The 56,595-nt window shown below is 72.6% G+C and carries 51 protein-coding genes and 1 pseudogene (1 of these 52 only partly in view); 21 read left to right on the top strand and 31 right to left on the bottom strand.

Features of this window, described 5'->3' with window-relative positions; all coding sequences use genetic code 11:
• Positions 1-1,391, top strand: the end of a protein-coding gene (locus CHB94_RS18155) for a type VII secretion EssC family protein (RefSeq protein WP_089337966.1). It extends 2,920 nt beyond the left edge of the window; only the last 1,391 of its 4,311 coding nucleotides appear in the window; its start codon lies off the left edge, out of view; it ends in the stop codon at positions 1,389-1,391.
• On the opposite strand, the gene CHB94_RS18150 is transcribed toward CHB94_RS18155, so the two are convergent.
• The 4 genes from CHB94_RS18150 to CHB94_RS18135 form a co-directional block, all read right to left on the bottom strand.
• Positions 1,334-1,846, bottom strand: a complete 513-nt coding sequence (locus tag CHB94_RS18150; protein ID WP_089337965.1) for a DUF6912 family protein — start codon at positions 1,844-1,846, stop codon at positions 1,334-1,336. The two genes, CHB94_RS18155 and CHB94_RS18150, sit on opposite strands and share 58 nt — an antisense overlap.
• Before the next feature lie 48 nt (positions 1,847-1,894).
• The gene (locus CHB94_RS18145) at positions 1,895-3,274 is read right to left on the bottom strand and encodes a WS/DGAT/MGAT family O-acyltransferase (protein ID WP_089337964.1); all 1,380 of its coding nucleotides are present in this window, start codon (positions 3,272-3,274) and stop codon (positions 1,895-1,897) included.
• Between the two features lie 61 nt (positions 3,275-3,335).
• A complete protein-coding gene (locus tag CHB94_RS18140) occupies positions 3,336-4,631 on the bottom strand; it encodes a CpaE/TadZ family protein (protein WP_089337963.1) in 1,296 nt (431 codons plus the stop codon).
• Positions 4,631-5,410 (bottom strand): SAF domain-containing protein, encoded by a 780-nt coding sequence (locus CHB94_RS18135; protein WP_089337962.1) that lies wholly within the window; start codon positions 5,408-5,410, stop codon positions 4,631-4,633. The genes CHB94_RS18140 and CHB94_RS18135 overlap by 1 nt, the downstream gene beginning before the upstream one ends.
• 211 nt (positions 5,411-5,621) lie before the next feature.
• Here CHB94_RS18135 and CHB94_RS18130 point away from each other — a divergent pair, with 211 nt between their 5' ends.
• Positions 5,622-5,879 (top strand): helix-turn-helix domain-containing protein, encoded by a 258-nt coding sequence (locus CHB94_RS18130; RefSeq protein WP_089337961.1) that lies wholly within the window; start codon positions 5,622-5,624, stop codon positions 5,877-5,879.
• A 39-nt stretch (positions 5,880-5,918) separates the two neighbouring features.
• Here CHB94_RS18130 and CHB94_RS18125 read toward each other — a convergent pair whose 3' ends face one another.
• Positions 5,919-6,488 carry a hypothetical protein gene (locus tag CHB94_RS18125; protein WP_089337960.1) on the bottom strand — a complete coding sequence of 190 codons (570 nt, stop codon included), beginning with the start codon at positions 6,486-6,488 and terminating at the stop codon, positions 5,919-5,921.
• A gap of 96 nt (positions 6,489-6,584) precedes the next feature.
• Here CHB94_RS18125 and CHB94_RS18120 point away from each other — a divergent pair, with 96 nt between their 5' ends.
• Positions 6,585-7,286: a LysM peptidoglycan-binding domain-containing protein gene (locus CHB94_RS18120; RefSeq protein WP_089337959.1), complete on the top strand. Its 702-nt coding sequence runs from the start codon at positions 6,585-6,587 to the stop codon at positions 7,284-7,286.
• 65 nt (positions 7,287-7,351) lie between these two features.
• Entirely contained in the window at positions 7,352-7,909 is a 558-nt protein-coding gene (locus CHB94_RS18115; RefSeq protein WP_089337958.1) for an Rv3235 family protein, read from the top strand.
• Positions 7,910-7,975: 66 nt separating this feature from the next.
• Here CHB94_RS18115 and secA read toward each other — a convergent pair whose 3' ends face one another.
• A complete protein-coding gene (gene secA / locus CHB94_RS18110; protein ID WP_089337957.1) occupies positions 7,976-10,984 on the bottom strand; it encodes a preprotein translocase subunit SecA in 3,009 nt (1,002 codons plus the stop codon).
• Positions 10,985-11,055: 71 nt separating this feature from the next.
• On the opposite strand from secA, the gene CHB94_RS18105 reads away from it, so the two are divergent.
• On the top strand, positions 11,056-11,448 hold the full coding sequence (locus CHB94_RS18105; protein ID WP_089337956.1) for a pyridoxamine 5'-phosphate oxidase family protein: 393 nt from the start codon (positions 11,056-11,058) through the stop codon (positions 11,446-11,448).
• A 64-nt stretch (positions 11,449-11,512) separates the two neighbouring features.
• On the opposite strand, the gene hpf is transcribed toward CHB94_RS18105, so the two are convergent.
• The 13 genes from hpf to CHB94_RS18040 all read right to left on the bottom strand — a co-directional run bounded on the left by hpf (position 11,513) and on the right by CHB94_RS18040 (position 26,932).
• Complete coding sequence (hpf, locus tag CHB94_RS18100) at positions 11,513-12,226, bottom strand: ribosome hibernation-promoting factor, HPF/YfiA family (RefSeq protein ID WP_089337955.1); 714 nt, start codon at positions 12,224-12,226, stop codon at positions 11,513-11,515.
• Between the two features lie 37 nt (positions 12,227-12,263).
• Positions 12,264-13,055, bottom strand: a complete 792-nt coding sequence (locus CHB94_RS18095; protein WP_089337954.1) for a ComF family protein — start codon at positions 13,053-13,055, stop codon at positions 12,264-12,266.
• A gap of 106 nt (positions 13,056-13,161) precedes the next feature.
• Complete coding sequence (locus CHB94_RS18090) at positions 13,162-14,886, bottom strand: LpqB family beta-propeller domain-containing protein (RefSeq protein WP_254920746.1); 1,725 nt, start codon at positions 14,884-14,886, stop codon at positions 13,162-13,164.
• Positions 14,883-16,601, bottom strand: a complete 1,719-nt coding sequence (gene mtrB / locus CHB94_RS18085) for an MtrAB system histidine kinase MtrB (protein WP_089337953.1) — start codon at positions 16,599-16,601, stop codon at positions 14,883-14,885. Before mtrB ends, CHB94_RS18090 begins: the two co-directional genes overlap by 4 nt.
• Positions 16,602-16,779: 178 nt before the next feature.
• Positions 16,780-17,496, bottom strand: a complete 717-nt coding sequence (mtrA, locus tag CHB94_RS18080; RefSeq protein ID WP_089337952.1) for an MtrAB system response regulator MtrA — start codon at positions 17,494-17,496, stop codon at positions 16,780-16,782.
• A 171-nt stretch (positions 17,497-17,667) separates the two neighbouring features.
• Positions 17,668-19,149 carry an adenosylhomocysteinase gene (ahcY, locus tag CHB94_RS18075; protein WP_089337951.1) on the bottom strand — a complete coding sequence of 494 codons (1,482 nt, stop codon included), beginning with the start codon at positions 19,147-19,149 and terminating at the stop codon, positions 17,668-17,670.
• A gap of 195 nt (positions 19,150-19,344) precedes the next feature.
• Positions 19,345-20,520, bottom strand: a complete 1,176-nt coding sequence (gene manA, locus CHB94_RS18070) for a mannose-6-phosphate isomerase, class I (RefSeq protein WP_089337950.1) — start codon at positions 20,518-20,520, stop codon at positions 19,345-19,347.
• 90 nt (positions 20,521-20,610) lie between these two features.
• Positions 20,611-22,404, bottom strand: coding sequence for a glycerol-3-phosphate dehydrogenase/oxidase (locus CHB94_RS18065; RefSeq protein WP_089337949.1), 1,794 nt, complete (start codon positions 22,402-22,404; stop codon positions 20,611-20,613).
• Between the two features lie 55 nt (positions 22,405-22,459).
• The gene (locus CHB94_RS18060) at positions 22,460-23,386 is read right to left on the bottom strand and encodes a DUF808 domain-containing protein (RefSeq protein ID WP_089337948.1); all 927 of its coding nucleotides are present in this window, start codon (positions 23,384-23,386) and stop codon (positions 22,460-22,462) included.
• Positions 23,387-23,615: 229 nt separating this feature from the next.
• Entirely contained in the window at positions 23,616-24,758 is a 1,143-nt protein-coding gene (locus CHB94_RS18055; protein WP_089337947.1) for an SIS domain-containing protein, read from the bottom strand.
• Positions 24,759-24,765: 7 nt separating this feature from the next.
• Positions 24,766-24,975, bottom strand: coding sequence for a Trm112 family protein (locus CHB94_RS18050; RefSeq protein ID WP_254920745.1), 210 nt, complete (start codon positions 24,973-24,975; stop codon positions 24,766-24,768).
• Complete coding sequence (locus tag CHB94_RS18045; RefSeq protein WP_089337946.1) at positions 24,972-26,336, bottom strand: phosphomannomutase/phosphoglucomutase; 1,365 nt, start codon at positions 26,334-26,336, stop codon at positions 24,972-24,974. The genes CHB94_RS18050 and CHB94_RS18045 overlap by 4 nt, the downstream gene beginning before the upstream one ends.
• 245 nt (positions 26,337-26,581) lie before the next feature.
• On the bottom strand, positions 26,582-26,932 hold the full coding sequence (locus CHB94_RS18040; protein ID WP_089338001.1) for a DUF3499 domain-containing protein: 351 nt from the start codon (positions 26,930-26,932) through the stop codon (positions 26,582-26,584).
• A gap of 112 nt (positions 26,933-27,044) precedes the next feature.
• Here CHB94_RS18040 and dprE2 point away from each other — a divergent pair, with 112 nt between their 5' ends.
• From dprE2 to CHB94_RS18025, 3 genes are read left to right on the top strand one after another with little or no spacing between them, the layout of a single operon-like run.
• A complete protein-coding gene (gene dprE2 / locus CHB94_RS18035) occupies positions 27,045-27,797 on the top strand; it encodes a decaprenylphospho-beta-D-erythro-pentofuranosid-2-ulose 2-reductase (protein WP_217899368.1) in 753 nt (250 codons plus the stop codon).
• 22 nt (positions 27,798-27,819) lie between these two features.
• Entirely contained in the window at positions 27,820-28,278 is a 459-nt protein-coding gene (locus tag CHB94_RS18030) for a metallopeptidase family protein (protein ID WP_089337945.1), read from the top strand.
• Between the two features lie 57 nt (positions 28,279-28,335).
• Positions 28,336-29,250: a hypothetical protein gene (locus tag CHB94_RS18025; protein ID WP_141137545.1), complete on the top strand. Its 915-nt coding sequence runs from the start codon at positions 28,336-28,338 to the stop codon at positions 29,248-29,250.
• Between the two features lie 3 nt (positions 29,251-29,253).
• On the opposite strand, the gene CHB94_RS18020 is transcribed toward CHB94_RS18025, so the two are convergent.
• The gene (locus CHB94_RS18020) at positions 29,254-30,063 is read right to left on the bottom strand and encodes a GNAT family N-acetyltransferase (protein WP_089337943.1); all 810 of its coding nucleotides are present in this window, start codon (positions 30,061-30,063) and stop codon (positions 29,254-29,256) included.
• A 119-nt stretch (positions 30,064-30,182) separates the two neighbouring features.
• Positions 30,183-30,461 (bottom strand): WhiB family transcriptional regulator, encoded by a 279-nt coding sequence (locus tag CHB94_RS18015; protein ID WP_254920753.1) that lies wholly within the window; start codon positions 30,459-30,461, stop codon positions 30,183-30,185.
• Positions 30,462-30,779: 318 nt separating this feature from the next.
• Between CHB94_RS18015 and cofD the strand changes: the two genes are divergently transcribed.
• The 4 genes from cofD to rfbA all read left to right on the top strand — a co-directional run bounded on the left by cofD (position 30,780) and on the right by rfbA (position 34,391).
• The gene (gene cofD, locus CHB94_RS18010) at positions 30,780-31,742 is read left to right on the top strand and encodes a 2-phospho-L-lactate transferase (RefSeq protein ID WP_089337941.1); all 963 of its coding nucleotides are present in this window, start codon (positions 30,780-30,782) and stop codon (positions 31,740-31,742) included.
• On the top strand, positions 31,735-32,796 hold the full coding sequence (locus CHB94_RS18005) for a coenzyme F420-0:L-glutamate ligase (RefSeq protein WP_089337940.1): 1,062 nt from the start codon (positions 31,735-31,737) through the stop codon (positions 32,794-32,796). The genes cofD and CHB94_RS18005 overlap by 8 nt, the downstream gene beginning before the upstream one ends.
• A 26-nt stretch (positions 32,797-32,822) precedes the next feature.
• A complete protein-coding gene (locus tag CHB94_RS18000) occupies positions 32,823-33,443 on the top strand; it encodes a dTDP-4-dehydrorhamnose 3,5-epimerase family protein (protein ID WP_089337939.1) in 621 nt (206 codons plus the stop codon).
• Between the two features lie 81 nt (positions 33,444-33,524).
• Positions 33,525-34,391 (top strand): glucose-1-phosphate thymidylyltransferase RfbA, encoded by an 867-nt coding sequence (rfbA, locus tag CHB94_RS17995; RefSeq protein WP_089337938.1) that lies wholly within the window; start codon positions 33,525-33,527, stop codon positions 34,389-34,391.
• A 7-nt stretch (positions 34,392-34,398) separates the two neighbouring features.
• Here rfbA and CHB94_RS17990 read toward each other — a convergent pair whose 3' ends face one another.
• Together CHB94_RS17990 and CHB94_RS17985 are read right to left on the bottom strand one after the other, a co-directional pair.
• Positions 34,399-35,397 (bottom strand): DNA-3-methyladenine glycosylase family protein, encoded by a 999-nt coding sequence (locus CHB94_RS17990; protein WP_254920744.1) that lies wholly within the window; start codon positions 35,395-35,397, stop codon positions 34,399-34,401.
• Positions 35,369-36,139, bottom strand: coding sequence for an SDR family NAD(P)-dependent oxidoreductase (locus CHB94_RS17985; protein ID WP_089337937.1), 771 nt, complete (start codon positions 36,137-36,139; stop codon positions 35,369-35,371). The genes CHB94_RS17990 and CHB94_RS17985 overlap by 29 nt, the downstream gene beginning before the upstream one ends.
• A 315-nt stretch (positions 36,140-36,454) precedes the next feature.
• On the opposite strand from CHB94_RS17985, the gene CHB94_RS17980 reads away from it, so the two are divergent.
• The 3 genes from CHB94_RS17980 (at position 36,455) to CHB94_RS17970 (ending at position 40,578) form a co-directional block, all read left to right on the top strand.
• Complete coding sequence (locus tag CHB94_RS17980) at positions 36,455-37,729, top strand: lipopolysaccharide biosynthesis protein (protein ID WP_089337936.1); 1,275 nt, start codon at positions 36,455-36,457, stop codon at positions 37,727-37,729.
• A complete protein-coding gene (locus CHB94_RS17975) occupies positions 37,726-39,330 on the top strand; it encodes a DUF2142 domain-containing protein (RefSeq protein WP_089337935.1) in 1,605 nt (534 codons plus the stop codon). The genes CHB94_RS17980 and CHB94_RS17975 overlap by 4 nt, the downstream gene beginning before the upstream one ends.
• A gap of 210 nt (positions 39,331-39,540) precedes the next feature.
• Positions 39,541-40,578: a glycosyltransferase family 2 protein gene (locus tag CHB94_RS17970; protein WP_089337998.1), complete on the top strand. Its 1,038-nt coding sequence runs from the start codon at positions 39,541-39,543 to the stop codon at positions 40,576-40,578.
• A gap of 40 nt (positions 40,579-40,618) precedes the next feature.
• On the opposite strand, the gene CHB94_RS17965 is transcribed toward CHB94_RS17970, so the two are convergent.
• The 4 genes from CHB94_RS17965 to CHB94_RS17950 all read right to left on the bottom strand — a co-directional run bounded on the left by CHB94_RS17965 (position 40,619) and on the right by CHB94_RS17950 (position 43,810).
• A complete protein-coding gene (locus CHB94_RS17965; RefSeq protein WP_089337934.1) occupies positions 40,619-40,966 on the bottom strand; it encodes a DUF2304 domain-containing protein in 348 nt (115 codons plus the stop codon).
• On the bottom strand, positions 40,963-41,715 hold the full coding sequence (locus CHB94_RS17960) for a glycosyltransferase family 2 protein (protein WP_089337933.1): 753 nt from the start codon (positions 41,713-41,715) through the stop codon (positions 40,963-40,965). The genes CHB94_RS17965 and CHB94_RS17960 overlap by 4 nt, the downstream gene beginning before the upstream one ends.
• 63 nt (positions 41,716-41,778) lie before the next feature.
• Positions 41,779-42,879 (bottom strand): mannose-1-phosphate guanylyltransferase, encoded by a 1,101-nt coding sequence (locus CHB94_RS17955; RefSeq protein WP_089337932.1) that lies wholly within the window; start codon positions 42,877-42,879, stop codon positions 41,779-41,781.
• A gap of 1 nt (position 42,880) precedes the next feature.
• Complete coding sequence (locus CHB94_RS17950; RefSeq protein WP_089337931.1) at positions 42,881-43,810, bottom strand: glycosyltransferase family 2 protein; 930 nt, start codon at positions 43,808-43,810, stop codon at positions 42,881-42,883.
• 134 nt (positions 43,811-43,944) lie between these two features.
• On the opposite strand from CHB94_RS17950, the gene glf reads away from it, so the two are divergent.
• Positions 43,945-45,132, top strand: a complete 1,188-nt coding sequence (gene glf, locus CHB94_RS17945; protein ID WP_089337930.1) for a UDP-galactopyranose mutase — start codon at positions 43,945-43,947, stop codon at positions 45,130-45,132.
• Positions 45,125-47,122 carry a glycosyltransferase gene (locus tag CHB94_RS17940; protein ID WP_254920743.1) on the top strand — a complete coding sequence of 666 codons (1,998 nt, stop codon included), beginning with the start codon at positions 45,125-45,127 and terminating at the stop codon, positions 47,120-47,122. The genes glf and CHB94_RS17940 overlap by 8 nt, the downstream gene beginning before the upstream one ends.
• A gap of 3 nt (positions 47,123-47,125) precedes the next feature.
• On the opposite strand, the gene glfT1 is transcribed toward CHB94_RS17940, so the two are convergent.
• The 4 genes from glfT1 to CHB94_RS25790 all read right to left on the bottom strand — a co-directional run bounded on the left by glfT1 (position 47,126) and on the right by CHB94_RS25790 (position 52,434).
• A complete protein-coding gene (glfT1, locus tag CHB94_RS17935) occupies positions 47,126-48,028 on the bottom strand; it encodes a galactofuranosyltransferase GlfT1 (protein ID WP_089337928.1) in 903 nt (300 codons plus the stop codon).
• Positions 48,025-48,789 carry a galactan export ABC transporter ATP-binding subunit Wzt/RfbE gene (wzt, locus tag CHB94_RS17930; RefSeq protein WP_254920742.1) on the bottom strand — a complete coding sequence of 255 codons (765 nt, stop codon included), beginning with the start codon at positions 48,787-48,789 and terminating at the stop codon, positions 48,025-48,027. The genes glfT1 and wzt overlap by 4 nt, the downstream gene beginning before the upstream one ends.
• Positions 48,786-49,616, bottom strand: a complete 831-nt coding sequence (gene wzm, locus CHB94_RS17925; protein WP_217899367.1) for a galactan export ABC transporter permease subunit Wzm/RfbD — start codon at positions 49,614-49,616, stop codon at positions 48,786-48,788. Before wzm ends, wzt begins: the two co-directional genes overlap by 4 nt.
• Before the next feature lie 808 nt (positions 49,617-50,424).
• Positions 50,425-52,434, bottom strand: a complete 2,010-nt coding sequence (locus CHB94_RS25790; RefSeq protein ID WP_254920741.1) for an N-acetylmuramoyl-L-alanine amidase — start codon at positions 52,432-52,434, stop codon at positions 50,425-50,427.
• A 731-nt stretch (positions 52,435-53,165) separates the two neighbouring features.
• Between CHB94_RS25790 and CHB94_RS17915 the strand changes: the two genes are divergently transcribed.
• The 4 genes and pseudogenes from CHB94_RS17915 (at position 53,166) to CHB94_RS26300 (ending at position 56,249) form a co-directional block, all read left to right on the top strand.
• On the top strand, positions 53,166-54,644 hold the full coding sequence (locus tag CHB94_RS17915; RefSeq protein WP_254920740.1) for an LCP family protein: 1,479 nt from the start codon (positions 53,166-53,168) through the stop codon (positions 54,642-54,644).
• Positions 54,645-54,739: 95 nt separating this feature from the next.
• Positions 54,740-55,543: a TIGR03089 family protein gene (locus tag CHB94_RS17910; protein ID WP_089337925.1), complete on the top strand. Its 804-nt coding sequence runs from the start codon at positions 54,740-54,742 to the stop codon at positions 55,541-55,543.
• 81 nt (positions 55,544-55,624) lie between these two features.
• Positions 55,625-55,726, top strand: a pseudogene (locus tag CHB94_RS26795) (DUF1028 domain-containing protein); the annotation flags it as partial.
• Entirely contained in the window at positions 55,695-56,249 is a 555-nt protein-coding gene (locus CHB94_RS26300; RefSeq protein WP_368073871.1) for a DUF1028 domain-containing protein, read from the top strand. The pseudogene CHB94_RS26795 and the gene CHB94_RS26300, both read left to right, overlap by 32 nt.
• The last annotated feature ends 346 nt before the right edge of the window (positions 56,250-56,595 follow it).

Raw genomic sequence — 56,595 nt, 5'->3', positions numbered from 1 at the left:
TCGGCGGTCCCCGCAGCGGGCGGACCACCGTGCTCCGGACGGTCCTGGGCGAGGCGGTGGCCCGCTTGGGTCCGGACCGACTGCACGTGCACGTCCTGGAGTCCGGCGGCGCGGCACTGGCGGCGGAGGCCGGGCCGTTGCCGCATGCCGGAACGGTGGTGGCCGGCGAGGACGCGCTACGGACGGTCCGGCTGGTCGACCGGCTCGCCCAGGAGATCGCGGCCCGACGGGCGGGCACCGGGATCCATGCCGGCCCGGCGATCCTGCTGCTCGTCGACGGCCTCGAGGCCATCACCACGCTGCTCGACGAGAACGATTCGGGACGGGGCTCGGCACATCTCCTCCGCGTGATGCGGGACGGTGCGGCCGTAGGCGTCACCTGCGTGGTGACCGCCGACCGCGCCGTGCCCGGCGGCCGGCTCGCAGCCGTGGCTCGCCAACGCCTGGTGCTCCCCCTTCCGGATCGAGCCGACTACGCCGTCGCCGGCATCCCCTCCCGAAGTCTCCCGGTGCACCGGCCGCCCGGTCGTGCGCTGGTGGGAGAGGACGCTCGCGAGTGCCAGATCGTCCTGCCGCGCACGACCACGCCAGCACCCCCGGACGGCCCTCTGAGCCACCAGCCCCTGCGCATCGTGGAATTGACCGCCGATCCGCGGCTGCCTCTTCCGGCGACCCGCTCGGCGACGGCGCCGGACATCGACGGTGGGCTGTTCCTCCCGATCGGACCGGGAGGTGACGAAGGGCGGCCGCTGACGGTGGACCTGCTCCGCACCGGGGGCCTGCTCGTGACCGGACCGCCCGGCAGTGGCCGCACGACCGCGCTGACCGCTTTCGGACAGCACGTGGGCGCACTCGGCGCGGCAGTGCTCTGGCTCGGGCGTGCTCCGCGAAGCGGGGACCCGAGGGAGGAGATCCCCGGAGTCGTCCGGCTGGACCCCGCCGACGAGGCGGGCGCGACGGAATGGCTCGGGGGGCTGGGCAGCCGCCCGGGCCTGGTGATCGCGGACGACCTCGGGGCGCCCGCGGACGCACCCGTCCTGACCCGGGTCGACCTGACCGACCCACACGGACGCGTGGCGCTGATCGCCGCTGCGCACGGAGGACAGCTGGCGACCCACTACCAGGGGCCGGTGGCAGTGCTGCGTCGCGGACGGGCCGGCCTGCTGCTGTGCCCGGCTGCCGGCGACGCCGACCTGCTCGGCGTACGGCCCCCGCGCACTCCGCTGCCTCATCGCCCCGGCAGCGGCTGGCTGGTCACCGGTGCTGCCGCACACCGGGTACAGGTGGCCCGTCGTGGTCCAGCGATCGCGCCGCGCCCACGCACGACCGAGGGTCAGAGCAGGTCGAGCACTGGTCCGATCTCCTGGCTGGCGTACCAGGCCAACTCGTGACCCTCGGCCTGGTCGACGACGAACTGCGCGTCCTCGCTGCCCAGGTCGGCCTCGAGCACGACTCCGACCGCGGCCCGGACGTCGTCCTCCGCGTCGGCGCCGTCGATGTGCGCGCTGGCGACGTCACGGATCCGGAGGTCGGCCTCGACCCGCGCCGCGCCGCGGTCGGTGTCCGGGTCGTCGATGGGCCGGACGGCGGAGTCGGGCACGTCAGCGGCGACGACCACACGCCGTCGCGCTGCGGTCGGGTCGATGTCGATCAGTCGCAGGCTCGCCCGCGCCGCGGCCAGCAGAGCGGCGTACTCCAGTTCCTCCTCGTCGGCCTCGGCGTCGCTCACCTCGTAGAACTGCCGCAGCTGAGGAGTGACCGCGAACGCGGTGTGCGGTCCGGGGAGGGTGCCCTCGTCCACCAGCGTCCGCAGGACCGTCGTGGTGGCAGGCAGGTACACGCGCACCCGGATCGCTCCTTCCGTCGAAAGAGCGACCGTATCGCGGGGACGCGGTCAGCCCGCGCTCTCCACCAGCTCGCCGACCTCCTGCTCGATGAGGTCGGCCAGCACATCGACGTCACCGACGCCGTCGCGGTCGGCGTTGAGCCCGAAGTAGACCCGCCCGTCGTAGCTGGTCATCCCGATCGAGAGCCCCTGACCCCGGGCCAGCGGCACGACGGGGAACACCTCGAGCATCCGGCTCCCGGCCGCGTACAGCGGCATCTGCGGGCCGGGCACGTTGGTGACCACCAGGTTGAACAGCCGGCGGGACAGGCCGCGGGCCGCCCGGGCGCCCAGCGCGTGCAGCGTGGGCGGGGCGAACCCGGTGAGCGCGATGAGGCTGTCGGCGCCGACCGACTGGCCGTGCAGCGCGATCCCCCGCATCGCGTAACTGAGCCGGGTCAGCCGCACCCGCGGATTGGGCTCACCGACCGGAAGGTCCACCAGGTACGAGGACACCCGATTCCCGGCGGCGGCGTCCTCGTCGTGCATCGACACCGGGACGAGGGCGCGAACGGCGGTTCCGGCCACGACCGGCTCCCCCCGGGAGAGCAGCCACTCCCGGAGGGCTCCGGTGACCACGGTCAGGAGGACGTCGTTGACCGTGCCGCCGTGCGCCTTGCGGATCCTCTTGAGGTCGTCGAGCTCGGCCCGCGCCACCGCCACCCGGCGCTGCCGGCCCGCCGACGCGTTCAGCGGGCTCTGCGGAGCGGGCATGATGGTCTTCTGCGCGGTCCGCAGGAGGCCCCCGGCGACGCCGGTGAGGCGGGCGGCGGTGGAGCGGACGTCGGTGACCGCACCCCGCGCGGCGTCCACGACCGTCGAGGGCCGGCGGGCGTACTCGTCGAGCGCCTCCCACACCAGCTGCGCACCACTCGGGGGTCGCTTCGGGCGCCACTTCCCTGCGGGCGGCGTCGGCGCATCCGGATCCACGTCCAGCAGCACCTGACCGATGTCCAGCGCGCTGAGACCATCCACCAGAGCCGGATGTGTCTTGGTCACGACCGCCACCCGGTCGCCGGAGAGACCCTCGATCAGATATGCCTCCCACAACGGCCGTCGGCGGTCCAGGGGGCGCGAGGTCAGCCGGGAGACCAGGTCGAGCAGCTGCGTCTCGGTCCCTGGCCGCGGAAGACCCGACCGGCGGACGTGGTAGTCGATGTCGAAGTCCGGATCGTCGACCCACACCGGATTCGCCAGATGCCCGGGTACCTCGGCAACCCGTTGCCGGTACCTCGGCACCAAGGCCAACCGTGCCGCCACGAGGTCCGCGAGGGCCTCGACGCCGCCGGGAGGCCGCTCGAGGATCAGCACCCCGCCGACGTGCATCGGGGTGTCCGGCTCCTCCAGGTACAGGAAGGACGCGTCCAGCCGGGTCAGCCGCTCGACCATCGATCTCCTCAGGGTCAGTGGCTCACGCTACGTCGCGGCCCGGATTCCGACACCCCCACGCTCACCGGGGGCCGGCGGTCCGGCGGAGGCCCCGCCGCCGGCCCGCCGGCAGGGTGACGTCGGCAACCGTCGCGGCGAGCGCGCGCAGCTCCGCTCGGAGCGGGGACGCCCCCGCCACCTCCGCGAGCGTCCGGCCGGTCGCGAGGGCCGCGTCGGTCGCCCGCCGGTCAGCCGGGAGGAAGAACCGGACCTCACGGCCCGCGAGGCGTTCCAGCGCCTCGGCGATCTCGCGGCGCGGATCTCCGGGAACCGGCCCCCGACGGACCTGGTTGACCACCAGCACCGGATCGACGTCGGGCAGCACGTCCCGGAGCTCGCCCAGCGCCCGGATGCTGCGCTGCAGCGAGACGGGGTCGGCCCCGCTCACGCACAGCACCGTGTCGGCGTCCTCGAGGATCGCCAGCGTCGCCCCGTTGCGCCGAGGCGCCGCGGTGTCGAACGACAGCTCCTCGTCGTCCTCGAGGCTGAACCCGCAGTCGACCACGGTGACCGCCGCGAGCCGACGCGCCTCGGCCAGTACCGAGGCCACCGCCCGCGGACGCAGTTCCGGCCACCGGTCGGCCCGCGCCAGCCCCGTCAGCACCCGCAGCTGCGGCCGGACGGCCCACGCCAGCCGCACCAGCCCCGCCGAGTCCAGGTTCCCCGCGGTGGCCAGCCGGGCCGCTCCGGCCAGACCCGGCGACTCGTCGAGCAGGCCGAGCATCTGGGCGATGACCCCGCCGTAGACGTCGGCGTCCACCAGCAGCGCCGACGTCCCCAGCCGGCACAGCTCGTCGGCCACGCCCACGGCGACGGTGGTCCGTCCCGGAGCACCGGCCGGCCCCCAGACCGCGACCACGCGACCGGGCCCGGCCGGTCGGTGTTCCGGCTCCTCGGGCGCTCCCAGCACGGGCAGCGCAGCCCGCGGGTCGGCGACGTCCCGGCCTGGAGACGGCGCACCGGCGACCGCTTCCCGCAGCGCCTGGGCGATGGCATCCGGATCGGCGTCGGCCGGCAGGACCTGCCGCACCCCCCACTGCCGCAGCCGGTCGGCCGCACGCTGGTCACCCGGCTCCACCAGGCCGACGACGGCCACCCCGGCCGCTTCCAGCCCGGCGACGGCGTCCCCGTCGAGGCGGCGCAGCTCCGCAGAGAGGAGCGCCGCCTGTCCCGTACCGGTCGCGGCCGCCGCGAGCAGTTCGGAGACGTCCACGCACCGGCGCACGACGGTGACCCCGTGGTCGGCCCGGTCCAGCGCGCCGACCAGTTCCGACTCCCAGGCCGCGCCCGTGACCGCGGTGAAGACCTGCAGGGCCATCAGCCGGCCGGACCGCGCGCCGACGTCGTCCCGCCGGCCGCCGGACCGCTCGGGGCGCTCGCGTCCCCGCTGCGCGATCCCGCCGTACCGGCCACGCCGTCCCCGTCCACCGACTCGTGGACCACCACGACCAGCGGCCGCCCGGCGATGGCCGCCAGCACCTCGTCGGCGTCCCCGTCGGAGACCGCCACCACGACCTGCACCGCGGTCGTGGGGGTGGACAGGACTCCCTCCGAACGTCCCGCGATCGCCTGGACCGGCGCCTTCCGGACGACCAGCGTGACGCTCCCGTCAGCCACGACCGTGGCGCCGGCGGCCGGATCGGCTACGGCGTACACGTCGACCAACTGACCTCGCTCCAGGCCCGGTGGCACGTAGCCGGACTGCACCGGTAGCGCGAGCTGCACCAGCGCGTCGGCCTCCTCGAGTGCCGTGCGGGGCAGCAGTTCCCCCGAACGCACGGCACGAGCCAGCGTCCGCCCCTCCGGACGGGTGCCGGAGGAGAGATAGGCAGCGGCGGTGTCGTCCAGCCGGACGTCGACGGCGACCAGGTCCTCGGAACTCAGCTCGGTCCCGGCCGCGAGGTCCCCCGTGACCGCCCAGACGGGCACGGTGGCGTCGGCCGCGCTGACGATCCGGGCACCCAGCAGGACCGAGGCAAGCACGAGGAGGACCCCGAGCACGAGGCGCAGGTCCAGCCAACGGGGTGGGCGCACCCGCCGCGGCGTGGGGCCGGGCACCTCCGCCGGCGCAGAGGACGGCGGCCGGACGGCGGTCACAGCACACTCACCTCTTCCCGCGCCTCCTGGCGCTCAGATGCCCGGTAAAGGGCGTGTCGCGCCGATGTACCGGCACGACGACGTTGGAGTGCAGATGATGCGTCATCCGTGCGTTCGCGCGCACTAGCCATCCACACGTTCGTGTGTGGACGACGGTCACCAACGCCCGATCGGGCTGACAGACTGACCGGGAACGGACGGAGACGACCCGATGCCCACCCCCCGCTTCCTGACCCTCGACGACGTCGCGGAGATCCTCAACGTCTCGTGGTCACAGGCCTACGCGCTCGTGCGCCGCAAGGAACTGATCGCCATCCAGATCGGTGGCCGTGGCCAGTGGCGGGTCGAGGTCGACGAGCTCGAACGCTTCATCCAGCAGAAGTACGCCGAGGCCCGGGCCGGCACGGTCCCGGCCGAGAAGCCGGCCCGCGACACCGAGGTGTCGAGCGGGGGCACGTCCCGCTCCTGAGCGGCACGTACGGGCCACTCACTCCACGCGGGAGGAGTCTCAGCCCAGACCGGGCAGCCCTGTCCGGACGACGGCGACGGCACGGATGACCACCGCCTGCACCCCCTGCACCGCCTCGTTCCGTCGGAACTCGTCCGCAGGGTGCACGGCCAGCTCCACGAAGTCCGCCCCCACGCGGTCCAGCGTCCCGGTCAGCGTCCCGCCGTCGTCGAGGACCACCTGCACGACGCGGCGGTCGCGCGCCAGCCCACGGAGAGCCCGCCGCAGGTCGAGTCGGGCACGCACCCCGTCGACCGGCTCCGGGACCGTCGTGCGCCGACCCAGTCCCGCCACCGTCCCGACCGCCGCGAGAGCCACCAGCTGCTCCCGCCCCTGACCGTCCTCCAGCAGGAGCCAGTCCGGCCCCTGGTCGACCAGGACCCCCGCGACCGGTCCGGCGCCGCGGACACCCAACGTCAACGAGAAGCCGAGCGCGCCTCCCAGCCGCTGGCCCAGGTGCACGGCACCCATCTCAGTCCGCGTCCGGGACGCCGACTCGGCCCGCTCCCCCGCTGCCTGCTCCGCCTCGAACTGCGACTGCAGGTCCTCGAACAACTGCTGCCAGCGCATCCCTACCTCCTTCCTCGACCCTAGATGCCTGTGGAATCTTGCGTTTGATGACGTTTGCTTGTTTTAGTCTGCATCCACCAACGAGGGAAGGCGGTCATGTCGGTGCGACGGCTGCTGCTCACCGCGGCCTCCATGGGGGTGATCGGGGTGCTGCTCGCCGCGCTCACGCCCCCGGCCGCGGCCATGACGGGCGCCCTCACTTCGCCCCAGCGCACCGTCGACACGGTCGGCGCCGATGCCCTGGTCCTCGCCGCCGCTGGGCTGCTCGCCTGGGCCGTCTGGGCCTGGGGCGCCCTGGGTCTGGCTCTCACCGCCGCCTCCGCCCTCCCAGGGGCCCTCGGCAGCACGGCTCGGTGGGCGACCCGGGTCGTCCTGCCCGCAGGCGCACGACGCAGCGCCGCGCTGGTCCTGGGTCTGGGGCTCGGTGTGGCCGCGCCGCTGGCCGGCATCGCGGTCACCGTCGCGGCCCCTCCGGCAGCAGCCGCCGGCCCTGCCCAGGCGCCCGACTGGCCCGCCGGCCCCGCCTCGGCGCCTGGTGCCGCACCGGCCGGCGCGGTGCCCGACTGGCCCGCAGATCTCTCGGCCGTGCCCGACGAGGGATCGCACGTGGTCGTGCGAGGTGACTGCCTGTGGCACATCGCCGCCGCCCGGCTCGCTGAGCAGTCGGGCAAGACCCCCACCGACGGCGATGTCGCCCGCGCGGTGCACGCCTGGTGGACGGCCAACGCCGACGTCATCGGCTCCGACCCCGACCGCCTGCTGCCCGGACAGGTGCTGCACGCACCCGGTGCGCCGTGAGCCCGCCCCGACCCCACCTGCAGCAACGGACCGAACGACCGACCCTCGACCCTGGGAGCCCGCCGATGACCGCCTCCACCAGCGCGCCCGAGCAGATCGCGCCGGCCGCACGGCCGCCGCTCCGGCTCGTCGTCGTCCCCACGCCCCAGCCCCCGCTGCAGGACGAGGGACTCCCCCTGCGCCTCGTCCACCCCGGATTCGCCTCACCCCGACCTGCCCACCGTCCCGGCCCGCGGCCCGACGCGAACCGGACCACCGCGCGGCCGGATGACGACTTCGGCCCCTCCTGGTCGGTTCGGGCGGAGCTGCCCGACGCCCGGGACACCGGGCGCCGGCTGATCACCTGCACGCTCGAGGCGCTGGCGGGCCGCCGGCCGATCACCCAGGTGCAGTCGATGACCTCGCTCCGGGTGTTCACCGCCCTGGTCGAGGGACGGCGTCCGCGCTGGTGCACTGAGGGCACAGCACCGCTGCTCGTCGGGCGGTTGCACGTCTGCGAGCCGGTCGACGGCGTCGCGGAGATCAGCGCGGTGGCCCGCCGGGGCGGCCGAGCCCACGCCATCGCGGCGCGCCTGGAGGGCATCGACGGCCGCTGGCGCTGCACGGCCCTGCAGATCGGCTGATGGCCCCGGCCCCCTCCCGAGGCTCGGCCCGAGCGTGCGAGGGCTGAGGAGGAGGGGGTCCTTCCCTTACCGGGCGCTGGCTCCGTGGCAGAACTTGTACTTCTTCCCCGAGCCGCAGGGGCACGGGGCGTTGCGGGGTGTTTCCTTCGACCCGGTCACCGTGGCGGTCTTCGCCGCCTTCGCCGCGCCGGCCTCCTTCGCTGAGGCGTCCAGGCCGGGCGCGGAGTAGCTGAGCTGCTCCGGGGCGCGCCGCGGCGCCTCCAGCCCCTTGACGTCGAGTTCCGGCCCGGTGCCCGACGGCGTCGGCGCGGCCACGGCGGGAGCAGCCTGGGCCGCGACCGGCCGGGCGGCCGGCTTGGCCTTCCCCGATCGGCGGGCCGTCGGCGCGGCCGCCGTCCCGTTGCCGGAGGCCGTCGGCGCGGTCGCCGGCTGAGCGGAGGACGCGGCCCTGGCATCGGACTTGGCCTTCGCCTCGGCGGCCTGACGGGCCAGCACCCGGGCGGTGCCCTCCTGGGCGGCGGCCAGCGCGGCGGCCTCGGCCTCGTCCTGCTTGGCCTTGGCCTCGGCGGCCTGCTCTTCCTTGGTCTTCACCTCGAGGTTGAACAGGAACCCGACGGACTCCTCCTTGATGCCGTCGAGCATCGCGTTGAACATGTCGTAACCCTCGCGCTGGTACTCCACGACCGGGTCGCGGTTGGCCATCGCGCGCAGGTGGATGCCGGCCCGCAGGTAGTCCATCTCGTAGAGGTGCTCGCGCCACTTCCGGTCGAGGACGCTGAGCAGGACCCGCCGCTCCAGTTCGCGCATCACCTCGGAGCCGAGCGCGGCCTCGCGCTCCTCGTAGGCACGGTGCACGTCGTCCAGGAGTTCCTGCTTGAGGATCTCGGGCGTCAGCGCGGACTGGTCGCCGTCGGCGACCCGGTCCAGCAGGTCCTGGATTTCCAGGCCCACCGGGTACAGCGCCTTGAGCCCGGTCCACAGCTGCTCGAGGTCCCAGTCCTCGGCGTAGCCGATCTCGGTCGCGCCGTCGACGTAGGCGCTGATGACGTCGTCGACCATCGACTGGATCTGGACGTGCAGGTCGGCGCCGTCGAGCACCTTGCGCCGCTCGTCGTAGATGACGGTGCGCTGGCGGTTGAGCACCTCGTCGTACTTCAGGACGTCCTTGCGGACCTCGAAGTTCTGCTGCTCCACCTGGGTCTGCGCCGAGAGAATGGCCCGGCTGACCATCTTCGACTCGATCGGCTGGTCGTCGGGCACCCGCAGGGTGTTCATCATCGACTCGAGCATCGGGCCGTTGAACCGGCGCATCAGGTCGTCGCCGAGGGAGAGGTAGAACCGCGACTCCCCCGGGTCGCCTTGCCGGCCGGACCGGCCACGGAGCTGGTTGTCGATCCGACGGCTCTCGTGGCGCTCGGTGCCCAGCACGTAGAGGCCCCCGGCCTCGACCACCTGCTCGTGCTCGGCCTTCACCTGCGTCTTGGCCTCGGCCAGCGCGTCGTCCCAGGCCGCCTCGTACTCCTCGGGCGTCTCCGCGGGCGACAGGCCCCGGGCGCGCAGGTTCTCGTCGGCGATGAACTCGGGGTTGCCGCCCAGCACGATGTCGGTGCCACGGCCGGCCATGTTGGTGGCCACGGTGACCGCACCCAGCCGCCCGGCCTGGGCGATGATCGCCGCCTCACGCGCGTGGTTCTTGGCGTTCAGCACCTCGTGCTTGATGCCACGCTTGAGCAGGTACTTCGAGAGGATCTCGGACTTCTCGACGCTCGCGGTGCCGACCAGCACCGGCTGACCGGCCTCGTGCCGCTCGGCGATGTCCTCGACGACGGAGTCGAACTTCGCCTTCTCCGTCTTGTAGATGACGTCGGAGCGGTCCGCACGCACCATCGGCCGGTTCGTCGGGATCGGGACGACACCCAGCTTGTAGGTCTGGTTGAGCTCGGCGGCCTCGGTCTGGGCCGTGCCGGTCATCCCGGAGAGCTTCTCGTAGAGCCGGAAGTAGTTCTGCAGCGTGATCGTGGCGAGGGTCTGGTTCTCGTCCTTGATCTGCACCTTCTCCTTGGCCTCGATGGCCTGGTGCATGCCCTCGTTGTAGCGGCGGCCGGCCAGCACGCGGCCGGTGAACTCGTCGACGATGAGCACCTCGCCGTTGCTGACGATGTACTGCTGGTCGCGGTGGAAGAGCTCCTTGGCCTTCAGCGAGTTGTTCAGGTAGCTGATCAGCGGGGTGTTGGCCGCCTCGTAGAGGTTGTCGATGCCGAGCTGGTCCTCGACGAACTCCACGCCCTCCTCGGTGATGGCGACGGTGCGCTTGCCCTCCTCCACCTCGTAGTGGACGTCGCGCTTGAGCATCGGTGCGATCCGGGCGAACTCCCCGTACCACTTCGCGCTGGTCTCGGCCGGGCCGCTGATGATCAGCGGGGTGCGGGCCTCGTCGATGAGGATCGAGTCGACCTCGTCGACGATGGCGAAGTGGTGCCCACGCTGCACCAGGTCGGCCTTGCTCCACGCCATGTTGTCGCGCAGGTAGTCGAAGCCGAACTCGTTGTTGGTGCCGTGCGTGATGTCGCAGGCGTACTGCTCGCGACGGACGTCGGGCCGCTGCCCGGACACGATCGTTCCGACGGTCAGGCCGAGGAAGCGGTGCACCCGGCCCATCCACTCGGCGTCGCGGGAGGCCAGGTAGTCGTTGGTGGTGACCACGTGCACGCCGTTGCCGGCCAGCGCATTGAGGTAGGCCGGGAGCACGCCGGTGAGGGTCTTGCCCTCACCGGTCTTCATCTCGGCGATGTTGCCCAGGTGCAGCGCCGCCCCGCCCATGAGCTGGACCCGGTAGTGCCGCTGGCCCAGCGTCCGCGTCGCCGCCTCCCGGACGACGGCGAACGCCTCCGGCAGCATCGCGTCCAGGGACTCGCCGTCGGCGTACCGCTCCTTGAACTCGTCGGTCTTCGCCCGCAGCTCCGCGTCGCTGAGCGCGCCGACCTCGTCGGCGTAGGACTCGACCGCGTCGGCGATCTTGGACAGCCGACGGACGAGCTTGCCCTCGCCGGCACGGAGAAGCTTCTGGAACACCACGACCCCAGCGTAGGCGGCCAGCGCCTCCGGATCAGCCGGTACGACGAAGCCGACCCTCGTAGCCTTCCCGGGTGCCCCACGTTTCCCACGACCTCGTACCCGGCGTCCTCGAGTTCCTCACCGAGCGGCATCTGGCCACCCTCACCACGCTGCGGGCCGACGGCAGCCCGCACGTCGTCCCGGTCGGGGTCACCTACGACGCCGCCACGGCCACGGCCCGGGTGATCACGTCCGGGACGTCCGCGAAGGCCGGGCACGTCCGCGCCGGGCAGCAGCGGGTCGCCGTCTGCCAGGTCGACGGCCGTCGCTGGGTGACCCTCGAGGGGACGGCGGTACTCCGTGACGACCCGTCGGCGGTGGCCGACGCGGTCGCGCGGTACGCGCAGCGGTACCGCCGGCCCCGCGAGAACCCCGCCCGTGTCGTCCTCGAGATCGCGGTCGACCGGATACTGGGCAACGTGTGACCCGAGGCCTGCGGCGGGACGGCGGGTGAGTGGCGGGAGGGCGGATCGCGCCCTCCCCCAGAACTCAGACGGTGGGGACGGCGGGGTCCCCGGCGTGCGACACGGCCCTGGGCTCGGGCTGCCGGGCGGGAGTGGCTCCCATCCCGTTCTGCGGCACCTCGGTCAGCCGGATGAGGCCGTAGTCGTAGGCGTGCCGGCGGTAGACGACCGTCGGCTGGCCGGTGTCGGCGCACTGGAAGAGGAAGAAGTCGTGGCCGACCAGCTCCATCTCGTGCAGCGCCTGGTCCACGGTCATCGGGGTGGCAGGATGGTGCTTCTCCCGGACGATGCGACCCGGCAGGTGCTCGTCGAGATCGGTCACGTGCGGCCCCTCGGCGAGCTGGCGGTCCAGCTCCAGGGCGCTGATGGCGCCGGTGTCGGCGACCGTGTTGCCGGGGAGCCGGACGCTGGCCGGGGTTCGCCGGCCGTGGTGCACGCGGCGGCGGTCGGCCGCACGGCGTAACCGGTTGTCGAGCTTGGCGCACGCGAGGTCGAGCGCGGCGTAGAAGTCGGCGCCGTCCGCTTCGGCCCGGATGACCGGACCCTTGCCCCGCAGCGTGATCTCCACGCGCTGGCAGTGGGCCGACTGGCGGGGGTTCTTCTCGTGGAAGAGCTCCACGTCCATGCGCAACATCTTCAGCTTGCCATCGAACCGTTCGAGCTGGCCGACCTTGTCTTCCACGTGCTGTCGGTAGTGCTCCGGAACCTCGACGTTACGACCACGGACCACGATCTCCATGTGACCTCCCGGTAGACCGGTTGTAGTCACTTCGACGCTAGTCCCTCCTTCCGGGTCTCGACAGTCGATCGGGGGGCCGCCCGCGGACGTTCTCGGACCGCTTCCGGACGACCGTCGAACGACCCCCCGAACGGTGCGCCACGTCCGGTCGCGGGGTGGCCGCGACGACCGCCGCCAGTACGGGTGCGCCGTCCTCCGAGCCGCCCGCGGCCAGGACGGCCGCAGCCTCGGTGAGGGTCGCGCCGGTGGTGACCACGTCGTCCACCAGGACCAGCAGCGCGCCGGTCGGTGGGTCGGCGGAGCGCTCGAACGTCCCGGCCAGGTTCGCCCGCCGTTGCACCGTGGACAGTCCTGCGGAGTCCCGGGCCCGACCTCGACGACGCAGCAGCCGGGCCTCCGCGGCAGGGACCCCCGCGGCCAAGAGCTCCGTGACCGCCCGGGCGGTCAGCTCCCGCACGTGGTCGCGCCCCCGGGACCGCACCGCCTCCCGCGAGCTCGGTACCGGGACCAGCGCCACCGCCGGCAGCGATCCCGGGACGGCGGTGACCAGCGCGGCCACGGCGAGGGCCAGGGCCGCACCCAAGGGGACGGCGAGCTCCGAGCGCCCGCGCTCCTTGAACGCGACAACCGCCGGGCGGACGGGCCCGGCGTAGGCGCCGGCGGCGACCGTGGGCGGGAAGCCCCAGGGGATGCGCCGTGGTGCGGCGGGCCGGGGACGGGCGAGGAGCAGCGCGCACAGCCGGCACAGCGCCCGACCCGGGACCCCGCAGCCGGCACAGGTGCGGGGCAGCACCAAATCGGCCAGCGCGGCCATGCCCGGTCCGACCACGGGGCCAGCCTGACGCGCGACGGCCGTCCACGGGCCGTCCGCCGCCGATCTGTGGAAGGCGGCCCCGTCCCGGGGCTCGCGTGGGGTCCCTCCTCGGGGCCCTTCTTCAGAGGGGGTAGAAGGGCGAGGTGCCCGGAAGCGGCTCCTGCCCCCGGACCAACGTGCCCCAGGTACCGCCGGTGAGCTGCCAGATGGTCCCACCGGCGTCGACCAGGGGCTGCCGGGACGGCGCTGCGGCGATCGACTGCGGCTGGCTGGGCAGCCCCGCCGTCGGGACCTGTGACAGCCCCCAGCCGTCGACCCCGACGGCGTACGGCACGATCCGGTCCTCCCCCGCGTCACCGGCGAGGACCAGCAGGTTCCCGCTGTCCCGCCAGGCGACGTCGACCACCTGCGCCAGCTCCGGGGCGATCCCGCGGAGGTCCCGCAGCGCGACGCTGCCGTCCTCGGCGCGGACCACGGTCCCCAGGTAGAGCCCGGGGCCCCCGGGCCCTTCGACGACCAGCGCGGCCCGCACCCCGTCCGGCGAGAGCTCGAGCACCTCGGTCACACCGAGCCCGGGCAGGGTGGGTGCGGTCACGGCTTGGGGGTCGCCACCGGCCTGCACCCGCACCACCGCGGTGCCGTCGCGCACGACCCACACCTCGGAGCGGGTCGCGGCGACGGTCGGTGAGCTCCACCGCGACGCGGTGAGCACCGGGGCCAGCTCCCCGGCATAGGGGCCGGCGAGGAGGGCCGCCCCACCGGCGTCGGCTCGCACACCCACGAGGAAGGAGAGTTCGCCGCTGCGGGCGTCGGCCGAGGCCGCCGCGTCGGTGAGGCCGTAGACCCCCGTGCCGGCCGGCCCCGGCGCGGGCGCGCCCGTGGCGACCGTGTGCAGGGCCCCGCCGCTCACGTAGTGGCCGACGCTCTCCGGGTCCACGGCGTCGGGATCGAAGGCCGTCCACTCGTCCACCGTCTGCTCGACCGGGACGCCGTCGAGATCCACCGGCTCGCCGTCCACGCGGATCTCCACGGAGCGGATGGCGTTACCCGGCAGCTGCGTCAGCGTCCAGACCAGCTGGGCGCAGATCTCCGACAGCACCGGCGCCGGCTCGGTCGGCAGACCGGTGAGGTCCACGAGCGCCGACTGCCCGTCCACGGTGATCTTGCTGCGCAGCTGGGCCCCGGAGAGCGGGTTCTCCACCCCCGCCGCCAGGTTCGCCGACGGTCCGGCGAGCAGGCGCTCGACCAGGACGGTGGGCAGGGCCTCACCGGAGATCACGTACCGCGGATCAGGCACCAGGCGCTGATGGGTGGGGTCGACGAAGTAGGCGGCGACCTCCTCGTAGAGCCGCTGGAAATCAGGATCGAGGATGATCAGGCCGTCCGGGGGGTCGGTGATCCGCCACTCGTCGTCGATCTGCTCGAGGGTGAACCGGCGGGTGAACGTGTCGTTCCCGCCCACCGCGAAGACGCCGCGCTCGTCGATCGTCCCGACCAGGTTCGCCGTCACTTCGACCGCGCCGGTCTCCGTGGTGACGGTGGCGTAGTCCGGGCGCAGCACGGTGATCCCGGCCTCGTCGGACCAGGATCCCGCCGGCTCGGGGGCCAGGTGCTCGCGGGCGACCGGATGCCCGGGGCGCACGCTGGCCGCCGCGTCGATGAAGGACCGGACGATCTCCTCGGGCGTGGCCCCCGGCTCGGGTGGCAGCGGCTCGATGCCCACGACCTCGGCCGGCCGGGCCGGCGCCTGCGTGATCTGCACCGTCGGTGAGCTCATCGGCACCGTCGAACAACCCGCGAGCGCCAGGAGAAGGGCCAGCGCGACGACGGCGCGGCAGCCGATCACAGCGGCACCCCCGGCCGCCTGATCAGGGTCGGCCGCAGCGGCAGGGGCGAGCTGGTGAGCTCCCCGCCCGCGGTCAGCGGCAGGGTGAGCCGGAACTGCGCGCCGTTCCCCGGCTGACCCCAGACCTGGAGCCAGCCACCGTGCAGGCGGGCGTCCTCGAGGCTGATCGAGAGGCCCAGCCCGCTGCCGCCCACGGTGCGCACCCGCGACGGGTCGGCCCGCCAGAAGCGGTCGAACACGTGCTGGGCATCGGCCGAGCTCAGGCCGACGCCCTGGTCGCGGACGGTCACGGCGGCGGCGGTGCGGTTGGCCGCCAGCGTGATCTCGATGGGTCGCCCGGCGCCGTGCTCGATGGCGTTGCCCACCAGGTTGCGCAGGATCCGCTCCACCCGGCGCGCGTCGACCTCGGCGATGACCGCCTCGTCGGGCCGGTTGACCAGGAGCTGGGAGTCGTGCCGCTCGGCCAGTGCCGTCATGCCGGCGACGACGCGGGCCACCAGCGCGCCGAGGTCGGCCGGCTCGGAGTCCAGGACGGCGGCCCCGGCGTCGTACCGGCTGATCTCGAGCAGGTCGGTCAGCAGGCTCTCGAACCGGTCCAGCTCCGCCCGCAGCAGCTCGGCGGACCGGGCCACGTGCGGTGGGAAGTCCCCGCGTGCCTCGTGGAGGATCTCGGCCGCCATCTGCACCGTCGTCAGCGGCGTGCGCAGCTCGTGCGAGACGTCGGAGGTGAATCGCTGCTGCAACTGGGAGAGCCCCTCCAGCTGGGTGATCTGCCGCTGCAAGCTGTCGGCCATCGCGTTGAAGCTGGTCGCCAGTCGGGCGAGATCGTCCTCGCCGCGGACCGTCATCCGCTCCTCGAGCTGCCCCTCGGCCAGTCGCTGGGCGGTCCCGGCGGCGTGGCGTACCGGGTCGACGACCAGGCGGGTGACCAGCACCCCGATCCCCACCACGAACAAGGTCAGCGCGATCCCGCTGATGATGACCGTGCTGCGGATCAGCGAGAGGCTCTCGTCCTCCTGCCAGAGCGGGAAGGCGTAGTAGAGCTCGACCTGCTGGGTACCGGCGGTGTCGCTGGGCACCGCCGCACCCACGAGCAGGGTCGGTTGCGGTTCGCCCGACGCGTCGGGGACGGGGTGGTACTTGCGGGCCTGCCCCCCGGAAGCGACCTCGGCGCGGAGAGCGCGAGGAAGTGCCTCGAACAGAGGACTGGGGCTGGGCCCGGTCCGTTCGACCTCGCCGGTCCGGTGCACCATGACGACGTCGAAGTCACCGGCCGCGCCACCGCGCTGACGGAGTGCGTTCACCGTGCGGTCCAGGGTGGAGCGCACGCTCGCCCCGTCACCGGTGGCGATCGCGGCCACCTGGCTCTGCGCGTACAGGACACCGTTCTGCGCCTGGTCGATCGCCGCCTCCTCCTTGACCGACAGCAGTTGGTCGCGGATCTGGCTGAACAGCACGAGGCTGACGATGATCACGACGGTGCCGGCGACGACCATGGTGATCGCGGCGATGCGCACCTGCAGCGACGAGCGCCACGCATGCACCGCGTGAGCCAGTTCCCGCCGTGTGGTGCGCTCGGCCCAGCGGCGCGCCCGACCAGCACGGCGACGCACCCCCCGGCGGAGGCGCCGGATGGTCGCGCTGCCGCGGGGCTGCTGCTCCCGCGCCGGGGGCGGCGCGTCGAGAACGCCCTCCGGCAGGGACGTACGGGTCACTGCCCCAGTGTGCCGCTCACTGTGCGGGTCGGTTCGCTCCCGCGGCCCGCTCCGCTCCGCGCTCGTTCCTCCCTGCGATGCTCACGGGCCTGTCCGCTCACTGTGCGGGTCGGTTCGCTCCCGCGGCCCGCTCCGCTCCTCGCTCGTTCCTCCCTGCGATGCTCACGGGCCTGTCCGCTCACTGTGGCCCGGCCTTGTAGCCGACGCCGCGCACGGTGAGCACCACCTCGGGCCTCTCCGGGTCCCGCTCGATCTTGGCGCGCAGTCGCTGCACGTGGACGTTCACCAGACGGGTGTCGGCCGCGTGCCGGTAACCCCACACCTGCTCGAGCAGCAGCTCACGGGTGAACACCTGCCGGGGTTTGCGGGCCAGTGCCACCAGCAGGTCGAACTCCAGCGGCGTGAGCGCGATGGGGACGCCGTCCCGGGTGACCTGGTGGGCAGGGACGTCGATCTGCACGTCTCCGATGCTCAGGTTCTCGGCCTGGCCGGTCTCACCGCGGCGCAGCTGGGCCCGCACACGAGCCACCAGCTCGACCGGCTTGAACGGCTTGGTCACGTAGTCGTCGGCGCCGGCCTCCAGTCCTTGGACGACGTCGATCGTGTCGCCCTTGGCCGTGAGCATGACGATCGGCACCGTCGACTGCGTGCGGATGTCCTGACAGATCTGCAGACCGTTGCGGCCGGGCAGCATCAGGTCCAACAGCACCAGGTCCGGCCGGGTCTGTTGGAAGACCCCCACCGCCCGGTTGCCGTCGGAGACGAAGGCGGGTTCGTAGCCCTCGCGCCGGAGCACGATGCCGAGCATCTCGGCGAGGGCGGCGTCGTCATCGACGACCAGGACACGGCCGCGGCTGGGCCCGTTCTGGGGAGCGGTGGGTGGCACGGCGACCATTCTGCGCTGATCAGCGGAAAAGGTGGCCCACCCGCCCGGGTGAGATCCCGTGGCGAGCAGGTCCGGCGGGACTCTCGGCGTCGAAAGTCCCGCCGGAGGCGAGCTGCTGGAACGGCCCGCCTGCAGGGTCCCCCTGAGCCTGCGAAGGGCGGGGGGCAGGCGGGGCCTTCCTCAGTAGCGGTAGTGGTCGCTCTTGAAGGGACCCTCGACGGGGACGCCGATGTAGTCGGCCTGCGCCTTGGTGAGCTCGGTCAGCTTCACCCCGAGGGCGTCCAGGTGCAGGCGCGCCACGTGCTCGTCGAGCTTCTTGGGCAGGACCGTGACGCCCGGGGTCTGGCCCTCGTACGCGGCGCGGTTGTTCCACAGCTCGATCTGCGCCAGCACCTGGTTGGAGAACGAGGCGCTCATGACGAAGCTGGGGTGTCCGGTGGCGTTGCCCAGGTTCAGCAGCCGGCCCTCCGACAGCAGGATGATCGTGTGGCCGTCGGCGAACCGCCACTCGTCGACCTGCGGCTTGATCGTGGTCCGGGTGACGCCCGGCGTCCGGGCGAGGCCGGCCACGTCGATCTCGTTGTCGAAGTGCCCGATGTTGCCGATGATCGCCTGGTGCTTGGTCGAGGCGAGCTGCTCGGCGGAGATGATGTCCTTGTTGCCGGTCGCGGTGATGATGATGTCGGCCTTGCCGATCACCTCGTCGAGCGTGGTCACCTCGTAGCCGTGCATCGCCGCCTGCAGGGCGTTGATCGGGTCGATCTCGGTGACGATCACCCGGGCTCCCTGGCCGCGGAGGGACTCGGCGCAGCCCTTTCCGACGTCGCCGTAGCCGCAGACGACGGCGACCTTGCCGCCGATCATCACGTCGGTGGCACGGTTGATCCCGTCGATCAGCGAGTGCCGGCAGCCGTAGAGGTTGTCGAACTTGCTCTTGGTGACCGAGTCGTTGACGTTGATCGCCGGGAAGAGCAGCCGGCCGTCGCGGGCGAGCTCGTAGAGCCGCATGACGCCGGTCGTCGTCTCCTCTGTGACGCCCTTGATGCCCTGCCCGATGCGGGTCCAGTAGCCCGGGTCCTCGGCGAGGGTGCCGCGCAGGACGTCGAGGATGACGCCGTACTCCTCGGAGTCGGCCCCGGTGGTGTCGGGCACGGCGCCGTCGGCCTCGAACCGGGTGCCCAGGTGCACCAGGAGCGTGGCGTCACCGCCGTCGTCGAGCAGCATGTTGGGGCCGACGACGTTCCCGTCCTCGTCCCGGAACTCGAAGAGGCGCTGGGTGCACCACCAGTACTCCTCCAGCGTCTCGCCCTTCCAGGCGAACACCGGGACACCGGCCGGCTGCTCCGGCGTGCCGTTCCCGACGACGATCGCAGCGGCGGCGTGGTCCTGGGTGGAGAAGATGTTGCAGCTGACCCAGCGCACGTCGGCACCGAGAGTCTTGAGGGTCTCGATGAGGACGGCGGTCTGCACGGTCATGTGCAGCGAGCCGGCGATCCGCGCGCCGGCGAGCGGCTGCTGGTCGCCGTACTCGGCGCGCAGCGCCATCAGGCCGGGCATCTCGTGCTCGGCGAGCTGGATCTCCTTGCGCCCGAAGGGTGCCAGGGAGAGGTCGGCGACCTTGAAGTCGCCGTCGGTCAGGGTGGTGCCGGTGCTGGTGGTCATGTCGCTCCAGGGTGCGGCCGGCGTCTGCGGCGAGGCTGATGTGTTCGGCGCAGGACGGCGGGCTCTCGGCGGTCGCTGGGATGAGCGAGCGTGCCGAGGCTTCGGCGGGGCTCGTACCGCCGACCAGGGTACCGCGTGGCCCCCTGCAGGGTCCCGCCGCGAGCGTGCGAGCGGTGGGGGGCAGGGCGTCCTTGTTCAGGCCAGGTTCGTGGTGGTCCGGTAGAGGACGGCGGGACCCGACGCGGTGACCTGCGCACCCGCCGGGACGAACGCAGCCGCGCCCTTGGACAGGGTCAGCGTCCCCTCGGACGAGGTCAGTTCGGCGTTCCCCTCGGTGCACAGCAGGACCTGTGGCCCCCGGGTGGTCAGCGCCCCGGCCCGGCCGTCGAGCTGGATGCGGGTGAGGTCGAAGTCCTCGACGGGCACGGGGTAGCGCAGGCCGCCGGGTCCCAGCACCGGGTGGATGACCGGCACCCGGCCGTCGGTGAAGTCCAGCACCTCGATGAGGGCGGCCAGATCGACGTGCTTGTGGGTGAGGCCCCCGCGGAGCACGTTGTCCGAGCTGGCCATCACCTCGACTCCGGCCCCGCAGAGGTAGGCGTGCAGGTTACCGGCCGGCAGGAACACCGCCTCCCCCGGCGCCAGCTTCAGGTGGTTGCACATCAGCGAGATGACCACCCCCGGATCGCCGGGGTACGTCTCGGCGAGGGATGCGGCCCAGCGGTAGGTGTTGATGAACTCCGGGTCGTGGGCGGCGACGAACCGGGCTGCGGCCTGGGCGACGGCGCTGACCAGGACCTCGCGGTGCTCCGAGCTGAGCGCCAGCAGCTGCGGGATGACGGCGCGCAACCCGCCGCGCGCCAGGGCGGCGATGGTCGGCTTGAGTTCGGGCACCTGCAGCTTGGCCAGGCAGTGCAAACATTCCTCGACCGGGCGGAAGCCGCACAGGGCCTCGAACGGGGTCAGGGCCAGGAGCAGCTCGGGCTTGTGGAACGGGTCCTTGAACGTGCGCGTCGGGTCGCCGTGCGGAATTCCGGCCGCCTCCTCGGCAGCGAAGCCGGCCTCTGCCTGCTCGTTGGTCGGGTGCGCCTGCAGCGAGAGCGGCTGCTCGGCGGCGAGCACCTTCATGAGGAACGGCAGCCGGTCGCCGAACCGTTCGCGCACGGCGGCGCCCAGCATCAGCTCGGGATCTTCCGCGACCGCCTTGTCCAGCGAGATCCCGGTGGACAGCACGCTCGGCGCGTCGGGATGGGCCCCCATCCACAGCTCCGCGTACGGCTGGTCGGCCGGACCGAGCTCCCCGAGGAGGTCGGGGATCACCGTGCGGGAACCCCACGGGTAGTGCCGCACGGTGCTCGTCAGCTGCCACATCGGCTGGGAGGCTACCGGTGGACGTGCTCCCCCCAGAGTGCGTTCTGCCTCCTCCGAGGGATGCCGCGACGGACGTCACGCCCGCCCGGGTCACACCCTCGCGCGGACCTCCGGAGCGCCCAGCCGCGCGGCGTCTGCGGTGTGGTCGTCGGGCAGCCGCTGCGCCTCCCGCTCGGCGGCCACCCGCGCGGTGTAGTGCTGCACCTCGCGCGCGGTCCGTTCCCCGTCCCAACCCAGTGCCGAGGCCATCAGCCGCGCCACCTCCGGCGCCGATTCGACGCCGCGGTGCGCGGTCTCGATCGACACCCGCGTGCGCCGGGCCAGGACGTCGTCGAGGTGCAGGGCGCCCTCGGCGGTGACGGCGTGCACGACTTCGGCGGCCAGGTAGCCCGGTGCCCCCGGAAGCGGCCGGGCCAGGGCCGGGTCGGACCGGGCGAGGGCGAGGACGTCGCCGATCCGGTCGCCGTGCCGGCGCAGCAGCCGGACCACCGCCTCCCCGGGCACGCCGCTGCCGGCCGACAGCTCCGCCGCCCGGTCCCGGACGTCGTCCCAGCGGTGCGCACCGACCAGCGGCAGGTGCGCCGTCCGCGACGGGGGCACGCCGGGCAGGCCGGCGACCGCCGCGTCGACGGCGTCCTCGGCCAACACCCGGTAGGTCGTGTACTCACCACCCGCCACGAGCACCAGCCCGGGGACCGGGGTGACGACGGCGCGCTGACGGGAGAGCCGGCTCGTGTGGTCGAACTCTCCCGCCGGCAGCGGCCTCAGCCCGGCGTAGACGCCGAGGACGTCGTCGGTACCGAGCGGCCGGATGAGCACCCGGTTGACGTGGTCGAGCAGGTGGGCGATGTCGGCGCTGCTGGCGGCCGGGTGATCCCGGTCCCGCCGCCACGGGGTGTCGGTGGTGCCGATGATCCAGTGCTCATCCCAGGGGATGACGAACAGGACGCCGGCCGGTGTCCGGAGGACCAGCCCGGACGGCGACCCGGCGGCACCCTCGAGCACGGGCCCCCCGATCGCGGACCGGGGAACCACGAGATGCACGCCCTTGGCGGCCCGCACCGTCGGAGTGGGCGCGGACTCCCCGAGCATGGCGCCGACGTCGTCGCTCCACACACCGGTCGCGGCCACCACGCTGCGGGCGCGCACCGCGAACGACGACCCGTCGGTCAGGTCGGCCACCCGTGCGCCGACGACCGCCGAGTCGGGCCCGCCGCCGTCGCGCAGGAGCCCGGTCACCCGGGCGCTGGAGAGCGCGCGTGCGCCGTAGCCGGCCGCCGTCCGGACGACGGCCAGGGTGTGCCGCGCGTCGTCCACCTGGGCGTCCCAGTACTGGATCCCACCGCGCACCACGTCACCGCGCAGACCGGGGAACGCCGCCAGCGCCTGCTTCCGCGACAGGTGCCGGTGCCATGGCATCCCCCGCCCGCCCGTCGCCCGCCCACCCGCCCCCCGGCCGGCGATGGAGGCGGCGCCGAGCGCGTCGTACAGGCCGAGGGCTGCACCGAACCAGGCGCGCTGCCAGATCCGGGCGGTCAACGGCAGCAGGAACGGCAGCGGGTGCACCAGGTGCGGAGCGATGGTCCGAATCAGCCGGGACCGCTCCGACAGCGCCTCGTGGACGAGTGGGACAGCGAACTGCTCGAGGGGGCGGAGTCCACCGTGGATCAGCGTGCTGGACCGGCTCGACGTCCCGGCAGCCCAGTCCCGCGCCTCGAGCAGTCCGACCGACAGTCCGCGGCTGGCCGCGTCCAGCGCCGCCCCGGCCCCGGTCACCCCTCCACCGATCACGAGGACGTCCACGACCTCGTCGGCCAGCCGTGCCCGGTCGACCCGACGGCGCTCCGGCGACAGCCGCGCGCGGTCGGTCTCCCCCGGGGGCATGACGCCTACTGTCCCCCCACAGCCACCGCCCCGTCGCGAGAAGGACGGGGGCCTCTCACTTGCGCCGATGCACCGTGAGGTTCATGACCAGCACGATCGCGGCGCCGACGACGAGACCGAGCAGCGCGCTTCCGAGCGTGTTGACCAGCCAGCCCACGACCCCACCGAGGGCCCCGGTGGCCTCGTGCGCCGCCTCCTCCAGGTGGTGCACGGTCTCGTACAGGAAGTGCAGGCCCAGCTCGTCGGTGCCCACCAGCAGGATGTGCCCGCCGACCCAGAGCATCGCGACGGTTCCGATCGCCGTGAGGGCGCTGAGCAACCGGGGCATCGCCTTCACCAGTCCGCGGCCGAACCGGGCGACGCCCTTTCCGGAGCGCTGGGAGAGGGACAGCCCGACGTCGTCCATCTTCACGATGAGGCCGACGACGCCGTACACCAGGACGGTGATGCCGATCGCCACGACCGCGAGGATGATCGCCCGGGACCAGAACCCTTCATCGACGACCTCGTTCAGCGAGATGACCATGATCTCGGCCGACAGGATGAAGTCGGTGCGGACGGCCCCGGAGATGATGGTCTTCTCGTCCGGGAGCGCCTCCTCGGCCGCGGCGTGGGCGTCGCCGTGGCCGCTGATCCGGTGCCAGATCTTCTCCGCGCCCTCGTAGCAGAGGTAGGCGCCACCGATCATGAGGATCGGGGTGAGCAGCCACGGCAGGAACTGGCTGAGCAACAGGATCGCGGGCAGGATGATCAGCAGCTTGTTCCGCAGCGAGCCGATGGCGATGCGCCTGATGATCGGCAGCTCGCGCTCTGCCGCCAGGCCGTGCACGTACTGCGGCGTGACAGCCGTGTCGTCGACGACGACACCCGCGGCCTTCACGCTGGCCCGCCCTGCAGCGGCCCCGATGTCATCGACCGAGGCAGCGGCCGCGCGCGCCAGCACGGCCACGTCGTCGAACAGGGCTACGAGTCCACCCGCCACGAGAGGTCCTTCCCGTCGGTCAGCACCTGCATGCTGCCCCAGTGATGTCGGTCTGTCCGGCCGTACGGGTGCGCGGGCGCGCCCAGGGCTCGCCGCCGGTGCTACCCCGGCCGGGGCGCGTCGAACGCGCCGGCCGGAGATGTCGGGGCGTCGGACGCCGCGGAGCGCTCGGATGCCGCGCCTCCGCGGAAGCCCGGGGACGCGCCCGGCCACGAGCCTCTCCGCTGCGTCACGAGCCGAGAGCCCGCTCGTTGTCCAGCGCGAGCGCCAGGTAGACGGCGCTGAAGTCGGCGACGGCCAGTTGCCGTGCCAGCCGCGGGAGCCGGGCGAAGCGCCCGAGCTCCCCGTGCTCGGCGAGCCCGCTGACGGGGATGTTGTGCGTGGCCGCGGTGCGCAACACCTGGTCCATCGCGGCGGCGGCCGAGCGGGGCTCCCGCTCGCCCGCGTCGTCGTGTCCGCCCGCGTCGGTGTCGCGGATGGTCAGCAGGCGCAGCCGACGGCCGGGGTCGTCGGCCCGGTCCCGGAAGAAGTCGTCGGCGTCTCGAGGGGCCAGCGGCCCGCCGAGCACCGAGCACGCCGCCACCCACTGGTCGGGCAGCCGGAAGCCGGTGGCGGGCAGACCGGCGAGCGTGGCCAGCTGGTCGACGATCCGGGTGGCCGCGGCGCCGGCCAGCGGCCCCTCGGCGGCGATCACCGGCAGCGCGTCGAGCAGCTCCAGCGCGAGCGTCTTGGCCGGGTTGACGAACGACTCCTGCGCCGGCCCGCACTCCATCGCGACCTCGTCCAGTGCGGCGGCGATCGACTCGGGGTCGGCGGTTCCCGGCGGCAGCAGGCCGAGCTCGCCGGCCAGCAGCAACAGGGGCGTCAGGAGCGACCAGAGGGTGGTGTGCCGCACGCGGGAGGCCGGCACCGCGACGTAGGGGGCGCGGGCGGACGAGCACGCGGCGCGCAGCGGCGCGTCGTCCGCTCCGATGCCGACGAGCGAGACCCCGCGGCGGGCGGCCTCGTAGGCAGGACCCACCGCGTAGGCACCCGCACCGGTGCGTGTCGCCACGACCGCGATGTCGCTCGGGCCGGTCCACACCGGCAGGGTCGGCCCCGGCACCACGTCGACGGTGACCGGGCTGGAGTGCCCCAGCAGCGCCCGCAGCACGGAGGCCGCGACCGCGCCCTCGCGACGCGCGACGATCACGAGCCCCCGGGGTCGACCGCCCTCGGTCACCCGGGCGAGGCCCGCCTCGGCGGTGAGCCGGGCGGTCTCCCGGACCTGCGCGCCGGCACCCGCGACCGCCGGCAGCAGGCCGCGGGGATCCCGGGCGCGGAGCAGCTCGGGGTCGTCGAGGACCTCCTCGGCGAACTCCGGCGTGGTCATCAGAGCGTCACGCGCTCCGGCGCCGGGCCTCGTCCAGCAGCAGGACGGGGATGCCGTCCCGCACCGGGTACGCGCGGTCGCAGGTGGTGCAGAGCAGCTCACCGGCCTGCTCGTCGACGGTGAGCGGGCTGTGGTGGGTGTCCGGGCAGGCCAGGATCGCCAGCAGCTCGGGGTCCAGCCCCAGCGGCCCGTTCGGCGTCGTCGTCGTGTCGGTCATGCGCGCACCATTTCCAGGACTCGGTTCCGGACGTCGGTCATCCGCGCCTCGTCCGGCGCTTCGACGTTCAGCCGCAGCAGCGGCTCGGTGTTGCTGGCCCGCAGGTTGAACCACGCGCCGTCGGGCAGCTGCACGGTCAGGCCGTCCAGCTCGTCGACGGTGACGCCGTCCTCTTCGAGGAAGGCCGAGCGGACCTCGGCCATCTTCGCCGCCGCGTCGGCGACGGTGGAGTTGATCTCGCCGGACGCGGCGTACCGGCTGTACGCGGCCGTGAGCTCCGAGAGCGGGCGGGACTGCTCCCCCAGCGCGGCGAGGACGTGCATGGCCGCGAGCATGCCCGTGTCGGCGCGCCAGAAATCCCGGAAGTAGTAGTGGGCGGAGTGCTCGCCGCCGAAGATCGCGTCGGTGCGGGCCATCTCGGCCTTGATGAACGAGTGCCCCACCCGGGTGCGGACAGGGTCGCCGCCGTGCTCGCGAACGATCTCCGGGACCGCCTTCGAGGTGATCAGGTTGTGGATGACCGTCGTCCCGCGACCCTTGGCCAGCTCGCGCACGGCGACCAGGGCCGTCACCGCCGACGGGCTCACCGGATCGCCGTTCTCGTCGACGACGAAGACACGGTCGGCGTCCCCGTCGAAGGCCAGACCGATGTCGGCGCCGTGCCGGCGGACGGCGGCCTGGAGGTCGACCAGGTTGGCCGGGTCCAGCGGGTTGGCCTCGTGGTTGGGGAAGCTGCCGTCGAGCTCGAAGTACAGCGGCACGATCTCCAGCGGCAGGCCCGACAGGACCACCGGCACGGTGTGCCCGCCCATGCCGTTCCCGGCATCGACGACGACCGTGAGCGGGCGGACGCCCGAGAGGTCGACGAGGGAGTGGAGGTGGGCGGCGTACCCGGCGAGGAGGTCCTGCGAGGTGACCGAGCCGAGCCGGTCGGGCTCGCGCTCGTAGCTGTCGCGCTCGGCCCATTCGCGGATGGTGACCAGACCCGAGTCCTGGCCGATCGGCGCGGCTCCGGCGCGGCACATCTTGATGCCGTTGTACTGCGCGGGGTTGTGGCTGGCGGTGAACATCGCGCCCGGGATGTCGAGGGAACCGGCCGCGAAGTACAGGAGGTCGGTGGAGCCCAGGCCGGCCTCGATCACGTCGACGCCGCGGCTGATGACCCCCTCGGCGAAGGCTCGCGAGAGCGGCACGGAGGACTCGCGCATGTCATGGGCGGTCACCACGGCCGTGGCGCCGCTGTCACCGATCACGAACTCGGCGAAGGCCGCCCCGATCGCCCGGCTGACGTCCTCGTCCCACTCGTCGGGGACGACGCCGCGGACGTCGTACGCCTTGATGATCGATGACAGGTCGGGCAACGCAGCTCACCCTCGCACTCGCGGACAACATGCAGACGCCGATGGCACCGGACGCCGCCGACCCTAACGGCGGGCCAGGTGAGGTGCTGGAACGGCCGCCCTTCGGCGAAAGGACCTCGCCCCGCTCAGCCCCCGCACGCTCGGGCCGAGCCTCCGGGCGAGGCCGAGAAGCGCGAGGGGAAGTGGCCTCGCCGCAGGGCCCCGCCGCGAGCGTGCGAGCGGGTGGGGGGCGGCGAGGTCCTTTCTCAGGTCAGGTCGGGAAGCACCCGGAGGTGGCCGCGGCGCGTGCCACTGCCGTCGTCGGCGGGGTTGCGCGGAGGCTCTGGCCGGGCCGCCTCGCGGACGGCGTCGGCCAGAGCGAGCAGGTCGTCGCCGGTCGGTCCCACGTCGTCGAGGTCGATCTCGTGCCGGACGACCTCCCAGCCCCGCGGCACGGTCAGCCGCTCCGCGTGGAACTCGCACAGGTCGTAGCTGTGCGGCTCGGAGAACGTCGCCAACGGGCCGACAACGGCCGTCGACTCCGCGTACACGTAGGTCAATGTCGCCGCTGCCGGTTGTGCGCAGCCGCTGCGCGAGCAGCGACGTGACTGCCTCACCACCGGTTCCTCACGCTCGGCACAGTAATCGGGCTGGGCGGTCGATGGGAGCAGGCGCACCGGAAATCTGGGAGTCCCCCTGCCCCTCAGCCCCATCCTGCACGATGACCCCGTGGGCATCGACACCGGTCCCGTCCTCGTTCTGGGCGGTCGCAGCGAGATCGGCACCGCCGTCGCGGAGCGCCTGGCGGCGCGTGGCTGCTCGACGGTCGTCCTGGCCGCGCGGCGGTCCGCCGACCTCGCCGACGAGGAGGCCGCCCTGCGTCGCGCGGGTGCCACGACGGTCGGGCGGGTCGAGTTCGACGCCGATGACCTGGCCGGTCAGGCGACCGCCCTGGACGAGGCGTTCGAGCGGTTCGGCCCGCCGGCGACGGTCGTCGTGGCCTTCGGCGTCCTCGGCGACCAGGCGGCCGCGGAACGCGATCCCTCGACCGCCGTCGCCGTCGTGCACACCGACTACGTCGCTCACGTGCACGTCCTCACCCTGCTGGCCGACCGGCTGCGGGCCGCCGGCCGGGGCACGCTGGTGGTCTTCTCGTCGGTGGCGGGTGTGCGGGTCCGGCGGGCGAACTACGTCTACGGCTCGGCGAAGGCCGGCCTCGACGGCTTCGCCTCCGGGCTGGCGGACGCCCTCGCGGGGTCGGGCGTGCGGCTGCTGCTGGTCCGCCCCGGCTTCGTGATCGGCCGGATGACCGCCGGCATGCCGCCCGCACCCTGGTCCAGCACTCCCGGACAGGTCGCCGACGCCGTCGTGGACGCCCTCGCCCGCGGCCGGCAGGAGGTGTGGGTACCGGCCGTCCTCCGTCCGGTCTTCTTCCTGCTGCGGCTGCTCCCCCGCTCGATCTGGCGCCGGATGCCGCGGTGAGGCCCGTACGCTTCGACCCGTCATGACTCGACCCCCGACCCGCTCCCGGCGCGACCGCCACGGCCGCGGCCTGCGGGGACGCCTGGTCCCGGCCGAGGTCCCCCTCGCCCGCAGCCGCGCCGAGCAGTTCGACGATCTGGTCCTGGACGCGGTGGAGGACATCGAACGCCGCTGGGAACGGGAGCTGGCCGGCGTCGAGTTCGCCGTCGAGGACGTGCCGTGGGTCGAGCACACCAGCCCCGACGAGGTCGTCCTCGACGCCGACGTCCTGGACGACGGGTCGGTGCCGTTGGCGCGGGTGCTGCCCGCCCACCGCGACAAGGGCCGCGAGGTGCCGCCGCGGATCGTCGTCTACCGGCGACCACTGGAGATCCGCGCGCACGATCGCGAGGATCTCGCCGATCTCGTGCGCGACGTCGTCGTCGACCAGGTCGCGGTGCTCCTGGGTCGCGATCCGGAGGAGATCGACCCCACCGGCTGACGCCGGGCGAGCGGGCACCGAACAGCCCCGCGGTGGCGCCCTGCGATGCTGACCAGGATGGACATCCCCGTGACGGCCGCGCCTTGGCTGGTACTGGGCGTGGTGCTGGGGACCCTCCTGCTCCTGGCCGCGCTGGGTGTCCTGGCACTTCGGCGTGGCCGGGCTCGCCCGGAGGAGCCGCCCGCCGCCGCGCCCAGCTCTTCCGGCCTCGGCCAGGACGACCTGCCCGCCTTCCTCGAGTTCCCGCCCGGATCGGTCCGCGCGCCGGCCGTCCCGGCCGACGGCTGGGCCGCGCTCAGCAGTCCGGCGGCTCCCCCGCCGGCGCACGACAGCCCGCGGGAGCCGTCGGGGAGCACGCGGGTACTGATGGCGATGGCGGTCACCGCACTGCTGCTGGTCGGCGCCGCCGCGGCCGTGGCCACCGCCCGCATCCCGGGTGCCGACGACCCCGGAGATCGCGACGGCACGCGGGCGCCGGTCCGGACGACCGAGGCGCCCGACCCCGCGACGGTGTCCGCGCGGCTGACCTTCGGCGGGGTCGTCCTCCAGCGGCACCCGGTCGGCGTCACCGTCGCCTATCCACGGGTCCGGGCGACGGTCGCCGGCAACCGGGCGGCGGCAGAGGTCGAGCTGGCGACGTTCAACTGCCTCAGCGGGGAGGCGCCGGAGAACCCGGTGGCCGCCGGGTGCACCCGGTCGGTCACCGAGCACGGCGAGCTGACCACCCCGGACCTCGAGGTGGTGACCGACGGCACGGAGCTGCGGTTCTCGGGTCGCTTCACCACCTTCCGCCGTCCGAACGGCACTCCTGCGGTGGCCACCGGCCGCGTCTACGAGCTCATGGTCAGGGCCGCCCCCCGGGACGGCCGGGCCGGGGTGGGGCCGGAGCCGGCCACCGGCCTGTTCCAGGTCGGGGACGACCGGGTGGGCACCACCGCGGACGAGCCGAACACCATCACGTACGGCGGTTGACGCTCAGGGCCAGCCGCGGGCCGGGGACACGAGGCCGACCAGGGGTGCGCCCATCGCGGAGCCGAGCCCGCCGACATCGCTCCATCCCCACCACGGCCAGCGGTCGGCGCCGTCGACGAGGGTCAGCAGCCCCGCCCGCAGGCCGTCCCCACCGGGCAGTACGGCCAGCTCCACCTGGCCGATGGCGGCGTGCAGGCGGGTAGCGGACCGGAGGAAGGACCGGGCACGCACGTCCGGCTCGCGGGCCACCAGGGCCGGCAGCCACCTCTCGAGTTCCCGCGGGTCGCGGGTCCGCGCCACCTCACCGACGTCGTCGAGCTCGTCGACCGTTCCCTCGCTGCGCGTGTTGGCGATCAGCCCGTCGGGCAGCCGCGCGGCCAGTGCCCGTGCCGTCGGGTCGCCCAGCGGCAGCCCGGCCAGGCGCAGCCGGCGGAACCCGCGCAGGGTGCCCAGCAGCCGGCAGATCCCCCCGGCGAGCAGCTCGGCCGCCCGCTCGTCGCGGGCCAGCAGCCGCCTGGGTGGCCGGCCGGCCGGCAGAGGTCCGACGTCCTCGCCCAGCATCGTGAGAAGGACCGCCGGCCCCCGGCGGCGCACGGTGAGGAAAGCCACGGCGTCCGGACGTCCCGGGGTGTGCGGCTCGACGACGACCGCGACAGGCCGGCCGGCGCCCCGGCGAGCGACCCCCTCGTTGAGAACGGCGGTGAGCCACGGGGCCCGGGCGGTGGTCGGGGCGCGCAGGTCGGCCATCAGCGGGCCCGCCGCGCGGAGCTCCCGGACCACCTGGGCGCGGCCGACGGCGATCCGCGTGAACATCCCCGAATACGACCACAGCCGCCGACGGAATCCGTCGGCGGCTGCGTGACCTGTTGGAGCGGCCCCTCTGCAGGGTCCCGCCATGAGCTGGCGAATGGTGGGGGCAGAGGGGTCCTTCGTCAGACGGCGCGGCGGCGAAGCCGGCGACGCTCACGCTCGGACAGCCCACCCCAGATGCCGAAGCGCTCGTCGTTGGCGAGGGCGTACTCCAGGCACTGGGCCTTCACCTCGCAACCGGTGCAGATCTTCTTCGCCTCGCGGGTGGAGCCACCCTTCTCCGGGAAGAACGCCTCGGGGTCGGTCTCCGCGCACAGCGCCTGCTCCTGCCACGACTGGGCGTCGGCCTCCGCTCCGATGCCCAGGAGGCCGGTAATGCCCCGCCCCGCGCCCTGGCCCATGCCGTGGCCGGCTCCGAACCGGTCAACAGACCGGTCGTTCGCACCGACGTAATCGCTCAACCACGACACCTCCGCCATGACGTTGCGTCCCCTCTCGCTGTGGCCTCGGTGCGCGGTTTCCAGGACGTTCCCGGCCCGCTCAGCACTCGATGACATCGACGGAATTACACGCGTGTCGTTGCCTGCCCGTCAACTTCGCCCGGTGTAAGCGACACGCCACAGCAGCCCCACCCGTAACAGGCGTTCGTCAGATGTCGTTCCCACCCTCGACACGCCCGCCAAACAGTCGACAACTGCCTATCAGGCACGATGTGTTTCGTGCAGATCGTGGTGCTGGCCGGCGGGACCGGAGGGGCCCGGTTCCTGCGTGGGGTGCGGTCCGCCGCCCCCGAGGCGGAGATCACCGCCGTCGTCAACACCGGGGACGACGTGACGCTGCACGGCCTGCGGATCTGCCCGGACCTGGACACGGTGATGTACACCCTCGGCGGCGGCATCGACGAGGAGCGGGGCTGGGGCCGGGCCGATGAGAGCTGGACGGTCAAGGAGGAGCTGGCCGCCTACGGCGCCGACCCCGACTGGTTCGGGCTGGGTGACCGCGACCTCGCCACCCACCTCATCCGCACGCGGATGCTGGACGCCGGCTACTCGCTGTCAGCAGTCACCGCGGCGCTGGCCGACCGTTGGAAGCCCGGGGTCACCCTCCTGCCGATGACCGATCAGCGGGTCGAGACCCACGTCGTCGTGACCGATCCCGGCACCGGGCGCCAGCGGGCCATCCACTTCCAGGAGTGGTGGATCAGGCACCGCGCCGCCCTCGACCCCCGGGCGTTCGTCCAGATCGGCGTGGAGACGGCCCGGCCGGCGCCCGGCGTCGCCGAGGCATTCGCCGCCGCGGACGCCGTCCTGCTGGCGCCGTCCAACCCGGTGGTGTCGATCGGGACGGTCCTGGGGGTGCCCGGCCTGCGGGAGGCGCTGCTGTCCTCTCCCGCCCGCGTCGTGGGCGTCTCGCCCGTCATCGGCGGTGCGGTGGTCCGCGGGATGGCCGACCGCTGCCTGCCCGCCCTCGGCATCGAGGTGAGCGCCGAGGGGGTGGGCCGGCACTACGGCGCCCGCGGCAGCGGCGGTCTCCTCGACGCCTGGCTCGCGGCCCCCGACGACACCGCGGACGTCCCCGGTGTCGACGTCCGGCAGGTGCCGCTGCTGATGTCCTCGCCCGGGGCCACCACCGCCCTGGCCCGCGCCGCTCTGGACGCCGCCGTTGAAGGACCCCATGGCTGAGCCGGTTCCGGGTGGGATCTCGGTCCTGCCGGTCCACGGGCTGCCGGAGTTCGCCCCCGGTGACGACCTGGCGGCGGCGATCGCCGGCGCCGCGCCCTGGCTGGCCGACGGCGACGTCGTCGTCGTCACCTCCAAGGCGGTCTCCAAGGTCGAGGGCCGTCTCGTCGACGTGCCGCCCGGGGCGGACCGGGAGGCCCTGCGCCTCCAGGCCGTCGAGGACGAGGCCGTGCGGGTCGTCGCTCGCCGGGGGCCTCTGGCGATCGTCCAGACCCGCCAGGGCTGGGTGGTGGCCGCCGCCGGTATCGACGCCTCCAACGTGACCCAGGACGCCCTCGTGCTGCTCCCCGAGGACGCCGACGCCTCCGCCCGCGCACTGCGTGCACGGCTGTGCGAGCTGCTCGGGGTCGACGTCGCCGTGGTGGTGAGTGACACCTTCGGCCGGACCTGGCGGGAGGGGCTCACCGATGTCGCGGTGGGTGCGGCCGGCATCGCCGCGCTGACCGACCACCGGGGAGCGGTGGACGCCTGGGGCAACCGCCTGGAGACGACCCGGGTGGCGGTCGTGGACGAACTCGCGTCCGCCGCCGACCTGGTCAAGGGCAAACTGTCCGGCGTCCCGGTCGCCGTCGTGCGCGGCCTGCCGTACACCACCACCGCCGGGGACGACGAGGGCACCCGGCCCCTCGTCCGGCTGCCGCAGGACGATCTCTTCCCCTACGGCGCCCGCGACCTCGTCCGCTCCCGCGAGCCCGGCGCCGAGCTCGTGCCGCGGGCCGGCGAGCTGGCGGCGGTGGCCGAGGCCTTCCGGGTGGCCAGCGCCGCACTGCCGGAGTTCCCGGTGGTCCTGCGCCACGGCGGCGAGGGTGACGGCGTCGTCGACGTCCATCTCAGTGACACCCCGAACCTGACGACGGCCCTGAACCTGGGCGCCCTGCTGGGGGCGGCGATCGTGCAACTGCACGCCGAGGGGTGGACGACGCGCTGGGAGCCGGTCGGGACGCCCGGCGGCTCCTCACTCGTCGGGAGACTGTGGCTGGGGACTCCGGCGTCCTGAACGGCGCGGTTGGATAGCGTCGAGGCGTGGACATCCGTGAGCTCGCCGTTCCAGACAGCTACGTCCTGGACCTCGTGCCCCACGGGGACTCACGGGGGCGGTTCACCGAGTGGTACCGCGCCGACGTCCTCAGTGAGGCCACCGGCTTCGGCCTGATACTCGCCCAGGCCAACCACAGCGTCTCGGCGCGCGGCGTCCTTCGGGGCGTGCACTTCGCGCTGGTTCCGCCCGGCCAGGCCAAGTACGTCTACTGCCCGTCGGGCAAGGTCCTCGACGTGATCGTCGACATCCGGGTCGGCTCACCCACCTTCGGAGTCCACGACGCCGTCCTGCTCGACAGCGAGAGCCCCCGGGCGGTGTACCTCGCCGAGGGCCTCGGGCACGCCTTCGTGTCCCTCGCGGAGGCCAGTTCGGTCACCTACCTGGTGTCCAGCGGCTACTCCCCGGGCCGCGAGTTCGGCGTCCACCCCATGGACCCGGACCTCGACCTGCCCTGGCCGGCCGACCTGGAATTCGAGTTCTCCGCCAAGGACCAGGCCGCGCCCACCCTGGCCGAGGCCAAGCAGCAGGGGCTGCTGCCGACGATGGAGCAGTGCGCCGCCCGCTACGCGGAGCTGCGTGGTGGCGCGGCCGGACGGGGTCGGTAGCCGCGGCCGTCTCCTGCCTTGTGGGGGTGACCGGCGCCGACGGTCCGGGGCCGGACCAGCCGATCGGTACGGTGACCGATCATGCGCGGGATCATCCTGGCCGGGGGCACCGGTAGCCGTCTCTTTCCCATCACCCAGGCGGTCAGCAAGCAGCTCATGCCGGTGTACGACAAGCCGATGGTGTACTACCCGCTCTCGACGCTGATGATGGCCGGCGTCCGAGAGGTGCTGGTGATCACGACACCGGGTGACCAGGATGCCTTCCGTGCTCTGCTCGGGGACGGAAGCCGCCTGGGGATGCGCATCGAGTACGCCGTGCAGCCCCGGCCCGAGGGGCTGGCGCAGGCCTTTCTCATCGGAGCCGACTTCCTCGCCGGCGAGTCCGCCGCGCTGGTGCTGGGAGACAACATCTTCTACGGGGCGGGCCTCGGTACGGCCCTGAGCCGCCTCCCGGAGCCCGACGGCGGACACGTCTTCGCCTACCACGTTTCCAACCCGCAGGACTACGGGGTCGTGGACTTCGACCCTGACGGCCGGGTGCTCTCCATCGAGGAGAAGCCGGCGCAGCCGAAGAGCTCCTACGCCGTTCCCGGGCTGTACTTCTATGACGCCGAGGTAGTGGACATCGCGCGCGGCATCACGCCCAGCGCCCGGGGCGAGCTCGAGATCACCGCGGTCAACGAGCACTACCTGCGCGAGGGGCGCCTGACGGTCACCGTCCTGGACCGCGGGACGGCGTGGCTGGACACGGGGACCTTCCAGTCCCTCCGCCAGGCCACCGAGTTCGTCTCGGTGGTCGAGGAGCGGCAGGGCCTGAAGGTGGGCTGCATCGAGGAGGTCGCCTGGCGCAACGGCTGGCTGGACGACGACGGCCTGCGGCGTGCCGCCGAACCACTGGCGAAGAGCGGCTACGGCGACTACCTGCTCGGCCTCCTCGACGGCCGCTGACCCGGGCTCAGATCCGCCGGTGGTCCGTCGGCGCGAACCGCGGGCCCCGGCGCGGCGGCCGCTGGCCGCGCCCGCCGGCCAGGATGAGCCGGACGACGCGCTGCCGGTGCCCACGCCAGGGCTCCAGCAGCTCCAGCATCCCCGCATCGTCGGTCCTCCGGCCGGCCAGTGACCAACCGACGATGTTCTTCAGGTGGTAGTCGCCGACGCTGACCGTGTCGGGGCAGCCAAGGGTCCGCTGCACCACCTCGGCCGCGGTCCACACGCCGATGCCGGGGATCGAGCACAGCCGCCGCTGCAGCGCCGCCGAGTCGCCGGCGCCCCCCGGCTCAAGCCGCGACGCGACCGACGCCACGGCCCTCAGCGCGCGGCGGCGGGCGCCGTCGAGGCCGCAGGCGTGCCATTGCCAGTCGGTCACCTCCAGCACCCGCTGCGACGAGGGCGGGACCCGCATGCCCTCGGGCGCGGGACCGGGCGCCGGCTCACCGGCCAGCCGCAGCAGCTCCCGCCACACGCGGTGGGCCTCCGCGACGGTCACCTTCTGCTCGAGGACGGCGGGAACCAGCGCGTCCCAGGTGCGGCCCGTGCGGCTCAGCCGCAACCACTGCGCCCGACGGTGCAGGTCGGCCACCACGGAGTGGTCCCCGGGCTCGAACCCCTCCGGCCGGTCGGCTGCACCCAGCCAGCCGGGCACCGCCGCGCCGGCCGCGGTCGCCCCGTCGCCCCACGCGGCGACCCGGACCCGTCCCCCCGCGACCGTGATGCGCACGGACGCCGGACCATCCACCGTCGTCGTGGTGCGCCAGATCCCGTCCTCCGCGGTGCGCAGCGCCGGATCGCCTCGTCCACGCCGGTGCGGCGCGAGGCAGCCCTCGACGTCGAGTGGCCAGCCCGGCTCCCAGGTCGCCTCGTATGCGGGGGCGGACGCGAGGGCGGTGCTCAGGGGGTGCTCCGGGGGAAGACGGATCAGCGGAAGATCAACGAGGTGCCATGCGCAGCGCGCCATCCATTCGGATGACCTCACCGTTGAGGTAGCCGTGCTCGACGATCGCGAGCGCCAGCTCGGCGAAGTCCGACGGACGGCCGAGACGCTTGGGGAAAGGTATGCCCTCGGCCAGCGCCGTCCGCGCCTCCTCGGGAAGGCCGGCGAGGAGCGGCGTGTCGACGAGCCCGGGGGCGATGGTGCAGACCCGGACGCCGGTGCTGGAGAGGTCCCGCGCGGCCGGCAGGGTCAGGCCCACGATCCCGCCCTTGGAGGCCGCGTAGGCGACCTGGCCGATCTGCCCGTCGTAGGCCGCGATCGAGGCAGTGTTGACCACGACGCCGCGCTCGCCGTCCTCGCCCGGCTCTGCGGTGGACATCGCGGCCGCGGCCAGCCGCAGGACGTTGAACGTGCCGACCAGGTTGATCATGACCGTGCGGGTGAAGGCGCCGAGATCGTGCGGCTCCCCGTTGCGGCCGACCGTCCGCTGCGCCCAGCCGATGCCGGCGCAGTTGATCGCGATCCGCAGCGGGCGATCCTTGCCCGTCGCCTCGGCGATGGCGGCCTGGACCGATGCCTCGTCGGTGACGTCGGTGCGGACGAACGTGGTGTGCCCGCCGAGTTCGTCGGCCAGCGCCTGACCCCGCTCCTCCTGCAGGTCGAGGATGGTCACGGCCGCGCCCTTGGCGGCCAGGGCGCGGGTGGTGGCCTCCCCGAGCCCGGAGGCTCCTCCGGTGACAACGGCTGCGACGTCGAAGCTCTTCACGACGCGCAGGCTAGCCGCAGCCGACCGCCTGCGAGGCAGTGGTCCGATGGCGAGCTAGCCTCCTCCGGGTGTGCGGATCGTGCGGTGCTGCATCCCCGCACAGAGCCCACGTCACCCGGCTTTCCACCCGCCACCGGGACGAGCCGGACACATGACCACATCTGGCACCGTCGCGTGAGGTCACGGTCCATGCCGTCCGGGCAGTCCTCGGCCGCGCGGCGCCCGGCCGACAACCAGAGGACGCGACCAACCGCCTCCTCGAGAGAGGGATCCATGCCCACGGAACCGGCCCGTCCGGGAGGAGCGTCCCGCCTCGTGCACCTGTGGCGCTCGGTCCCCTTGCTCGGCCAGTTGGGCCCGGTCGCCGTCGGCCTCATGGTGCTCGGGCTCGGCTCCTTCGCCTACCTGACCGTCACGGGGCGAGCGCTGGGGCCGACCGACTTCGCGCCGGTGGCCACCCTGTGGGTCCTCTTCAACGGCGCCGGCCTGGCGCTCTTCCAGCCGATCGAGCAGGAAGTGAGCCGGGCGACCGCCGCCCGGCGGGCGGTGGGTCAAGGGGCCGGACCGGTCCTCCTGAAGGCCGTCGTCTACGGGATGACGGTGACCGCCGTCTTCGCAGTCCTGGCGCTGGTCACCGCCGATGTCCTCACGCGGCGGGTCTTCAACGGCGCAGGGGTCCTGGTGCCGCTGCTCGTCCTGGGGTTCGTCGGCCTCGCTGCGGAGCACACGCTGCGTGGCGTCTTCGGCGGCAACGAGAAGTTCACCCGCTACGGACTGCAGCTCGGCGTGGACGGGGCGCTGCGGGTCCTCGGCCCGGTCCTGCTGGCGATCACCGCGACGACCGGGGTTGGGGCCTTCGGGCTCGCGCTCGTGCTCGCCCCGCTCCTCGCCGCCGCACTGACCACGGGGCGGATCGGGCCGCTCTCGAGGCCCGGCCCGCCGCTGGCGTGGCGGGACTTCGCGCCACCGCTGATGGTGCTGACCGGTGCCGCCCTGCTCTCGCAGCTCATCGTCAACGCGGCCCCCATCGCCGCCCAGGTGCTCGCCCGGCCGGACGAGGCGGAGACCGCCGGCATCTTCATCGCGGCGCTGGTACTGACCCGCATCCCGCTCTTCTTCTTCGGGGCGGTGCAGGCGGCGTTCCTGCCGGCCCTGGCACGCCTGGCGGCCACGGGACAGGCCGCAGCCTTCGGCAGGCAGTTGCGCCAGGTGATCGTGCTGGTCTGCGCCGTCGCCGCCCTCTTCATCCTGGTCATGGCGGCGATCGGGCCGTTCGTCCTGCGTCTGCTCTACGGCAGTGAGTTCGTGGCCACCCGGGCCGTCCTCGTCCCGTTGGCCGTGGCCGCCGCCCTGTACATGGTGGCTCAGGTCATGGCGCAGACGTTGATCGCCTTGCGGTCCTACCGGGCGGCCCTCATCGGCTGGGGAGTCGGTTCGGTGGTGTTCATGCTCTGCCTCCTCGTGCCGAGTGAACTGCAGGTCCGCGTGGGCACCGCCTTCCTGGCCGGCTCACTGTCGGCCCTCGTGATCCTGACGCTCTTCGTCCGGACGGGGCGACAGTCGCTCGTGGAGACCGAGGTGCCCGCATGAGCCGCGCGCTCGGGGGCGCCGATCGGTCGGCGCCCCTGCGGGACGAGGCACCGGTCCCGGCCACTTCCTCGGAACGACGCACGCGCCGTCGTGGTCGTGCCGGAAGGGCCGCGTGGTGGGCGGCCTTCGCCGTGCTGAGCATGTTGGGCGGCCTGTGGGCGGTCGCGGACCCGGTGTTCAGCGTGCCGGACGAACCCGCCCACGTGGTCTATGCCGCAGCGATCGTGCGTGGCGAGTTCTTCGCTCCCACCGAGGGCATCGACACCACGGTCACGGTGCCGCGCACCTACGCCGACGCGCACACCGCCGGCGCCTGCTTCATCTTCGACGGGGCCGTTCCCGCCGGCTGCGCCGAGCCGTTCGTCGCCCAGGACGGGACAGCGGAGGTGGTCACCACCGCGGGCCGCTATCCCCCCGCGTACTACCTCTACGCGGGCTCGGCCACCTTGCTGGCCGACGGCGCGACAGCGATCTACCTCATGCGGTTCCTCACCGTGCTGCTCTGCGCCGCACTCCTGGCATCGGCCTTCAGCTCCGCACGCGAGACCCGTTCACCCTGGCCGGTGACAGGCATCGTTCTGGCCTGCACGCCCATGGTCCTCTTCTTCACGGGGGCGGTGAACCCGCAGGGCCCCGAGCTCGCAGCGGGCATCGGCCTGTGGTCGGCCGGCCTGGCGCTGCTCACCACGTCGGCCGACCGTTCCGACAGCGGCCGGTCCCGGGTGCCGCCACGACTGGTCGCCCGCTGTGTGGCGGCGGCGGCGGTGCTCTCGGTGATCCGGCCGCTGTCCATCGTGTGGCTCGGCCTGATCGTGCTCGTGGTGCTCCTCGCGCGCGCGACCGGGCCGTCGGTGCGCGAGCTCCTCCGTTCCCGAAGCCTGATCGCGGGCGGCATCGGCATCGGCGTGCTGGTCGCGGTGAGTGCCGTGTGGATCGTGTACCGCGACGCACTGCGCCAGTGGGCCCGCCCCACGGACCTCGAGTTCGAACGTGCGGCGTTGTTCTCCGTCTCGAAACTCGACCTCGAGCTCCACGAGATGGTGGGCGTCTTCGGCTGGCTGGACAACTGGGCCCCGGGCGCCGTCTACATCCTGTGGTTCGCGGCCGTGGGCACCCTCGTCGCGCTGGCGCTCGCCGTCGGCACCCGCCGGGAGAGACTCGCACTGGCGAGCATCGTGCTGATCTCGCTCGTCGTCCCGGTCCTCTCGGAGCTGTCGTCCTATCGCGAGAGTGCCTTCGCCTGGCAGGGTCGTTACATCCTCGCGTTCTCCGCCGGCCTGGTGGTGCTCTCGGGGTACGTGCTCGTCGGAACCATGCCGCCGGTCATCGCTGCCCGCGTCGCCCGGGGGCTCGTCGTGGCGGCCGGGGTAGCACACGTCGTCGCCTTCATCGGCAATCTGAACCGCTATGTCCACGGCATCCACGGGTTCTGGTTCATCGACGAACCCGGCTGGCGGCCACCGTTGCCGGCGGGACTGCTGATCCTGGCCTTCCTGGTGACGATCGGCGTCGCGCTGTTCCTGCTGCTCAGAGTGCTCGCGGAGCGGGACGCGCCCGAGCCGGACGCCTTCGCGCGGGGTGAGACCGTTGTCCTCCGCTAGCAACACCGCCGTCCGGGACGCCGCTGTTGCCCACCGGACCGCGCCGCAATCTGCCCCGCGGGGGGACGTCACCCCTCGTGTGCCCAGCAGCACCGGGGGGCACCACTACCCTTGCCCGACACCCGACGCGCGCTCGTGACCGCCCCACGGCCCGACGACCTGCCCTCGGACCTGACAGCCCGGTCCGACACTTCGGAGGAATACCGCTCCATGTCACCCGCGAACACGACGCCCGGGGCGCGCGTGACGGCCATGGTGCTCGCCTACCGCGAGCAGCCGTTCCTCGAGGACTGCCTGAAGCGCATCCTGGCCTCGCGGGACGTGGACGTCGACGTCGTACTCGTCGACAACGGCTGCACCTATCCCGACCTGACGCCACTGGCCGACCACCCCTCCGTCACCCTGCTGCAGCCGGGCACCAACACCGGGTTCACCGGTGGCTGCAACCTGGCCGCCCGCCACGCGAGGGGCGACGTCCTGGTGTTCGTCAACTCCGACGCCCTCGTCGAGCCCGACGCGCTGGCCGAACTGGCGCGTGTCGCCTCCCGGGACGAGGTCGGCATGGCCTGCGCGAGCCTGCGGCTCGAGCAGGAACCAGAGCTGCTCAACTCCGCAGGGAACCCCGTGCACGTCCTGGGACTGTCCTGGGCCGGCAACTTCGGCGAGCCGGCCTCGGCCCACCTGGAGGAGCGCGACATCGCGAGCGCCAGCGGTGCGGCACTGGCCATCCGGCGGGACGTGTGGCAGGCGCTCGGCGGCTTCACCGAGGAGTTCTTCGCCTACTGCGAGGACACCGACCTCTCGCTGCGGGCATGGCAGCGCGGCTGGCGGGTCCGGTTCGCACCACAGGCCGTGGTCATGCATCACTACGAGGCCCACCGGAACACGGCGAAGTTCTACCTGCTCGAGCGCAACCGTCTCGCGATGCTGCTGACGGTCTACGAGTCCCGCACCCTGCGTCTGCTCGCACTGCCGCTGCTGGCGCTGGAACTCGCCATGCTCGTGGTCGCGACGGCGGGGCGGTGGCTCCCTGCGAAGCTCCGGGGCTACCGCTGGCTCTGGCGGAACCGGGCGTGGCTACGTGCCCGCCGCCGCGAGGTCCAGGCCGTGCGCACGGTGGCCGATCGCGACCTGGCGCACCTGCTGACCGCCCGCTTCGATGCCTCCGTCGTGGAGTTGCCCGACTCCGCCGACTGGCTCAATCGCCTCATGGAGCGGTACTGGCAGTGGGTCCGGCGCCGGCTCTGACGTGGGGGCCGGATCGACCTCGTCGTCCGGACGCGACGGGCTAGTTCTGCTGGGTCCGGAAGCGAACCTCGGCCTCGGCGAGGGCCACCTCGCGCGCCAACTGGACCAGGCGCGACTCCTGCTCCCGGAATCGCACGCTCGTGCTGCCCACGAGGTAGATGATCACCAGTGCCAGTGCGTAGAGCAGCAGGTCCGTCCCGCGGGTGACGCCGACCCACTCGGCCATCACCTGCAGGGAGTCGGGGAAGATGACGGCGAACACGCCGGCCACCACTGTCAGCACGGCGAGGATCTTGCGCCGGGCCTGGCCGCGCAGCGACGAGCGGGCTCGCAGGGACAGGTAGACGGCGAAGATGATGGCCGGCACCAGCAGCCACTTGATGATCATCGGCGCTTCCCATGGGTGAGCCGGTGCGTGAGGGTGTCCGCCAGGATGTTGACACTGTTGAGCAGCGGCTGACCCTTGGAGCGGGAGTACTCCGTGTACAGGATGTGCACCGGGTGCTCGACCACCTTGTACTCGGGCCGGGTCAGCTGGTGCTCCAGCTCGGAGGCGTAGGCCATCCCTGCATGGCTGAGGCTGATCCGCGCGACCACGTGCCGGGCCACCAGTCGGAGCCCGTTGTGGGCGTCGGTGAGCTTCGTCCCCTCGCCGCGGTTCATCACCTTGGTCGCCAGCCGGAGGATCGTCCGCCGCAGCGGGCTCATCTGCGTCTTGGAGTCCAGGAAACGAGATCCCATGACCACGTCGTAGCCCTGCCGGATGAGCCGGATCATCCCCAGCAGGTCGGCGAGCTGATGCTGGCCGTCGGCGTCGAAGCATCCGATGTACTGCGCGTCGGTGAAGCGGAGAGCGGCCTGGAACCCGGTCTGGAGAGCCCCCCCGGCACCGAGGTTGACCGGGTGGCTCACCCGGAAGGCGCCGGCCTTGTCGATCTCCTCGGCCGAGGAGTCGGTGCTCGCGTCGTCCACGGCGATGACCGAGAGCCCGGCGCCCACCAGCTCGGAGATCACCGCACCCACGACCGGTGCCTCGTTGTAGACCCGCACGATGACCACGGTGTCCGACCACGACTCGGCGGCCGGGTTGGGGGCGTCGACCGGTTCCTGCCGCCGCCTGGGCTCGACTTCGTCCATCGGTAGGGATGCTAGACGCACACGCGCCGTGACAAATCCACCCGAACCTCCGTGCGTGTCGGATCAGCTGAAGCGTCGGCCGTGCGCCCTCTCGACCGCCGACAACAACTCCTTGACGCGCTCGGCGTCGACGATCGGGCAGACCATGGTGACGTCCCGCGTGTGCACCACGACGCTGTCGCGCACCCCGACGAGGGCGACGAGGTGCGCCGGGTCGTCACTGAAGACGACGTTGCCCGACGCGTCGAGCAGCACCACCGCCCCCCGGACGGCATTGCCGCCACCCTCGACCTCCAGGGTGTGGGCGAGGGCAGGCCACGAGCCGACGTCGAGCCAGTCCACGTCCAGGTCGGCCACGAGCACGCGCCCCGGCTGACGGGAGGCCGGCTCCAGGACGGCGTAGTCCACGCTGATCTTCGGCAGCCTGGGGAAGACCTCCGCCAGGACGGCCTCGCGCGCGGGTCCCGGCGCGGCAGCGACGATCCGGGCCAGGCCCTCCGCCGTCTCGGGGAGCAGGTCGGCGAGGGCGTCCAGGACCGTCCGCGCGCGCCACACGAACATCCCCGAGTTCCAGAGGTAGTCCCCGGAGGCCAGGTACGCCTCTGCCGTCGTGCGATCGGGCTTCTCACGGAAGCCTTCGGCCTCGGCGACACCGGCCGTCTGCGTGGGCCGCCCCCGCTGCACGTACCCGAAGCCCGTGGCCGGGGTCACCGGCGTGATCCCCAGGGTGACCAGCGAGTCGGGGCGGTCGGCGAGGACGTCGAACGCCGTCCGCAGGACGTGGGCGAAACGGTCGACCGGGCGGATGACATGGTCGGCGCTGACGACCGCGAGCTCGGCGCCCGGGTCGACGTCCGCCACGAGTGCCGCACTCAGTCCGACGGCATTGGCCGTGTCCCGGGCCGCCGGCTCGAGGATCAGGCGGTCGGCGGACAGTCCGGGCAGCACCCCGCGCACCTGGTCGGCGTAGGCCGCGGCGGTGCAGACCCAGATGCAGTCGGCCGGCACCACCTGGGCCATTCGGCCGAAGGCCTCGGCGAGCAGACTGCGCGCGCCGCTGCTCCCGTCGTCGACGACGTCGAGCAGCTGCTTGGGTCTCGCCGCCCGGGACAGCGGCCACAGCCGCGTCCCGGATCCTCCGGCCATGATCACCGCGTGGCGCATGTCAGTCCCTCGACCGTCGCGCCGTCGCCGCGAGATCGGTGGCCCGGCGCTGGAACGGCGCCCCGGCGGCGACGCGGCCACTGACGTAGGAGACGAGCATCCGAGCGCCCAGGCCGGCGCGCAGTGCCCCGCGAAGCGGTGCGTCCCTGCGCCGGGGGTACTGCCCCGACAGGTACCGCAGCGCGCTGGTGTGGTGCACGCGCTGCATGCGGTGCGGCTCCCGCCGGGTCGCGTGCCCCCCTTCGTGCACGACGACCGCAGAGGGGACGTAGACGTGCAGCCATCCCTTCCGGCTCAGCCGCTCGGCGAGATCGACGTCCTCGAAGTACATGAAGTAGCCGGGGTCGAAGCCACCGACGGACCGGAACGCCGCGACGTCGACCAGCACGCAGGATCCGGACAGCCAGCCGGCGGTCCGCTCACGGGGGTCCTCTCGCTCACGGCGGTAGCGAGCGGTCCACGGATTCGCCGGCCACGCCCAGCCCAGCAGCGCGTGCCCGATGCCCGTGCTCAGCGACGGCAGGTCCCGCGCCGACGGGTAGAGCTGCCCCTCCGGCGTCATGATGCCCGGGCCGATCGTGGCCGCACGTGGCCACCGCTCGGCGGCCGCGAGCAGCTCGTCCACCGAGCCGGGCTCGAACCGCACGTCGGGATTGGCCACCAGCGCGTACCCGGAGTCGAGGTCGGCCAGGCCGGCGTTGGCGGCCGCCCCGTACCCGACGTTCCCACCGGTGGGGAGGAGGCGTACGTCCGGGTACCGGGCCGCGACCTGCTCCGGCACGCCATCGGTGGAGCCGTTGTCGGCCAGGACCACGTCGAGCGGTCGCACCGTGGCCTGCCGCAGGGACTCCACGAAGCCGTCGAGCGCCTCACCCGGTGAGAAGGTCACGGTGACCACGCGCAGAGGTGGGCCGGCTGAAGCTCGTTGCACGCGACGAACGTATCCGCCACGAGCCCTCGCCCGGGTGACGGGCCGCCGGATCGCTGGAGGACGGCCCCGCCTGCCCGCACGGCTCGGTGTCGGCGGACGATGCTCACGACTGCTCGCCGGTACAGTCGCCAAGCGTGACTTCCATCGGTCCTGATCTCGTCGTCGTCGGCTCCGGCTTCTTCGGCCTGACCGTCGCCGAGCGGGTGGCCAGCCAACTGGACAAGCGGGTCCTCGTGATCGACCGCCGGGACCACATCGGAGGAAACGCCTACTCCGAGCCCGAGCCCGAGACCGGGATCGAGGTGCACGTCTACGGCGCGCACCTGTTCCACACGTCCAACGAGCGGGTCTGGCAGTACGTCCGTCAGTTCACCGAGTTCACCGACTACCAGCACCGGGTCTTCAGCATCTACGACGGCCAGACCTATGCGCTGCCGATCAACCTGGCCACGATCTGCCAGTACTTCGGCCGCAGCTTCAGCCCCGACGAGGCGCGCGCGCTCGTGGCCGAACAGTCCGGCGAGATCGACACGGCCGAGGCCGCCAACCTCGAGGAGAAGGCGATCTCGCTCATCGGCCGCCCCCTCTACGAGGCATTCATCCGCGGCTACACGAAGAAGCAGTGGCAGACCGACCCGACCGAACTGCCCGCGGCGGTCATCGCCCGCTTGCCCGTGCGCTACACGTTCGACAACCGGTACTTCAACGACACCTATGAGGGCCTGCCGGTCGACGGCTACACGGCCTGGCTGACCCGGATGGCCGACCACCCCAACATCGAGGTCCGGCTGTCGACGGACTACTTCGACGTCCGGGACGAGCTCCCGCAGGACGTGCCGACCGTCTTCACCGGGCCGATCGACAAGTACTTCGACTACCAGGCCGGCGAGCTCGGCTGGCGCACGTTGGACTTCGAGACCGAGGTCCTTCCGGTCGGGGACTTCCAGGGGACGTCGGTGATGAACTACGCCGACGAGGACGTCCCCTACACGCGCATCCACGAGTTCCGGCACTTCCACCCGGAGCGGAAGTACCCCGCGGACAAGACGGTCGTCGTCCGGGAGTACTCCCGCTTCGCCGAGACCGGCGACGAGCCCTACTACCCGATCAACACCCCCGAGGACCGCGCCAAGCTGGAGCGGTACCGGGAGCTGGCCGCGAAGGAAACGGCCGAGAAGAGGGTGCTCTTCGGCGGCCGCCTCGGCACCTACAAGTACCTGGACATGCACATGGCCATCGGGTCGGCCCTCAGCATGTTCGACAACCGCATCCGTCCCTTCTTCGACGAGGGCGGGTCGCTGGACGGCCGCCTCGATGACTGAGACCACCAGGACTGACTTCCTCATGACGACGGACACCTTCGCCACCGCCGACACGCCCACGCGGCCGGACCCGGTGAGTGAGCCGGCCCTCGAGGACCTGCTCCCCGGCAAGGCGGTCCAGCTCCTGCAGCGCGTGCTCATGCCCCGCCCCGCAGACCAGATCAAGGTCCGGAGCCTCTACCTGGACGAGTCCCATTCGGGGCGCGCCAAGTGCAGCAGCCGCTACAGCGCGGAGCTGGGGGCGGGCTGGGAGGTGTCCTTCGCGACCTACTTCAACGCCTTCCCGGCCAGCTACTGGCGCCGGTGGAGCGTGCTGGACACGGTGGTCCTGCGGGTCACGGTCACCGGCGGCTGCCGGGTCGACGTGCACCGGTCCAAGGCCAACGGCGAGTCCATGCACGTAACCGGCGCCGTGCACGAGGGCGACGGCGAGCAGACGCTCGAGTTCAGCCTGGACCTGGCGCCGTTCGGGGACGGCGGCTGGTACTGGTTCGACGTCACCACGGACGAGCGGACCGTGGTGCGCGACGCCGGCTGGTACGCCCCCCAGGCCCCCGCGGAGCAGCCCCGGCTGGCCGTGGGGATGTGCACCTACAACCGCCCGGTGGACGCCGTCGCGGCGCTGTCGGCACTGGTCGGCGACGAGGTCGTCCGCGACCAGTTGAGCCTGGTGGTCGTTGCCGACCAGGGCAACGACCACGTTCGCGACGCCGCCCACTACGGGGAGGTCGCCGACGCCCTCGGCAGCCGGCTGCGCGTCCTCGAGCAGCCCAACCTGGGGGGCAGCGGCGGCTTCGCCCGCGCGATGCACGAGTCCTTCGTCAACAGCGACGCGACCCACGTCGTCCTGCTCGACGACGACATCCAGCTCGAGCCCGACAGCCTCCTGCGCGCCCGCGCCTTCGCCGCCTACGCCCGCAAGCCGGTGCTGGTCGGGGGGCAGATGCTGGCCCTGCAGGACCGCTCGGTGCTGCACACGATGGGCGAGATCGTGGACCGGTCGAACTTCTTCTGGCGGAACGCGCCCAACACCGAGTACTTCCACGACTTCGGCGAGGAATCCCTCCGCGAGACGCCGGACCTCCACCGGCGCATCGACGTGGACTACAACGGCTGGTGGATGTGCCTGATCCCCCGCGCCGTCTTCGAGGCCGTGGGCATGCCCCTGCCGCTGTTCATCAAGTGGGACGACGCGGAGTACGGCCTGCGGGCCCACGCGGCGGGCTTCCCGACCGTCTCCCTCCCTGGCGCGGCCATCTGGCACCTCTCGTGGGGGGACAAGGACGACGCCAGCGACTGGCAGGCCTACTTCCACATCCGCAACCGCCTGATCGCCGCCGCTCTGCATTCGCCGCACTCGGACGGCGGGCAGATCTTCCGCGACATGCTCAAGCACGACCTGCGGTTCCTGATCACGCTGCAGTACTCGACGGTCGAGCTGCACCAGATGGCCTACCGCGACTTCCTGGCCGGACCGGACCGGTTGTTCGAGGACATGCCGACCTCTGTCGTCCGCGCGCGGGAGAAGCGGGCCACGCACCCGGACGGCCGCGTCCTGCCCTCCTCGGGGGATCTGCCGCTGCCCTCCATGCACGCGGCCGAGGCCATCAAGCTGCGCACCATCCCGACCAATCCGCTGTCGATCGCCAAGACTCTCGTGCAGGCCGTCGCGCACAACGCCACGCCCGTCGAGCCCAGCACCGCGGAGATCCCGCAGCTCAACCTCTCCTATCAGGACGCACGCTGGTTCCTGCTCGCCCGCCTCGACAGCGCGACGGTCGGCACCGCCGACGGTCGCGGGGTCACCTTCCGCCGGCGCGACCCGAAGACGTTCCGCCGGCTGTTCACGGGGTCACTCCAGCTCCTGCGCCGCATGCGGAAGGAGTTCCCCGAGCTGCAGAGCCGTTACCGGGCCGCAGCCGCGAGGGAGCTCACCTCCCCCGAGCGCTGGGGCGAGGCATTCGAGTCCTGGGGCTACGAGCGCCCGTGACGGCTATCCGCGCGTGAACCGCTCGCGCCGGCCGGCGGTGGTCAACCGGACCCATTCCCGCCAGCCGGCGCGGTCGCGGCGGTGCACGAGGAAGAAGTAGCCGAACCGGATCCACTCCAACGGCAGCAGCCAGCGCATGCCGGGCTGAGCCATCAGGTAGCCCCGGTTGCGGTAGGTGAAGAACCGCTTGACCTCGTTGGCGGGGTACTGGGCCGACAGCCGACCGCCCAGGATGGGGTGGAACTCCGTCGTCCCCTCGGGGTGCAGGTACGCGGCGTCGACGACCGTTCCGAACGACAGGCCGGACCGCACGAGGCGGCGGTGGATCTCCGTCTCGTCCCCGCGGAAGAAGAGCCGGTAGTCCGGGACGCCGACGACGTCGAGGGCATCGGCCCGGAACAGGGCCCCGTTGAACAGCGAGGCGTATCCGGGAAGGACCTCGATGCCGGCGAAGTCGCTGCGCCGGCGGCGCCAGCGCAGGCCACGTCGCAGCGGGAACGCCAGCTGATCGGGATCGGCCATGTCGGTGACCATCGGGGACGCCTCGGCCAGGCCGTGCCGTTCGGCGGCAGACAGCAGGGTGGCGAGGACGCCGTCGTCCGCCGGGCGTCCGTCGTCGTCTGCGCACCACACCCAGTCGGCCCCGAGCGCCAGGGCGTGCAGCATGCCCAGGGCGAAGCCACCCGCACCGCCGAGGTTGCGTGTGCTGGGCAGGTACGTGGCGGGCAGGCCGCACGTCTCCACCGCGTGTCGCACCTCGTCGGCGGGGCCGTTGTCCACCACGACGAGGTGATCGGGCCGCCGGCTCTGCGCGGCGACGGCGGCCAGGCTGAGGGAGAGGAGTTCGGGTCGGTCCCGGGTCACGATGACGGCGATGACGGTCGCCGAGGCCTGCGCCGCGGTCACGTGCGTCCCTTGTAGCCCGCGAGGACCTCGTCGATGCCGCCCTGCTGACGGATGCGGCCGTGCTCCATCCAGATCGCGGTGTCGCACAGCTCCCGCAGGAACTCGTCGGAGTGCGACGCGAACACCAGGAGCCCGGCACGCTCCACCAGCTCCGCCAGGCGCTTCTTGGACTTCTCGAGGAACGCGGCGTCGACCGCGCCGATCCCCTCGTCGAGGATCAGGATCTCCGGATCGATGCTCGTCACCACACCCAGTGCGAGCCGGATGCGCATACCGGTGGAGTAGGTACGCAGCGGCATCCGGAGGAAGTCGCCGAGTTCGGTGAAGTCCGCGATGTCGTCGATCCGCTCCTCCATCTGCTTGCGCGTCATCCCGAGGAAGAGCCCGCGGACGATGATGTTCTCCAGTCCGGAGATCTCCGGGTCCATCCCGACGCCCAGGTCGAAGACCGGTGCCACGCGCCCACGGACCTCGGCGAAGCCCCGCGTGGGCTCGTAGATGCCGGCGAGCAACCGCAGGAGCGTGGACTTGCCCGCGCCGTTGTGCCCCACGAGACCGACTCGGTCCCCGTGCTCCAGGGTCAGGGTGATGTCCCGCAGCGCCTGGATGACCGGCACCTTGGTCTCGGTGGTGATGTTCCCGCCGACCAGGCCCATGACCGTCTTCTTCAGGGACCGGCTCTTGGCGTCGAAGATGGGGAAGTCGACGCAGGCGTCCTTCGCGATGATGCTGACCAGGGGTCTGTCCTCCGACGTGCTCACACCCAGTACGCCACTCTCGATCGGTACCGGCGCAGCGCCACCAGGGTAAGGGCCCACCCGACGACGGTGATGAGGAGAACCACGACCCAGTGCCGCAGGTGCTGCTCCTGGCCCAGCATCGGCTGCCGGACGATCTCGATGAAGTGCAGCAGCGGATTGAACTCGACCAGACGGGCCCGTTCGGCCACCGCGGCGTTCTTCAGCAGGTCGTCGTAGATCCAGACGATCGGCGTGAGGAAGAACAGCAGCTGCACCACGCTCTGGGTGATCGGGGCCAGGTCGCGGAACCGCGTCGTGACGATGCCCAGGAGAAGGGCGACCCACGCGCCGTTGATCCCGAGGAGCAGGAGCGCGGGGAACACCGTGAGGCTGTCCCAGCCGAGTTGCTGCGGAAAGATCACGAGCATCACGACGTAGACGATGAGGTTGTGCGCGAAGAACAGCATCTGGCGCCACACCAGCCGGTAGACGTGCACCGACAGCGGCGCGGGCAGCTGCCGGATCAGGCCCTCGTTGGCGATGAAGACCTCTGAGCCCTCGCTGATGCAGCCGCTGATGAAGGCCCAGATGATGAACCCCACGAGGATGTACGGCAGCTGCACGGAGAGGTCGTTGCCGAACAACCCCGCGTACAGGACGCCCAGTGCCACGGCCGTGACCGCCATGCTGATGGTGATCCAGATCGGCCCCAGGACGGAACGCCGATAGCGCTGCCTGATGTCCTGCCAGCCCAGGTGTGCCCACAGCTGGCGCTGGGCCCAGCCGCCGCGAAGGTCTGCCACGGCCCGGGCGAACGAGTTCCGGGACGGTGTTGCACTGGCGAGCACCTGCCGAACGCTACCCGGGGCCGGGATGGGGCTGCCGAGGCCCACGCCGAGCCGCTCACCCCACCAGTGCCTCGCGCCCCTGGCGATACACCCGTGACATCTCCGGCGCTCCTGTGACCGCTGGGTCCGATGGGACCACCCGGCGGCGTCCCCACAGGTGGGCGGCGACTCCCGCCGGACGACGCCCCGGAGATCGTTCTCCACCAGCAGGTGGCGCACCGCGCTGGGCGCCCGATCCCCAGATCACCCCGAGATCGCCCCGGTCGGGCGTCGTTGCGCGGGGGTGTAGCCGTTCAGCATGGCGGAGCGGTCGCCGCCGGGGTTGCCGACGGTGGAGACGATCCGCCCGTCCGGGATGAGCGTCCTCCCAGACGTCCTGGCTGCCGCAGCCGTAGCTCGTCCGCAGCAGCAGGCTGCCATCGGCACGAGCCTCCACCCAGGCTGCCGTGTCCGGGCGCACTGGACGCCCCGACGTAGAACGACGAGGTCACCTCGACCGCTCGACCGCTCGACCGTCGTGCGCCGTGAGCTGCACGCCGACCGGCGCGTTCCCGTGGAAGCCGGCCACGGTGCCGCCGTAGCAGCTGTTCAGGAAGCGGTCGTGGGTGACGCCGCGCTGCGTCGCCCGACCGTAGGAGTCCCACCGGCCCAGTCCCCGACCGTGGCCGTAGCCGTGCCCGGTGAGCTCCAGGGTGGGCCCCCGACCGCTGCCCGGGCCGACGGCGTCGTCGCAGACACCGCCATGGACAGCAGCGCCCGGCAGACGGCGAGGACGCCGACGCGCCTCGCCGTGCGGACACGTCGGCGGTCAGTAGCCACGACTGACCCCGATCTCGTCGGTCCCGGCGTCGTCCCAGTCGCCCGCGACGGGGTTGTCGGTGATGTTGCCGTAGTACAGGTAGTCGTACGGCTGGCCCGCTGTGCGGTCCGCCAGATAGAAGACGCCCGCCCGGGCGACACCGAGGTTGTCCGCCCCGTCGCCGTCCCAGTCACCGGTCACGGGCCGGTCCCCGGACAGGCCGAACGACCGGTACCCGTCGGTCACGCCCTGTTGGTCACTGTTGGTCCAGAAGAAGTAGGAATCGCGGTGGACCGCCGGCGAGTCGGCGCCGTCTCCGTCCCAGTCACCCGCCAGCGGGGCGTCGGTGGGGTTGCCGAAGGCGAAGTAGGTGCTGGAGACACCGGACGAGTTGGCGTTGCGGAGGAAGAACTGCCCCCCGCGCCACACCGCCACGGTGTCGTCCCCGTCGCCGTCCCAGTCGCCGCACAGCGGAATGTCGGTCGGGTTCCCGTAGTAGAAGGCCGCCGTGATCGGTGCCGTCGGTGAGTTCGAGTCGAACAGGATGAACTGCCCCCGCCGGAAGAGACCTACCGTGTCCCGTCCGTCCCCGTCCCAGTCGCAGGTCAGCGGAACGTCACCGGGGTTCCCCCGGTGCACTCGTGTCACGCTCTGGTCGGCGCTGCGCGTCCATACCTCGGCCGGCTCGTACAGCCCGATGTTGCTCTGCATCGCCGCCACGGTCGACCGGATGTAGCTCATGCGCGCGAAGGCATACCTGCCCGGACAGGCGGTGCTGCCGACGTCCCGGTGTCCGAAGATCGTGGGCAGGTTCACCGACACGCCCGTGGCGTACTTCGCCGTCCCCCCACCGCTGGACGTCAGTGTGGTCGTGCCGTGAGGGCTGACCCGGTACAGGGAGAGCTTCCAGGCGATCACGTGGGCCACCGCGTCGAGCATGACCCTGGGCGGTTCCACGACGTCGTAGTTGCCCATCATCGACACCCCGAAGGTGCCGGTGTTGAAGCCACCGGCGTGCGCACCGATCACGGTGCTGGCAAGGCCGCCGTACCGGCCCTCCCAGGCGCGGCCGAACTTGTCGACGAGGACGTTGTAACCGATGTCCCCCCACTTCAGGCTCACCGCGTGGTACGCGAACGTCGCCCGGAGGATCTCGGGGACCTGTTCCCTCGTGTAGGTGTTCCGGTCGGCCGTGTGGTGGATGGTCGCCGCCTTGAGGGTCGGCGCGTACTCCGGGGCCCAGGTGCGGAGGCGCTCGTCGGCGCCCCACTGCGCACGGCTGTAGATACCCGGCATGTACATCCCGGCCTGCGCCTGGTCGCGGGCGGTCGGCTTCCCCGGTGCCGAGTCGGCGGGGCTGGTGCCCGGGTCGATCAGCTCGAGCTGGACGTCCTGCGGCGTGGAGCCGTCAGCTGTCTGGAGGACCAGCTCGATGCCGTAGGCGTCGCCCGTCCAGTACGGCGCGGTACCGCCGCGCCCCCCAGCAGGGAGGCTCCCGTCCGCGGCCGGCACCGCGGCGGCGTCCTCCATCTCCAGGTCGGACCAGCGGCCCCACTTTCCGGACTTGTCCTTCACGCGCACCTGGGCGGTGACCCCGCTGACGGGGCCGTCGAGCGACCAGGTGACACCGACGGTCGAGAAGACGTCGGTCTCCGGACGGGAGACGGTCAGCGCCGGCACGCCCGGCACCTCATCGCCGGAGCTCGCCGGCGCGGGCTGTTCGGCGGAGGTGGGCGCCGTCGGAGTGCTGGGCATCGCGGCGGGCGGCGCGGGCTCGACCGGTGGCGGAGCAGCGGATGGCTCGGGCGTGACGGGCGCCAGCTCGCCGGCGGCCACCACCTCGCCGTCGGTGGTCACGACCGCCTCGCCCTCCGGTGCGGTCGCCGATCCCAGTGCCACCGAGTCGATGGACGCCTCCACGGGCTTCGGCGTGGGCGACGGAGCGGCATAGACCGGCAGGATCAGCAGCGTCGCGGTGATCGCGGTGAATGCGAGGAAACCGGCAAGAACGCGGCGCACGAGATGTCCTCCGATGTGCAGTTGAGCGCGTCCGCTTCGGGCTGACCCGGTTGCTGTCATCGGCGAGCCCCCGGAGTACCGGGACCGTGCGGAAGGCAGTTCATAAAGTACGTGACAGCGGCGATGCACTCTGTGACCGGCGCGCCAAGTGAGACGGGTGCTTCCGCTGATGCGGTGCCATCATCGGCCACCCATGGCAACGACGCCGTCGTTCCGCCGGTCGACGGAACGACGGGGGCCCACACCGGCGTCGTGGTTCGGTCTCCCGCCCGGGCATCGGATGCCGGGGCATTCCGTCACGACGGCTCCCCTGTGACCGCTGCGGCCACTGGGAACACCCGCGAGTGGAGGGGCCGGAGAGCACGTGTCGGTTGCCTCCGGCGCACAGTCTGCGTGCTTACCATCGGCCAGGTCATCCCACGAACGGCGACGCGACGGGCATGTGCCGGTCGGGCACGGTCCACGAGACCGCCGTATCCATCCCTTTCTGAGCGAGGTATCCCGTGAGCCGAGGACACGACGAGCGAGTGGGGCCGACTGCCGGCCGCACCCTGCCGCCGCGTCTCGACCCTCGAGCGGGACGCCCGCCACGGCCTGGCCGGTCGGCGGCCACCGCCCAGCGCGGTGCCGACCGGCACGACCCCCGCGCCCGTCGTCGGGTGGACTCCGGACCGGTCCGGCGACCGGCCGGCGCGTCGACCCGCACGACGCCACCCCGACCGTTCTCGAGCGTGCTTCGCCAGACCGCCCTCGGCGCGATCTTGCCGGGCACGGCACTGATATCCGTCGGCGCGCGACGGGTCGGCTGGGCCGTCCTGGGCCTGGCCGCCGCGGGCGCCCTCGGCCTGGTGCTCCTGGCCACCGTCGGGCAGCGGAAGGTCGTCCAGTTCGCCGTCGACCCCAGAGCCCTGCTCCTGGTCATCGCCGTCGCGGTCGCGGTCGCGATCGGGTGGTCTCTTGTGATCATCGCCGGATACCGCATGCTCGCGCCGCTGGAGACCACCCGGGGGCAGCACGTCGTCGGGACGGTGGTGGTGACCCTGCTCGCCCTCGGGGTCGCCTACCCCGCTTTCGAGGTCGCCCGGCTCGCCTCCGTCCAGCGGAACCTGATCCAGAACGTCTTCGCCGACGCCGAGTCGGCCACCGTCCCCGACTCCCCCGCCGCCAACCCCTTCGCCGGCAAGGACCGCGTCAACGTGCTCCTGCTCGGCGGCGACGGCGGCGCCGGCCGCGACGGCGTGCGGACCGACACCGTCATGGTCGCGAGCATCGCCACCGCGACGGGTGCGACCACGTTGTTCAGCCTGCCCCGCAACCTCGAGGAGCTACCGTTCCCCGAGGACAGCCCGCTGTCCGAGGTCTACCCCGACGGGTTCGACGCCGGCAGCGAGAGCGAGAGCCTGCTCAACGCCGTGTACCGCAACGGCCCCGCGGACCACCCGGACATCCTGGGGCGGACCGACAACCCAGGGGCGGACTTCCTCAAGCTCGGCGTCGGCGAGGCCCTCGGTCTGAACATCGACTACTACGTCCTGGTCAACCTGGACGGGTTCAGCCGCTTGGTCGACGCCCTCGGCGGCGTCACTCTCAACGTCAACTACTGGGTGCCGATCGGCGGAGAGCCGACCATCGGCATTCTTCCCGACGACTACATCGCCCCGGGCCCGAACCAGCACATGAACGGGACCCGTGCGCTGGACTTCGCCCGGGGCCGCTTCGGCCTGAGCGACTACATGCGCATGGACCGCCAGCGCTGCGTCATCAACGCCATCGTCGCCGCGGCGGACCCCATGACCCTGCTGACGCAGTATCAGGAGCTGGCGGCCACGACTCAGGACATCGTGCGGACCGATGTCCCCCAGGCGGTCCTCGACGACTTCGTCGAGCTGGCATTCCGGGTGAAGGAGTCCGGCATCAACAGCGTGGTGTTCGACGACACCGTCATCCGCCCGGCCTACCCCGACTACGACCTCATCCGGTCCACCGTCCAGACGGCGCTGGGTACGGCGGTCACGCCCACACCGCCCGCCGACGACACGTCACAGTCGACCGGTACCGCCGCGCCCGCGTCCTCGGCGCCGGCGCCGGCGGCCGGCGGGTCCGGCGCCGAAGAGACCCCGGTCGACAACGTCACCGATGCCTGCGCCTATGACCCGGTGGCGGCTCAGAAGGCCCTGGACGAGGGCGAACCGCGCACCCGCCGACGCTGACCGCGGCGAGGGGCCCGGGCCGCCGTGTCCGGCCCTTTCCCCTTCCACCACCGGTCGGTGCGTGCCGCCGGCCGCACGCCTGTCAGTCTGATCCGGTGAACCGCACCGGACCGGGCACGCCTGCCGATCTGCTCGCCGCCACCCTGCGCCGCGACTCCGCAGCCCCGCTGATCACCCACTACGACGACGCCACCGGTGAGCGGGTGGAGCTGTCGGCGACGACCCTGGCCAACTGGGTCGCCAAGACCGCCAACCTGCTCCAGGACGAGTTCGACGTGGGGCGCGGACGCACCGTGGCGGTCGTCCTTCCCGTGCACTGGCAGACAGCGGCCGTCCTGCTGGCGGTCTGGAGCTGCGGGGCCGCCGTCCTGGACACCGCCGTCGAAGACGAGGGCGGCGTCGCACAGGCCGACGTCGTCCTCGCCGCCCAGGACCGGCTGGAAGCCCTGGCGGAACTGGACGTCCCGGACCTGCTCGGCCTCTCCTTGCACCCGTTGGGGCTGGGGATGGCCGGGTACACGGGGCCGGCCCGTGACTTCGCGCTGGAGGTGCGCACCCAGGGTGACGTGTTCGTCCCCTACGAGCAGCCGGACCCGTCGTCCCCCGGATTGCTCGTGGGGCGTCTCGAGCTCGACCTCGGCGGGCTCGTGTCGACCGCCCGGCAGCTCGCGGACCGACTCGGCCTGGTCGCCGGCGACCGCGTCCTGGTGGACGAGCGGAGCGCGGCCGAAGCGGGGCCGGTGGCGTGGCTGCTGGCCCCGTTGAGCGCTGGGGCGTCCCTCGTGCTGTGCCGCAATGCGGACGAGGAGCGCCTGGGACATCGTGCTGACACCGAACGGGTCACCGCTACGCTCGGCCGGGGGATCGAAGGCGTCCGCGAGCTGGGCAAGCCGGCCTGAGCCGGACGCACCGAGTCATCCCGGGGGTGGTCGACGGATGGACGCGCAGGCGCGCGGCGGTCCCCCGGGGCCGGCCCACCGGTGACGTTCTCCGTCCTCGCCCGTGATCCGGCCACCGGTGATCTCGGGATCGCGGTGTCCTCCTGCATCCTTGCCGTCGGGCGCGCCGTACCCGCCGCCCGACCCGGGGTCGGCGTGGTCGCGGTGCCGGCGCGCAGCCGGCGGCGGCCTGGGCACGTCGCTCCTGACCGCTCTGGCCGAGGGAGTACCCCCGGCCGAGCTGGTCCGCCGGGCGGCGCACGCCGCCGAGGACGCCGACCGTCAGATCGCCGTCCGGGATCCGGCCGGGCGGGTCGCCGCGGACACCGGGCAGGGATCGTTCCCGGTGAGCGGCCACCTGGTCGGCGACGGCGTCAGCGTCCAGGACAACATGCTGGCCGGGGACGAGGTCCTGCCCGCGATGGCCGAGACGTTCGCCGCCGCACGTGTAGCCCCTCCCGACCGGCTGCTGGCGGCACTGTCGGCGGGACAGCACGCCGGCGGTGACCTGCGGGGCCGTCAGTCCGCGGCCCTCCTGGTGGTGAGCGGGCATACCCCGACCGAGGAGGAGGACGGCGTCCGCACGGATCTGCGGGTCGACGACTCAGCTGACCCGGTCGCCCAGCTGCGGATGCTGCGACCTCCAGCGGGCTTACGACGAGCGTGACTACGAGACGCTGGCAGTGTTCGCGCCCGAGGGTGCCCGCGACCTGTACGCCGCGCTCGCCGCGTGGGGACGCCGAGGCGGTCCGTCGCGCGCTGGAGGCGATGCGCGCCCGCCCGGGGTGGGCCGGGTGGCTCGCGGCGATGGCCGGCGACTCACGCCTGTCGGCGGTGTCGCGGCTCCTCGGCTGAGCACTAGTACTACAGCCGCACCTGTCTTGTCGGCTGCGGTGTGTCTACTGGGTTGAGGGCTTCGAGGTCACGACTGTCTCGGGATGGTCGAAGATGTGACCGTGGCCGAGGTCGAGGACTGGGCCGTGGGTCTGGAGAAGGTGCTCGAGCGGATCGGT

Source organism: Blastococcus mobilis (assembly GCF_900188025.1).
Classification (GTDB): Bacteria; Actinomycetota; Actinomycetes; order Mycobacteriales; family Geodermatophilaceae; genus Blastococcus_B; species Blastococcus_B mobilis.
Note: the sequence above shows the minus strand (reverse complement) of the source record. Positions and strands in the feature narration are given on the sequence as shown.

What these genes read in the sequence shown, in the direction of transcription:
- CHB94_RS18015 (WP_254920753.1), bottom strand. Translation starts at nt 30,461, where the DNA reads ATGGGCCAGGGCGCGGGGCGGGGCATTACCGGCCTCCTGGGCATCGGA.
- CHB94_RS17960 (WP_089337933.1), bottom strand. Translation starts at nt 41,715, where the DNA reads ATGGACGAAGTCGAGCCCAGGCGGCGGCAGGAACCGGTCGACGCCCCC.
- rfbA (WP_089337938.1), top strand. Translation starts at nt 33,525, where the DNA reads ATGCGCGGGATCATCCTGGCCGGGGGCACCGGTAGCCGTCTCTTTCCC.
- CHB94_RS18125 (WP_089337960.1), bottom strand. Translation starts at nt 6,488, where the DNA reads ATGCGCTGGCAGCAGTTGTTCGAGGACCTGCAGTCGCAGTTCGAGGCG.
- CHB94_RS17965 (WP_089337934.1), bottom strand. Translation starts at nt 40,966, where the DNA reads ATGATCATCAAGTGGCTGCTGGTGCCGGCCATCATCTTCGCCGTCTAC.
- CHB94_RS18020 (WP_089337943.1), bottom strand. Translation starts at nt 30,063, where the DNA reads ATGTTCACGCGGATCGCCGTCGGCCGCGCCCAGGTGGTCCGGGAGCTC.
- CHB94_RS18025 (WP_141137545.1), top strand. Translation starts at nt 28,336, where the DNA reads ATGGACATCCCCGTGACGGCCGCGCCTTGGCTGGTACTGGGCGTGGTG.
- manA (WP_089337950.1), bottom strand. Translation starts at nt 20,520, where the DNA reads ATGTGGCAGCTGACGAGCACCGTGCGGCACTACCCGTGGGGTTCCCGC.
- hpf (WP_089337955.1), bottom strand. Translation starts at nt 12,226, where the DNA reads ATGGAGATCGTGGTCCGTGGTCGTAACGTCGAGGTTCCGGAGCACTAC.
- CHB94_RS17990 (WP_254920744.1), bottom strand. Translation starts at nt 35,397, where the DNA reads ATGGCGCGCTGCGCATGGCACCTCGTTGATCTTCCGCTGATCCGTCTT.
- CHB94_RS18140 (WP_089337963.1), bottom strand. Translation starts at nt 4,631, where the DNA reads ATGGCCCTGCAGGTCTTCACCGCGGTCACGGGCGCGGCCTGGGAGTCG.
- CHB94_RS18030 (WP_089337945.1), top strand. Translation starts at nt 27,820, where the DNA reads ATGACTCGACCCCCGACCCGCTCCCGGCGCGACCGCCACGGCCGCGGC.
- CHB94_RS18115 (WP_089337958.1), top strand. Translation starts at nt 7,352, where the DNA reads ATGACCGCCTCCACCAGCGCGCCCGAGCAGATCGCGCCGGCCGCACGG.
- CHB94_RS18065 (WP_089337949.1), bottom strand. Translation starts at nt 22,404, where the DNA reads ATGCCCCCGGGGGAGACCGACCGCGCGCGGCTGTCGCCGGAGCGCCGT.
- CHB94_RS17970 (WP_089337998.1), top strand. Translation starts at nt 39,541, where the DNA reads ATGTCACCCGCGAACACGACGCCCGGGGCGCGCGTGACGGCCATGGTG.
- CHB94_RS18130 (WP_089337961.1), top strand. Translation starts at nt 5,622, where the DNA reads ATGCCCACCCCCCGCTTCCTGACCCTCGACGACGTCGCGGAGATCCTC.
- CHB94_RS18005 (WP_089337940.1), top strand. Translation starts at nt 31,735, where the DNA reads ATGGCTGAGCCGGTTCCGGGTGGGATCTCGGTCCTGCCGGTCCACGGG.
- CHB94_RS17975 (WP_089337935.1), top strand. Translation starts at nt 37,726, where the DNA reads ATGAGCCGCGCGCTCGGGGGCGCCGATCGGTCGGCGCCCCTGCGGGAC.
- CHB94_RS18120 (WP_089337959.1), top strand. Translation starts at nt 6,585, where the DNA reads ATGTCGGTGCGACGGCTGCTGCTCACCGCGGCCTCCATGGGGGTGATC.
- CHB94_RS18050 (WP_254920745.1), bottom strand. Translation starts at nt 24,975, where the DNA reads ATGACCGACACGACGACGACGCCGAACGGGCCGCTGGGGCTGGACCCC.
- ahcY (WP_089337951.1), bottom strand. Translation starts at nt 19,149, where the DNA reads ATGACCACCAGCACCGGCACCACCCTGACCGACGGCGACTTCAAGGTC.
- CHB94_RS18145 (WP_089337964.1), bottom strand. Translation starts at nt 3,274, where the DNA reads ATGGTCGAGCGGCTGACCCGGCTGGACGCGTCCTTCCTGTACCTGGAG.
- CHB94_RS18055 (WP_089337947.1), bottom strand. Translation starts at nt 24,758, where the DNA reads ATGACCACGCCGGAGTTCGCCGAGGAGGTCCTCGACGACCCCGAGCTG.
- CHB94_RS17955 (WP_089337932.1), bottom strand. Translation starts at nt 42,879, where the DNA reads ATGCGCCACGCGGTGATCATGGCCGGAGGATCCGGGACGCGGCTGTGG.
- CHB94_RS17940 (WP_254920743.1), top strand. Translation starts at nt 45,125, where the DNA reads ATGACTGAGACCACCAGGACTGACTTCCTCATGACGACGGACACCTTC.
- mtrA (WP_089337952.1), bottom strand. Translation starts at nt 17,496, where the DNA reads ATGGTCGCCGTGCCACCCACCGCTCCCCAGAACGGGCCCAGCCGCGGC.